Here is a 56,388-nt window from a genome sequence, read left to right as displayed (position 1 = left end):
ATCCAGGCGCATCTCCTTGGCCAGACTGCCGTGGTGAGCGGCCACGGCGGTCTTGCCCAGGCGCTCGCTCAAATGCCGGGCCAGGCGTTCGGCCAGGCGTCGGGTGTTGACGAATACCAGGGTGGTGCGGTGTTCACGGGCCAATTGCGCGAGGCGATCGTAGACCAACTCCCACACGTCGTTGGCCATCACCGCCGAGAGCGGCACCGGCGGCACTTCGATCGCCAGGTCACGGGGGCGGGCGTGGCCGATATCCACAATGGCGCAATCACGTTCGGTGCCAACTAAAAAGCGTGCGACGGCTTCGATGGGTTTTTGCGTGGCCGACAAGCCGATACGGGTCAATGGCTCGGCACACAGCCCTTGCAGGCGCTCCAGGCTCAAGGCCAAGTGGCTGCCGCGCTTGCCAGCGGCGATGGCGTGGATCTCATCGACGATCACCGTACGTGTGCTGGCGAGCATGTGCCGGCCGGAATCCGAGCCGAGCAGCACGTAGAGCGATTCAGGAGTGGTTACCAGGATATGCGGTGCGCGTTTGCGCATCTGGGCGCGGTCTTTTTGCGGGGTGTCGCCGGTGCGCACAGCGGTGCGGATTACCAGCGGCGGCAGCCCCCGCTTCTGTAGATGTTCGGTAATGCCGGCCAGCGGGTTTTGCAGGTTGATCTGGATATCGTTGGATAGCGCCTTGAGCGGCGACACATACACCACCAGGGTTTGGTCCGGCAGTTCGCCGCCGTTGGCCAGGCCTTGGTGCACCAGGTCGTCCAGCACTGCCAGGAAGGCCGTCAGTGTCTTGCCGGAGCCGGTGGGCGCGGCGATCAGCGTCGAGCGGCGCTGCCGGATCAACGGCCACGCCTGGGCCTGGGCGTTGGTCACCGAAGGAAAGGTACTACGAAACCAAGTGCTGACGGCGGGGTGAAAGCCGTGCAAACCCTTGTCCGTTGATTCGGGAAGGTTCATTCACCCTATATGCAACCGGCGGGGCCAAGTTGCAACCCCGCACTTTATCCGTGACGGTTGCGCTACAAACCCGCAAAATGCAACGATTCTGGCAACTACCTACGGCAAGGCGCACATGCCTGTCGATAATAACCATCGTTCCAAACAGACCGGGCCTGCTCAATCTATGCGAATGCGCCTTATGTTACTGGGCGGCGGGAATGCCCTCGGGCAGGCGCTGATTCGCCTCGGTGCGGAGGAAGACATCGGTTTCCTCGCCCCCAAACCGCCCCAAGACGGCTGGGATGCCGCAAGCCTCACCCAATTGCTGGACGACACCCGTCCCGATGCGTTGATCAACCTCGCCTACTATTTCGACTGGTTCCAGGCCGAAGCCGTAAGCGAAACCCGCCTGGCCGGCCAGGAATTCGCCATCGAGCGTCTGGCCGAACTGTGCCAGCACCACAGCATCACCCTGCTGCAACCCTCCAGCTATCGTGTGTTCGATGGCTCCCGCGCCACGGCCTACAGCGAGAAAGACGAGCCGGTGCCCCTGGGCCTGCGCGGCCAGGCGTTGTGGCGTATCGAACAAAGCGTGCGCGCTACGTGCCCGCAGCATGTGCTGCTGCGGTTTGGCTGGCTGCTCGATGACAGCGTCGACGGCACCCTCGGGCGTTTCCTGGCCCGGGCCGAGAAACCCGATGAGTTACTGATGGCGGACGACCGGCGCGGCAATCCGACGCCGGTGGACGATGCGGCGCGGGTGATCATCTCGGTGCTCAAGCAACTCGATTGCGCTGCGCCGCTGTGGGGCACCTACCACTACGCCGGCCACGAGGCGACTACCCCGTTGGCGCTGGGGCAGGCGATTCTGACTGAAGCGCGCAACTTCCATCCGCTGGCCATCGAGTCCCCCACCGCCCAGGCTCACGCAGCGCGGCCGGATGCGGCGGATGAACCGCAGCATGCGGTGTTGGCCTGCAAGAAAATCCTGCATACCTTTGGCATCAAACCACGGGCATGGCGGGCAGGTTTGCCGGCGCTACTGGATCGCTTCTACCGCCATAGCTGACACCCTCAAAACCAAAATGTGGGAGGGGACTTATGTGGGAGCTGGCTTGCCTGCGATAGCATCACCTGGGTATCCCTGATACTCCGTGGTGTCTGCATCGCGGGCAAGCCCGGCTCCCACATAAGCCCCCTCCCACATGGGTTATGCGGTGTGGCTTAAACCGAACTCAGAACTTGTAGCCGATACCCACCATGTAAACCATCGGGTCTACATCCACATTGACCTTGGCCCGAGTGCCCTGGCCCAACGCGTTGTTATCCACAGTCGCCTTGGTGCTGATGTCGATATAGCGCGCCTGGGCGTTGATCATCCACTTGTCGTTGATCATGTAGTCGGCGCCGATCTGTGCAGCCCAGCCCCAGGAGTTCTCGGCCTTGAAGTTGCTGAAACCAGCCTGTTCGGCGCGGCTGCCCACGTGCTCGTCGTAGATCCAGGTGTAGTTGATACCGGCGCCCACATACGGTTGGAACGCGGATTTGTGGTCCAGCGGGTAGTACACGACGCTCAAGGTCGGCGGCAGGTGCTTCAGCGTGCCGAGCTTGCCATTGGCGGCGCCCAGGGCGGTGTTCTTGATCTTCACGTCATGCTCGAACGGCGTGGCCGCAAGCAATTCGATGCCGACGTGGTCGGTGATCATGTAGGCGAAGTTCAAGCCCAATTGGGTGTCGCTGCTCATGGTCGCCTTGCCGCCCAGGTTGGTACCGGCCAATGGGCCCTGGTCAACCTTGACGCTGCTGCTGTCGGCCTTCGGGTTCACGGTAATTGCACCGGCGCGAACCAGAATATCGCCCGCCTGGTGAGCGTGGGCGACGGGGGCGACGAGGGCGAGCGCGAAGAGGGACGCGCCGAGCAGAGACTTGTTCATGGGAGCTCCAAAGGACGTTTAAAAGTTGTACGTCCAATGGTAAAGATCGTTCCGTTCGGTCTTTTGACTCAGCTCAATGAAAGGGTGATCAGTCACTTTCGGCACTGATCAAAACCTGTGGGAGCTTCAGTGTGTTGCTGGTGGGGGTTATTCCTCCAGCTCGTACATATAAATCTTCTGGGCATCCATCTGGTAACCGGCATCGGCCAATTCGCTGGACGATGGCTTGACCTGCATCGCGCCTTCGATCCAGTACGGCTGATACAGCTCATCGAGCTTCACCCCCACCTCGCTTTTCACATGCACGATCTGGTTCGACGGCGGTGGCGGCACATGGATACAGGCGCCGAAATACGGCACCAGCAGAAACTCCGTGGTGCGGCCTTCTTCGCTGACTTCCAGGGGCACGATATACCCCGGCAAGCGAATGTGCTGGCCGTCCAGGCTCTGCACTACCGGCGCGTTGGGCAGGTCCTGCTTGGCTGCGGGCGCGGCCTCGACGGACAAGGCATCGGCCATGTTCGACAGGTCGTGCAGCGGCTTCATATTGGGCACTTCAGGTGGCGCATCCGGCGGGATCATCTCCTGCCAGGACAAATCCTTGGGCTGTTCATCCGCCCACACCGGAACGGCCGTCAGCAGCAACAGGGCAAACAGGGCACGACGCATCGGAGCCTTCCTCATAAACGGATGGACAGGCCATCGGCCAAAGATTGTCGATAGGCGCGCCACGCGGGCACGCTGCCCATCAACAGGGCGGCTGCCAGGATACCGGCGAGCAACGTCCATTCATATTCGCTCGGCCACGACATCGGCAGGTCCAGGCCGTAGTTGGCCTGCAAATAACCCCGTGATGCGGCTATGCACAGGTACAGCAACCCCAGGCCCGCCAACACGCCACACAAGGCCAGGGCAAAGGCTTCGAAGATAAGCAGCGTTGCGATGTGCCAAGGCCGCGCACCCACCGACCGCAGGATCGCCATCTCGCGGCGACGCTCGTTAAGGCTGGTGAGGATCGCCGTGAGCATGCCGATCAAACCGGTCAGTACTACGAACAGCGAGATCACGAACAAGGCTTTTTCGGCAGTGCCCATCATGCTCCAGAGTTCTTGCAGTGCGACGCCGGGCAGGATCGCCAGCATTGGCTCGCCACGGAATTCATTGATTTCCCGTTGCAAGGCAAAGGTGGAAATCTTGTTGTTCAGGCCGAGCATGAACGCGGTAATGGCCTGCGGCGTCAGGTCCATATTGCGCGCCTGGTCGGCACTGATGCGGCCTTTGCCCTGGGCCGGCACGCCGTTGTGCCAGTCGATATGGATCGCTTCCATGCCGCCGAGGCTGATATGCAACGTGCGGTCCACCGGCGTGCCGGTACGCTTGAGAATGCCCACCACCGTAAACGGCTTGTCGTCATGCTTGACCAGGCTGACCACCGCCACGCCGTGGGCCAGCACCAGCTTGTCACCGAGTTTGTAATGCAGGGCGTCGGCCACTTCGGCGCCGAGCACGACTTCGAATGGGTCGGTGGCGAAGGCGCGGCCGCTGGCCAGCGCGAGGTTTTGCTTACGCCCGTACTGGTAGTGCTCGAAATAGGATTCGTTGGTGCCCATCACCCGGTAGCCGCGATGGGAGTCGCCGAGGGAAATGGGAATCGCCCATTTCACTTGAGGGCTGGCGGCGAAGTGCTCGTAGCTGTCCCAACGGATGTTGTTGGTGGCGTTGCCAATGCGGAACACCGAATACAGCAGCAGGTTGACCGAGCCGGAACGGGCGCCGACGATCAGATCGGTGCCGCTGATGGTGCTGGCGAAACTGTTGCGCGCCTCGACGCGCACACGCTCCACCGCGAGCAGCAAGCAGACGGAAAGCGCGATGGCAAACGCGGTGAGGATCGCGGTGAAGCGGCGGTTAGCCAGGCTGGCCATGGCTAGACGGAACAGATACATCTCAAACCTCTGCGGGCATGGCGGCGCGATTGAGTTCGGCCAGCGACAGGTTGCGGTCGAACAGCGACGCCAGGCTCTGGTCATGGCTGACAAACAACAGGCTGGCGCCCGCTTCGCGGCATTCTGCGAACAGCAACTGCAGGAAGGCTTCGCGGGCGTCGTAGTCCAGGGCCGAGGTGGGTTCGTCGGCAATCACCAGTTCTGGCTGGCCGATCAGCGCTCGGGCAGCGGCCACCCTTTGTTGCTGGCCAATGGACAGCGAATCGGCGCGGCGTTCCAGCAGGCTCGGGTCCTTCAAACCCAAGTGCGCTAGCAAGGCCGCGGCGGCCTGGTCGACACTGCCGTGGCGCTGTTTGGCCCGTTGTGCGCGAAGCTTGGAAAAGTGGCAAGGCAGTTCGACGTTTTCGCGTACCGACAGAAACGGCAGCAAGTTGAACTGCTGGAAGATATAGCCGGTGTGGTCCACACGGAAACGGTCACGAGCGCCGGCCGAGAGTTCGGTCAACTCCTGGCCGAGCAGGCGGATGCTGCCTTGGCTGGGTTTCTGCACGCCTCCCAACAGCCCGAGCAAAGTGGTCTTGCCACTGCCGCTCGGGCCCTTGAGGAACAGGGTTTCCCCGGGTTCCAGGCGGAACGCGGGGATGTCCAGCAACCGCGGGTGCCCGGGCCAGTTGAAGCCCAGGTCGGACAGTTCGATTAACGCTTGAGTCATGGGAAGTCAGTGTCGCCTGGTAGTCGAAAATGGCGCCGATCCACTGTGGGAGCTGGCTTGCCTGCGATGGCATCGCTACGGTGTGCCTGCTGCACCGCATCGCCTGTATCCCAGGCAAGCCAGCTCCCACAGGGACTGTGCTTTCAAGTCAGAACTTCAGGGTGGCGGCGGTGGCCGTCGCGTCAACACCTTGCTGACCGCTCGGGCCGATCAGTTGTACCTGAATTTTCTGGGTGGCGGGGAAGGTCTTGAACACTTGGCTCAAGTCCAGGGTGCCCAGGGCCGTCGGCGTGGCGCAGGTGAACTGGTAATGGGCGTGGATTTCACTGTGGTCGTGATCATGCTTGTGGGCGGCGGCGCCTTTGCCGTCGGTGGCGTGGTCATCGTCGTCATGCTCGGCTTCTGGTTTGTCACCGAACAACGGGCTGTTGAGTTCCTGGCTGCTGACCACGCAACCTGCGGCCTTGGGCAGGTTGAACAGTGCCGATGGATTTTCCAGTTGCTTGCGCACGGCGGCGACCTTGGCTTTGTCGGCGGCGCTGGTCGCTACATGTTCGAAACCCACCAGGTTCATGGCCGGGCTGTCCAGTTCCAGCTCCAGGGCCTGGCCGTCCAGCACGGCATTCAGGCGCCCGACGCCATGTTCATGGGCGCCGAGGCTGCCGTGCTCGTGGTCATGGTCTTCATGGGCATGAGCGACAGCCAGTGGCAGCAGGGCAAACGGCAAAGCAAGCAGCAAACGGCGCATGAGAGGGCTCCAGGATGAAAGTTTTGTTATGTGATCTTATAACAATTGAGCCGGGAGTTTGACCGCCCGCTTGGTGTTGCGCAAGCTGCATGGGAGCATGCCCGTCAGAAAAATGCAGGAGTAAGGACGATGTTGCGAATTCGTGGAACCATCGGCGACCTGCCGGTGGACTTGACCCTGGAGCTGGACGACGGCGATTGGGCGCGATTGGGTGCCCAACTGCAGGCCACCCCAACGCCCAGCGCGCCCACTGCGGCTCCGGTCAAACAGAACGAGGATCTGTGGCAGAACGCCCAGGACTTGCTGCGCAAGGCCGGACAACTCAATGGTCTGGAATTGCTCGACCAACTCGAAGGCTTGGCTGGCGATGCCGGGGCGGGCAAGCGCCTGCTGGTGCGCCTGCGCCTGCGCCACAGCGCCAAGGTGAAGGTGAGCAGCGGCGGGGATACGCCGCTGTACAGTTGGATCGGTGATTAATACAACGCGGCAAACAACTTGCGGCGGTACACCGTGACCAGCGGGTGATCATTGCCCAGCAATTCGAACACTTGCAGCAAGGTCTTGTGGGGCAGGCCTTCGCTGTAGCTGCGATTGCGGATAAACAACTTGAGCAAACCTTCCAGCGCCGCGTCGTATTGCTGGCGCGCCAGTTGCTGGATCGCCAACTGATAGGCCGCTTCGTCATCCTGGGGGTTTTGCGCCAGGCGGCTTTTCAGCTCGGCAGCGTCCGGCAAATCCGCCGCCTGGCGCAGGAAGGTGATTTGCGCCTTGGCCCCGGCCAGGGCAGCCTTGTGGTCGTCGCTCTTGACCGCGTCGAGCACGGCCTGGGCTTCACCCAGCTCACCGCGCTCGGCCAGGCAGCGTGCATACAGGATCAGGGCGGCGGCGTTGGTATTGTCCTCGCCCAACAATTGCACCAGCAACGCTTCGGCCTCGCTGATGCGCCCTTCGCTGAACAGCGCCTGAGCCTGCTCCAACGGGTCCGCCGCAGCCGGCGGTGGCATTTGCACATGGGGCTCCAGCATCGCCCGCACGGCCGACTCCGGCTGTGCACCGGCAAAGCCGTCCACCGGTTGGCCATCCTTGAACAGCACCACCGTCGGCAGGCTTTGAATGCCAAAACGCGCCACGATGTCCTGTTCGGCTTCGCAGTCGATCTTGGCCAGCAGCAACTCACCCTGATAACTCTCGGCAATCTTCGCCAGCATTGGCATCAGTGCTTTGCAGGGTGCGCACCACTCGGCCCAGAAATCGACCAATACGGGCTTTTCGAAGGAGTTCTGGATAACGGCCTGATCGAAGTTGGCGGTGGTGACGTCGAAGATGTACGGCGTGGGCTCACTCATGGGGCGTCTCGAATAAAGCGGGAATGGGGGCAACTATAAGGGCTGGCGAGGTTGGCTGAAAGCATCCTGGATTCAAGACCGCTATCGCAGGCAAACCAGCTCTCACCTTTGAAATGCATTCCCCTGTGGGAGCGGGCTTGCCCGCGATGGCCTCAAGCGCGCCGCGAATGGTACAGGCTCACCTTGCGAAACTCCCAAGGCTCGGCCAGGTCCGGCAGGGTCAAGGCTTCAAGGATCTCCAGCCGCTGGTAATCCGGATGCTGGAAGTCCCGTACCCGCGAATCCGCCACCAGCGCTTCGCGGCCACGGGTGAGGAACTGATCCAGCAACGGCAGGTTGGCGCGGTCGTAGAGCACGTCGGCCACCAGGATCAGGTCGAAGCGGTCGGCTTCGGCAAAAAAATCTGTCGAATAACTTAGCGCCACCTGGTTGAGTTCGGCATTCGCACGGCAAGCGGCCAAGGCCAGTGGGTCCAGGTCGCAGGCCACCACCTCCAGGGCGCCAGCCTTGACGGCGGCGATCCCGGCTACGCCCGAACCTGCGCCGAAATCCAGCACGCGTTTGCCGACGACCCACTCAGGATGCGCTGCCAGGTAACGCGCCAACGCCAGGCCGCTGGCCCAGCAAAAACTCCAGTAGGGCGGCTCATGCAGGATGCGCCGGGTTTCTTCCTGGCTGAAGGCGCGGTCCATGTTGTCGGCGTCCAGCAGCCACAGCGACAATTCGGTGCCCGGCAGTGGGCAGGGCACTAATTGCGCGTCGCCGATCAGTTCGCTCAAGGCACGCTGCAGGTGCAGCGGTGGTGTCATGGTGCCTTGACGAGTTGCAAGGGGCCGGTGCTCTGGGTGATCGCCTGGGTGACGCGCACGGCAGGCAGATGCAGGATCAACTGGCCGGACTGGCTGGCGCGGCCGCGCAATTCCACGCGGGCACCGGCCGGGAAGGCTTCAGGGTTGAAGCGCAGGCGGAAGGCCAGGGGCTTGCCGTTGCCGCTCAGTACGCTGCTGGCGAGCAGTTGCTGCGGGCGCGAACGGTCGTCGATCACCAAGAGCGCCATCTCGACTTCGGCACCGGCGGGCACGTTGGTCAGGCTGCCGCTGATTTCGCGCTGATAGGCGGGCAGGGGGCCGAGGTCTTCAATGCCCGGGACTTTTTTCTCTTGCGCCGGTGTTGGTTGAGGCGCGGCCGGCTTGGGGGCTTCGCTGCTGCAGGCGACCAGAAAACTGAACAGGCTGAGTAGAACGAGTGGTCGTAACTGCATGTACGGCTCCAGAAAGGACAAAATCCGTGGCTTAAAAATATGAAACATATAAGCCTGCCTATATACCGTAAAGGCTATGGCTTGTCTTGCCACAGGGATGCGCTACCATGGCCCTCCCATTTTTTGTTGCCTGCCAACCATGCACTGTCCCTTCTGCGGTGCCAACGACACCAAGGTCATCGACTCGCGTCTGGTCGCCGAGGGCGACCAAGTGCGTCGCCGGCGCGAATGCCTGGCCTGTGGTGAACGTTTCACCACCTTCGAAACCGCCGAACTGGTGTTGCCGCGTCTGATCAAGTCCGACGGCAGCCGCCAGCCTTTCGACGAAGAAAAACTGCGCGCCGGTATGCAGCGCGCCCTGGAAAAACGCCCGGTGAGTGTCGAGCGCCTGGAAGCGGCGCTGGTGCATATCAAGCACAAGCTGCGAGCGACCGGCGAGCGCGAGGTCAAGAGCCTGGTGGTCGGCGAGTTGGTGATGGGCGAGCTGCAAAAGCTCGACGAAGTCGCCTATATCCGTTTTGCCTCGGTGTATCGACGCTTCCAGGACCTCAATGAGTTCCGCGAAGAGATCGACCGCCTGGCCCGTGAGCCCTCCAAACAATGACATCTGAACAGGCTGTGCTCGACGCCCACTACATGGCCCGCGCCCTCGAATTGGCGCGCAAGGGCCTGTACACCACCCACCCCAACCCGCGGGTTGGCTGCGTGATAGTGCGTGATGGGCAGATTGTCGGCGAAGGCTGGCATGAGCGCACCGGCGAGCCCCATGCCGAGCCCAATGCCCTGCGCGCCGCTGGCGACAAGGCCCGTGGCGCGACGGTGTACGTGACCCTTGAACCGTGCAGCCATCATGGCCGTACGCCGCCCTGTGCCGATGCGCTGGTGACCGCCGGCGTCGCGCGGGTGGTGGCCGGCATGCAGGACCCGAACCCCGAAGTGGCTGGCCGAGGCATGCAACGCCTGGCCCAGGCCGGTATCGAGGTTCGTAGTGGTGTGCTGGAAACCGAAGCGCGGGCGCTTAACCCCGGCTTCCTCAAGCGCATGGAGCGCGGCCTGCCGTTTGTGCGGGTCAAGCTGGCGATGAGCCTGGACGGCCGCACGGCGATGGCCAGCGGCGAAAGCCAATGGATCACCGGTCCCGCCGCCCGTGCTGCGGTGCAACGCTTGCGTGCCGAGGCCAGCGTGGTGCTGACCGGTGCCGACACGGTACTGGCCGACGGTGCCCGCTTGACCGTACGCGCTGCCGAACTGGGCCTGGACGACGCAACCACCGCCCTGGCCATGTCGCGCCCGCCGTTGCGCGTGCTGATCGATGGCCGCCTGCGGGTGCCGCTCAACGCACCGTTCTTCAAGGCCGGCCCGGCATTGGTCATCACCTGCGTGACTCCGGAAAACCAGTTCCCCCGGGGCCCTGAGTGCCTTGTGGTTCCAGGTGTGGAGGGCCAGGTTGACCTGCGCTCGGCATTGGTCGCCCTGGCTGCCCGTGGCGTCAACGATGTGTTGGTGGAAGCCGGCCCAAGCCTGGCCGGCGCGTTTGCCCAACAAGGCCTGGTGGATGAATACGTGATATTCATCGCCGGCAAGTTCCTCGGCTCCGCTGCCCGCCCGTTGCTGGACTGGCCGCTTGATAAGTTGGCCGATGCTCCCCAACTCAAGATCACCGAAATGCGCGCTGTGGGCGACGACTGGCGAGTCACTGCCATCCCCGTCCCAGCAGTGAGCGTATAATTCCCGGCCTGCGCTTGAGCGTCAGCCCCCTCGTTTTCAGGAGAACGAAATGTTCACCGGCATTATCGAATCCATCGGCAGCATCCGTGCAATGACCCCCAAAGGCGGGGATGTCCGCCTGCTGGTTGAAACCGGCAAGCTGGACCTCGGCGACGTCAAGCTGGGCGACAGCATCGCCGTCAGCGGCGTGTGCCTGACCGTCATCGAGCTGCCAGGCAACGGCTTTGCTGCCGATGTCAGCCGGGAAACCCTGGACTGCACCGCGATGAACGATCTTGCGGCCGGCAGCCCGGTCAACCTGGAAAAAGCCCTGACGCCGACCACCCGCCTGGGCGGTCACCTGGTCAGCGGCCACGTCGACGGCGTCGGCGAAGTGGTGGCCCGTAGCGAAAACGCCCGCGCCGTGGAATTCCGCATCCGTGCGCCCAAAGAGCTGGCCAGGTACATCGCCCACAAAGGCTCGATCACCGTCGATGGCACCAGCCTGACCGTGAACGCCGTGAATGGCGCCGAATTTGAACTGACCATCATTCCCCACACCCTCAGCGAAACCATCATGGCCTCGTACCAACCGGGTCGCCGGGTGAACCTGGAAGTGGACTTGCTTGCCCGTTACCTGGAGCGCCTGTTGTTGGGCGAAAAGGCCGCAGAGCCTGCATCAGGCAACATCACCGAAAGTTTTCTGGCCGCTAACGGCTACCTGAAATCCTGACCAAGGGGGTGCCGCGTGGCGCTCAATAGCATCGAAGAACTGGTTGAAGACATCCGCCAAGGCAAGATGGTCATCCTCATGGATGACGAAGATCGCGAGAACGAAGGCGATATCATCATGGCCGCCGAGGCATGCAAGCCCGAGCACATCAACTTCATGGCCAAGCACGCCCGTGGGCTGATCTGCATGCCCATGAGCCGCGAACGCTGCGAATTGCTCAAGCTGCCGTTGATGGCACCGCGCAATGGCTCGGGTTTCGGCACCAAGTTCACCGTATCCATTGAAGCCACCACGGGCGTCACCACCGGCATTTCCGCCGCTGACCGCGCCCGCACCGTGCAAGCCGCCGCCGCGAAAGACGCCAAGGCCGAAGATATCGTCAGCCCCGGCCACATCTTCCCGCTGATGGCCCAACCGGGCGGTACCCTGGCCCGTGCCGGCCACACCGAAGCCGCCTGCGACCTGGCGCGCATGGCCGGTTTCGAGCCAAGCGGGGTGATCTGCGAAGTGATGAACGACGATGGCACCATGGCCCGTCGTACTGAACTTGAAGCCTTTGCCGCCGAGCACAACCTCAAGATCGGCACCATCGCCGACCTGATTCACTACCGCATGATCCACGAACGTACCGTTCAGCGGATTGCCGAGCAGCCCCTGGACAGCGAACTGGGCCAATTCAATTTGGTGACCTACCGTGATTCAGTGGAAGGCGACGTGCACATGGCCCTGACCCTGGGCAACATTTGCGCCGAAGAACCGACCCTGGTACGCGTACATAACATGGACCCACTGCGTGACCTGTTGATGGTCAAGCAGCCGGGCCGCTGGAGCCTGCGCGCCGCCATGGCTGCGGTTTCCGAGGCTGGCAGCGGTGTGGTGCTGTTGCTCGGCCACCCGCTGGACGGTGATGTATTGCTGGCGCATATCCGCGAAACCGCTGACGCCGTGCCGGTGAAAAAACCGACCACCTACAGCATCGTCGGTGCCGGTTCGCAGATCCTGCGCGACCTGGGTGTGCGCAAAATGCGCCTGATGAGCGCACCGATGAAATTTAATGCGATATCCGGATTCGACCTGGAAGTTGTAGAATACGTGCCCTCCGAATAAAGGCCGGCGATTCTTGCCCCTTGTTCGCGGTTAAATCATCACTGAGGGACGCACTTTTCGCGTCCCGGCTCTTTAAGAGATTTGTCGAATGACCCTGAAGACCATCGAAGGTACCTTCATCGCCCCCAAAGGCCGCTATGCCCTGGTGGTTGGCCGCTTCAACAGCTTCGTGGTTGAGAGCCTGGTAAGCGGTGCGGTTGACGCCCTGGTTCGCCACGGTGTGAGCGAGAGCGATATCACCCTTATCCGCGCGCCTGGCGCCTTCGAAATTCCACTGGTTGCGCAAAAAGTTGCTCAGCAGGGTGAATACGCGGCGATCATCGCCCTGGGCGCGGTCATTCGTGGCGGCACCCCGCACTTCGAATACGTGGCCGGCGAATGCACCAAGGGCCTGGCCCAGGTGTCCATGGAATTCGGCGTGCCAGTCGCTTTCGGCGTACTGACCGTTGATTCCATCGAGCAAGCCATCGAGCGTTCCGGCACCAAAGCCGGTAACAAAGGCGCTGAAGCTGCCTTGTCCGCCCTGGAAATGGTCAGCCTGCTGTCGCAGTTGGAGGCCAAGTGATTTCCGACGAAAGCGATCAGTTCAACCCTCAGGACCCGCGTCCTGCCGATGCCGGCAAACCGTCCAAGAGCGAGAAGCGCCGCAAGGCGCGTCAACTCGCGACCCAGGCGCTGTACCAGCGTCACCTGGCGGGCGCTTCGCTGAACGAAATCGAGGCACAGTTTCGCGTCGATAACGATTTCACCTTCGCCGACCAGAGCTACTTCCACGACATCCTGCACGGCGTGCATGCCAACCTGACCGAGATCGACACAGCCCTGGCGCCATGCCTGGACCTGACCATCGAAGAACTCGACCCGGTTGAGCTGTGCGTGATGCGCCTGTCCACCTGGGAGCTGCTCAAGCGCGTCGACGTGCCGTATCGCGTCGTGATCAACGAAGGCATCGAACTGGCGAAAGTCTACGGTTCGACCGATGGCCACAAGTTCGTCAACGGCGTGCTCGACAAGCTGGCCCCGCGCCTGCGTGAAGCCGAAGTGAAGGAACACAAGCGCTAATCTGCGCTTGATTCCTCAATGGGTGAGTTTGAGCTGATCCGCACATACTTCGCCGCCGCGCCTTGTGCGCAAGGCGGCGAAGGCATTGCCCTGGGGATCGGCGACGACTGCGCCTTGCTGGCGCTTCCCGCCGGGGAGCAACTGGCAGTCTCCACCGATACGCTGGTGGCTGGCGTGCATTTTGCCGACCCCTGTGACCCGTTCCTGCTCGGCCAGCGCTCGCTGGCCGTGGCGGTGAGCGACCTGGCCGCCATGGGCGCCCACCCCCTCGCCTTTACCCTTGCCCTGACCACGCCGAGCGTCGAAGCCGATTGGCTGCAACGCTATGCCCAAGGCTTGAACGCCATGGCGCAAAGCTGCGGCGTAGGCTTGGTGGGCGGCGATACCACCCGTGGGCCGCTGAGCCTGACCCTGACCGTGTTCGGCCGTGTGCCGGCTGGCCAGGCCTTGACGCGCAACGGTGCACAGCCGGGCGATTTGCTGTGTGTGGGCGGCGAGTTGGGCAATGCCGCTGGCGCCTTGCCGCTGGTATTGGGGCAACGCACGGCTGACGCAGCAATCGCCGAGCCGCTGCTGGCGCATTACTGGTCGCCGCAACCGCAGTTGGCCCTGGGGCTTGCGCTGCGGGGCAAGGCGACAGCGGCCATGGATATTTCCGATGGGCTGTTGGCCGACTGTGGGCATATCGCCAAGGCGTCAGCGGTGCGCCTGGTGGTTGAGCGCCACCGGTTGCCGTTGTCCGAGGCGTTGCTGGCGTTTGTTGGTGAAGACCAGGCTCACGTGGCGGCGTTGAGTGGGGGCGACGACTATGTGCTGGCGTTCACCTTGCCACCGTCCGAGTTAGCGCCGTTGCAGGCGGATGGCTGGCCGGTGCATGTGGTCGGCCGGGTCGAAGCCGGGCAGGGCGTAACGCTGCTCGACGTCCACGGCCAGGACATCACCCCGGCTGTGCGCGGCTACCAGCATTTTCGCCAGACGCCCTAAGCCGGCGGTCTGCGCTACCCTTTATACGATTATCCCGAGTAAGAGGCCGTGACTATGGCTGCATGCCGCTGGCTGCTGATCGTGCTGTGTACCTTTGCTTCCCTGGCCCAGGCGGACACTCCCATGCCCGGCAAAATCGTGCTGGCCAGTGAGGAGTGGAACGACTACACCAACAAAGATGGCAGCGGCCTGGCCTGGGACCTGTTGCGCCAAGTCTTTGAACCGGCTGGCATCACCGTGCACATCCGCAGCGTACCCTATACCCGCTCGGTCGGTCTGGCCCAGCGTGGTGAGGTGGATGGTTGTGTCGGCACCTATCGCGATGAGGCCAGCGGTGTGTTGTACCCCCGCAGGAATTTCGACGCCGATCATGTCTACGCCCTCGGGTTGGCCACTGCGCCGACACCGACCCTGGCGACCCTGGGCAACTACCGCCTGGCCTGGGTGCGCGGCTATAAATACGAGGAATACCTGCCCACCGTGCGCCGCTTCAACCAGATCGAGCGGCGCAGCGGCATTCTGCCCATGCTGCAACACGGCCGTGCCGATTTTTATATCGACGCCCTCACCGAAGCCAAATACGTGCTCAGCCAGGCGCAAGACCCGGCGCTGTTCAAACTCACCCATATTGCTGAACTGCCGCTCTACGTAGGCTTTGCCGACACCGCGCGCGGCAGGGCATTGATGGCCATGTATGACCAGCGTTTGGGCATCCTGGTCCAGACCGGTGAGCTGAAAGCGATTTTCGAACGCTGGAAACAGCCGTATCCGTTCTGACGCCCATAGAACTGACTCAAAGGCCAATCGAACCTATTGATCTTTATCAGCGATAATTCAGCTTAAGCGTCTGTAGGAACGTGCTGTTACAATGCCCGCCTCTGTGAAATCTGAAATCAGGAGCACACGGTGCCCGTCGTTTTCGTCGCCGCTTCCAAGCTGCCTACCCCTTTTGCCACGTTCACCATGAACGGCTTTCTTGAAGAAGCCACCGGGCGCGAGCACGTTGTGCTCAGCCTCGGCGACATCACGGATGGCGCGCCGGTGCTGGGGCGTGTGCATTCCGAGTGCCTGACCGGCGATGCGCTGTTCAGCCAGCGCTGTGACTGCGGCTCGCAACTGGAGGCTGCACTGCAAGCCATCGCCCGTGAAGGCCGTGGCGTGTTGCTGTACTTGCGTCAGGAAGGCCGCGGCATTGGCCTGTTGAACAAGATTCGTGCCTACGAGCTGCAAGACGGCGGCGCCGACACCGTCGAGGCCAACGAGCGCCTGGGCTTTGCTGCCGACCAGCGCGACTACGCCATCTGCCTGCCGATGCTCGAGCACCTGGGGGTCAAATCCCTGCGCCTGATGACCAACAACCCTCGAAAGGTCAAAGCCTTGACCGAGATGGGCATCACCGTGGCCGAGCGCGTACCACTGCACACCGGGCATAACCCGCACAACAAACTCTACCTGGCCACCAAAGCCAGCAAGCTCGATCACATGATGGGCAACGAGCACCAGGGCGAGGTCGACCGCGCGTGACCCGTGGCCAGGTGAAACGGCGACTGTCCTTCAACTGGTGGCAGTACCTGGCCCTGGCATTGCTGCCGTTGTTCGTGATCAACCTGCTGTTTGGCCGGGCTGAATCCTTGTTGCCCGTCTTGGCCATGCCGTTCTTCATCGCCGGCGTGGCCTCGATGTTTCTCAGCCTGCGTTATTTTCACGCCTACAAACACGCGCTGATCGCCACCTCCAAAGCACTTGATACTGCTGAAGAGCCCGCAGCCTGGATCACCCTGGCGGCGCGTCGGCGCACGGCGTTGCTGGTTGCAGCGTTACCGGCCTGGATTGGCGCGCTGGCGGTGTTCGTCGGTCTGGAGGCGGTGCCGCTGTTTCTGTTGGCGCTGTCGACGCTGGTGTTGTTCTATCTCTATCGCATACCGCGTCAGTTGGGATGAAGCGCTATTTGCTGGCGCTGCTGCTGGTATTCAGTGCCCAGGGCTGGCCGGTCGAGCGGGTTGTCAGCCTGGCGCCGTCACTGTCTGAAATTGTGCTTGAGCTGGGTGCCGAGGACTTGCTGGTCGGCATGCTTGATGGTGGTGACCGCCCGGCGGCGTTGGCGAAGGTGACCTCGGTCGGGCACTACGGCCAGTTGGACATGGAGCGCCTGCTCAGCCTCAAGCCCGACCTGATCCTGCTCTGGCCTGGCAGCGTCGGCCCGGCCCAGCGCGAGCAGCTCCAACGATTGAATATCCCGGTGTACGTCGCCGAACCCCACAGCCTTGAACAACTGACCGCGCAGGTGCAGGCCATTGCCGAGCAATTGGGCCGCGCTGAGGCAGGGCACCCGCTCGCTGCACAACTGCGTCAGCGCTTGGCCGAGTTGCGCCAGCGCTACCAGCGGGCCGAGCCGCTGCGGGTGTTTTACCAAGTGTGGAACCAGCCGCTGTACACCGTGGGCGGTGGGCAGATTATCAGCGATGCCCTCAGCGTGTGCGGGGCGCGCAATGTGTTTGATGACCTGAAGTTGCCGGCGCCGCAGGTGAATATCGAATCGGTGCTGGCGCGAGACCCTGAGGTGATCCTGGTGGGGGATCAGGCTCAGAAGGAGGCCTGGAAGGCATGGCCGGCGATGGCTGCTCGGGTGCGGTTGGTGCCGGACAAGGGCCTGGAGCGGCCCAGCGGGCAGATGTTGGAGGCGGTGGGGCGGTTGTGCCAGGTGATTGCGCCGAACTTGTGACAACGCTATCGCAGGCAAGCCAGCTCCCACTGGGGAATGCATTTCAATTGTGGGAGCTGGCTTGCCTGCGATGACGCCGGATCAGGCTACTTAGATCTCAGGTGTCCACGTCACCCCAACCATCCACACCCGACCTTCTTCACGATAATTCTGGCTTTCCCCGAGGTAGCTGTACTTCGCCCGTGCGTAAGACTTGTCCAGCACGTTATCCACCTTCAACGACAACGACACCTCCCGGTTCAACGCCCAACTACTGCGCAGCCCCAACAAGGCATAACCGCCCAGACGGTTGCGGTTGGCTTCATCGTCGTAGCTGCTGCTGATCGCTTGCCAGCTGGCGCCGAGACCGAGTTGATCAAATTGCCGGTCCAGATCCAGGTTCACCGTTCGCCGTGCGCGACGTGCCAGGGTGTGGCCGCTGTCACGGTCACGCGGGTCGATAAGCGACAGGCCCAGGTTGCCCTGCCAGCCAAACAGTTCTTGCTTGAGCGCCGCTTCAAAGCCGTTGATCCGCGCCGACGCCACGTTTTGCGGCTTGCCGGCGTCAAGGATGATCGCGTCGCTCAGGTCGGTGCGATACAGCGAGGCTTCCAGACGTGTGCTGTCGGTCAGTTGGCTGCGCCATTGCAGCTCGTAGCTCTTTGATGTCTCGGGCTGCAGGTTGGGGTTGCTGTACTGCGTGTCGGGGTAATAGAGGTCGTTGAAGGTTGGCGCACGAAAGCCTTCGCTGTAGCTCAAGAGCAAGTCATTGTCGGGGTTGACCGGCAAGGTCAGGGTGCCGCTCCAACTGTTCTGGCCGCCGAACTGCTGGTTCTGGTCACGGCGCAGGCCCAGCTCGGTGGAAAACCATTGGCTATGGAAGCGGTGCTGCACGAAGGCCGCGCGGTTCCAGCGGCTGTTCTCGGTAAAGGTGGTGGACCCGTGGAAACGGTCTTCATACCAGTCGCCGCCAACGATCAGGCTGTTTTGCTCATCCAGGGTCAGGTCGTTCTGCCAATTGACCGAGTCGCGGTAGGTGTTGAATGCGCTGTAATCATCGCTGAGGGTATCGCGCTTGGTGTCGCGGTTTTCACTGTGGCCCAGCTCCAGGCGCGACTGCCAGCTGTCATTGAGCTTGGCATCGAGATAGCCGCTGGCGCTGCTCACGGTGTAGTCAGTGTAGGGTTTCTGGCCGAGGCTCTGCCCGGTGGCACCGTCGTAGCGGCCATAACTGTTGTCATACTCCGACTTGCCACGGTTATCCAACAGGTTGAAGCCCACCTCCAGCTCATCGCTGAACGAATGGCTGAGGTTCAGGCTGACGGACTGGTTGCGGTAGGCATCATGGTCGCCGTCACTGGGAAACGACGCGTGGCTCGCGTTGATGCCGGCGGTTTCATCCAGGCTCGCGCCCAGGTTGAAGCGCGTGTGTTCATCGCCGCCCGACAGGCCCAAGCTGCGCTCCCAGCTCTGGTTGCTGCCAAAGCCAAGTTTCAGGCGCGGCTGCAAGCCTTGCTCGGCATTGCGCCGGGTGAACACCTGAATCACCCCGCCAATCGCATCGCTGCCGTAAATCACCGAACGTGAACCGCGCAGCACTTCCACCCGTTCAATCTGATCGACGTTGAGGTATTGCAAGCCGCTGTCGCCGGAGGTGGTGTTGGCGATGCGTTGGCCGTCCACCAGCACCAGGCTCTGCGCCGACTTGGTGCCGCGAATGAAAATCCCCGGCAAACTGCCACGCCCACCGGTCGGCGCAACTTGCACGCCCGGCACGCGGCTGAGCAGGTCGGTGACGCTGGTGGGTTGCAGGCGGTCGATGTCGGCGCGGGTGAAGACGGTGTTGGCGGCGCTGCTGTCATTACGCGCCTGGACTTGGCGGTTGGCGCTGATGACCACGTCGGAGAGCTTCAGGGCCTGGTCGCGGGTGTCGGCGAGCAGGTCGGCGCAGGGAAGCAGTAGCAGGGCAAGGCACAGGCGTTTCATGGGCTGTCCATAGCATTCGAAGGTCATGCAAAACCACTGTGGGAGCTGGCTCGCCTGCGATAGCGGTGTATCTGACACATTGTTAGCGAATGTGCCGCCGTCATCGCAGGCAAGCCAGCTCCCACATTTTGGGCAGATTACAGATTCAGTAGCGTCAGGCGCTCGCGAACGGACGCCTCGATACCCGCCTCGTCCAACCCGCATTCAGCCAGCATCTGCGCCGGCTTGGCGTGCTCAACATATACATCCGGCAAGCCCAGGTGCAGCACCGACTTGAGGATATTCTCCCGCGCCAGGAACTCGCTGACCGCCGCACCGGCGCCGCCCATGATGGCGTTCTCTTCGACGGTCACCAGCAGCTCATGGCCAGCGGCGATCTCGCGCACCAACGCGTCATCCAGTGGCTTGACGAACCGCATGTCGACCACGGTGGCGTCGATCTTCTCAGCGACTTTCAAGGCTTCGGCCAGTTGTACGCCAAACACCAGGAATGCAGTTTTGCTGCCTTGGCGACGCACGATGCCTTTACCGATTTCAATCGGCTCCAGGTCTTTTTCGATCACGGCGTTCGGGCCGGTGCCGCGCGGGTACCGCACAGCGGCCGGGCCGTTGTACAGGTGGCCGGTGCTGAGCATCTTGCGCAGTTCGTTCTCGTCGCTCGGAGTCATCACCAGCATGCCGGGGATGCAGCGCAGGTACGAGAGATCGAAGCTGCCGGCATGGGTCGGGCCGTCTTCGCCTACCAGGCCGGCGCGATCGATGGCGAACAGCACATCGAGGTTCTGCACCGCCACATCGTGAACCAGTTGGTCATAACCGCGTTGCAGGAAGGTGGAATAGATCGCCACCACTGGCTTGGCGCCTTCGCAGGCCATGCCGGCCGCGAAGGTCACGGCGTGTTGTTCGGCAATCGCCACGTCGAAGTAACGTAGCGGGAAACGCTCGCTGAACGCCACCAGATCGGAGCCTTCCTTCATCGCCGGGGTAACACCCACCAAGCGCGGGTCGGCGGCGGCCATGTCGCACAGCCATTCGCCAAACACCCCGGAATACTTCGGCCCGCTGGCTTTTTTCGGCGCGGCGGCGGGGGCATCGAGGGGTTCGAGCTTGGTGATCGCGTGGTAACCAATCGGGTCGACTTCCGCCGGAGCGAAACCTTTGCCTTTTTTGGTGACAATATGCAGGAATTGCGGGCCCTTGAGGTCGCGCATGTTGCGCAACGTGGCGATCAGGGTGGGCAGGTCGTGGCCGTCGATAGGGCCGATATAGTTCCAGCCCAGCTCTTCGAACAGGGTGCCGGGTACCAGCATGCCCTTGGCGTATTCTTCGGTGCGACGCGCGATTTCCCACGCGCCAGGCAGGCGCGACAGCACTTTCTTGCTGCCTTCGCGCATGCTGGCGTAGGTACGGCTGGAGAGGATCTTCGCCAGGTAATTGGACAGGCCACCCACGTTGCGCGAAATCGACATGTCGTTGTCGTTGAGGATCACCAACATGTTGGCGTCCACTTCAGGCGCATGGTTCAGCGCTTCGAAGGCCATGCCGGCGGTCAGCGCGCCGTCACCAATCACCGCAATCGCCTTGCGCTCACTGCCTTGCAGGCGGGCGGCAATCGCCATGCCCAGCGCTGCACTGATGGACGTGCTGGAGTGGCCGACGCCAAAGGTGTCGTACTCGCTCTCGGCACGGCGCGGGAAGGCGGCCAGGCCGTCCTTCTGGCGCAGGCTGGCCATGCGCTCGCGACGGCCGGTGAGGATTTTATGCGGGTACGCCTGGTGGCCCACGTCCCACACCAGCCGGTCGTCCGGGGTGTCGAACACGTAATGCAAGGCGATGGTCAGCTCGATCACGCCCAGCCCGGCGCCAAAATGCCCACCGGTCTGGCCGACCGTGTAGAGCAATTCCAGGCGCAGCTCATCGGCCAGGGTTTCCAGCTCGGCTTCACCCAGTCGACGCAGGCCGTCCGGCGTGGCAGCACGGTCGAGCAGGGGCGTAGACGGGCGTTTGCGGGGAATCTCTTGAAACGTCGTGGGCATCAGGCGAATCGTTATAGGTATAGAAGAGGCGGCAGTTTACCTCAAGCCGTGCAAACTGCCCACGCAGAGGGCCTAACTTGGCCGATATGCGGCGCAAATGGCCGCGGCTGTCAGTGGCGACGTTCGACGATATACCGCGCCAGGTCACGCAGTGGCTCGGCCGCCGCGTCGAAAGGTCGCAGGGCATCCAGGGCCTGGTCGCGCAACTCGATGGCATACGCCTTGGCGGCTTGCAGCCCCAGCAAGGCAGGATAAGTCGGTTTGTCCCGTGCGATATCGGCGCCTTGGCGTTTGCCAAGGGTGGCGGTGTCACTTTCCACGTCGAGGATATCGTCCTGTACCTGGAAGGCCAGGCCGACAGCACGAGAATAGGTCTGCAGCGCCGCTAATTGCTCGGCGTCGGCACGGCCACTGGCCAGGGCGCCCAGTTGCACGGCGGCCTCAATCAGCGCACCGGTCTTGTGGCGATGCATGTGTTCGAGGGCTTTTTGATCGAGCTTGAGGCTGACCGAGCCCATGTCGATGGCCTGCCCGCCGACCATTCCAGCCGGGCCCGCTGCATGGGCCAGGGCGGTGACCATGCGCAAGCGGATCTCGGCGTTGACGCTGCTTAGCGTCGGGTCCAGCAATGCGCTGAACGCCAGGCTCTGCAAGCCATCTCCGGCCAGAATTGCATAGGCCTCATCGAAGGCTTTGTGGGTGGTGGGCTGGCCGCGACGCAAATCATCGTCGTCCATTGCCGGCAAGTCGTCATGCACCAGGGAATAGGCGTGGATCAACTCGACCGCACAGGCCGCACCATTCGCCTCGGCTGCCGGCGCCCCGAGAGCTTCGCAGGCGGCATAGGCCAGCAACGGGCGCACCCGCTTGCCGCCATTCATCACGCTGTAGCGCATGGCTTCATAGAGGCGCGTCATTTCCGGGCTTGGCGCAACAAACAGGGGCTCCAGCGCGGCATTCACCCGGGCTTGGCTACTGGCTTGGTATGCGCTGATCATTCCGGCTGTTCCGCATCGAAAGGCTCTTCGGCCAACTCCCCGTCACGCTCCAGCAACACCTGGACCTTCTGCTCCGCCTGCGCCAACGCGCTCTGACAGTCGCGGGTCAGGCCGATGCCTTGCTCAAACGCTGTCAACGAGTCTTCCAGCGACAACTCGCCGTTCTCCAGACGCTCGACCAGGGCTTGCAGGTCGGCGAGGGATTGTTCGAAATCGAGTGCAACTTTTTTGCGGGCCATGGCGGCAATTCCGGTAGACGGTAAACCGGCGCGACACTAGCAGACATGGGGGATTGGGGCAAATGAGTGGCGCACACACGGTGATGTGAGCCGATTGATGGGTTTATTCGGCTCACCGAGTCTCAGCTTGTCTTCGTGGCGACCCAGCACTCCCCCTGCGCCGCTTTCAATTGGGCCTCGAAGACCGATAAACCCTGATGCATATTCTGCAATGCCACAATTTGCATGGCTAACGCTTGCTTCTTATTGGCGATGGCTTGGTCAGCCTTGTCCCAGGGAAGCGCATCACCCTCGTACCCCTGCAAAATCTCCTGTAATTCCTTGAGCTTGAACCCCAGCTGTTGCGCGCACTTTATAAACATCAGCCGCTCGACACTCTGCTCGGTATAAACGCGATAACCGCCCCGACGCGCAGGCGCTGGCATCAGCCCGATTGCCTCATAGTGACGAATCGCCTTGATGGTCGTGCCGGACAACTGCGCGGCTTTGCCGATGTACATGAAAACTCCCTTTTTCAAATAGTGCGCCGGCCTGTTTCAGCCACTTGGCCCGCTGCGTCAGCGAAGAGCCCAGCACCGGCCCCAACAGCAGCGTCTTGCTCGTCGCGATGCCGCACAGCGCCAGCATGGTGCGCCGCATTTGGTGGATGGCCGGCATGCGATAAACCCAGCGGTAATACCACGGCGGCGTGTCGAGGGTCACTAACAAGTGCGCGGTTCGGCCCTTTAGCAGCGTGTCTGGGAATGCCTTGCCTGCGCGGTACTTGAAGGCAAAGCCGGGGAGGAAAACGCGGTCGATAAAGCCCTTCATCAGTGCCGGGATACCGCCCCACCAGACAGGGAAAACCCAGGCCAGATGCTCGGCCCAAAGGATGTCGGCTTGGGCGCTGAGCAAGTCCGGTTCCAGCGCTTGAACCTGGGTGTAAGCATGATGAAGGATGGGGTCGAACCTGAGATCACCCAGGCGCAGGACGCGGACTTCGTGACCGGCCGTTTTAGCAGCGTGGATATAAGTGTGTGCGAGGGCGGAACAAAAGCTATCGGCGGACGGGTGGCCGAGAATGACCAGAATGCGCTGACTCATGGTGATAAGTTCTGAGAAAAGGGCATTCAGGGTAGGGGGTGCCGTATAGGGGAGAGTCAAGTGCCAGCAGGACCTTTCTGTGAGGTACGCAGGCCCCTTCCTGAACTGTTCACGAACGCTTGTGACGGTACTGTCGGCTGGCTAGCCTGCCGAAAACACCAGAGTAAAAAAGGCATGAGCGAAACTTCTATCGGGTTGATCGCGCCTCCTGAGGGCTACGGCGATTGGCTGACAGACCTCAAGGGCCGCATCCATCAGGCGCAACAACGTGCGTCAATTGCAGTCAATCGTGAACTGGTACTGCTCTACTGGCAGCTCGGCCACGATATTTTGACGCGTCAGCACGCTCAAGGCTGGGGTAATAAAGTGATTGACCGCCTTGCGCAAGATCTGCGAGCGGCCTTTCCGGACATCAACGGTTTTTCGCCGCGCAATCTGAAGTACATGAGGGCTTTTGCCGAGGCGTGGCCGGATTCGGAGTTTGTGCAAGAGGTGCTTGCACAATTGCCTTGGTACCATCAAATCGCGCTTCTGGACAAACTTCCCGGCCCTGAAACGCGACGTTGGTACGCCATCCAAACGATCAAGCATAGTTGGTCGCGCAACACCTTGGTGATGCACATTGAAAACCGCCTGTTGGAGCGCAGTGGCAAGGCAGTGAGCAACTTCGAAAGCCATCTGCCCAAAGCGCAATCCGACCTGGCTCGCGAGTCTCTTAAGGACCCTTATCGCTTTGATTTCCTCAGCCTGGGTCAGAATGCACAAGAGCGCGAAATCGAAAACGCCCTGATCAAGCATGTCACTGACTTCTTGTTGGAGTTGGGCGCAGGTTTTGCCTTCGTTGGCCGGCAAGTGCTGCTGAATGTAGGCGGCGATGAGTTCTTCATCGACCTGTTGTTCTATCACCTGAAGCTGCGTTGCTATGTGGTGATCGAACTCAAGGCAGGCAAGTTCAAGCCCGAGCATCTGGGCAGATTGAGCTTCTATCTTGCGGCGGTGGATGCCGAGATAAAGCACCCACAGGATGGCCCGACTATCGGCCTCTTGTTGTGCAAGGGTAAAAATGAAGTGGTGGCTGAATACGCACTGCGCGATAACAACCGGCCTATTGGTGTGGCGGAATATCAACTGATGGAGTCTTTGCCAGCCGAACTGCAATCGAGCTTGCCTAGCATCGAGCAAATCGAGCGAGAGTTGGCGGGGTAGGCTGGGTCTTTTCGGTGGCTGAAAAATGTAAGGAAAAATCTCACGCGTGAGCTATTGAGTACCTTGCGGATTGCCTGTAGATTTTCTCACGCGTGAGTTTTTCACAGCGAGGTCAGTACCATGAACAGCAGCTCTCCATCGAGCCCATCAGTTGGGCCCGATACCGATTCAACAAGCCTCAAGGGAGAGCGCTTGAAGCCGTCCGCAAAAAAGCCGTCGAGCTTTTACATGAAGCAGATGCGTGCGGGGCTGGCGGCGGCCGGTTATGTGAAACACGAGACTTGGGTGCTTCCCGAAAACCGAAGCCTGCTCAAGCAAATGGAGAAACAGCTACGCCAACCGATCCTGGCTGGCTCATTCATGTCGGAGAATTTCATGAGCGCAGGTACTAACTGGAATATCGATCGTCTTTACAGTGCTCTTCAGGCGCTGGATGACGTGACGTCCAATGACATTACGCTTTCTCTCGTCCAAGGCTCCGAGTCCAGCATCAAGCTGGAGATGAACGACTTTGGTGGCTTGCCGATTTACATCGCGGTGGTGGGCGAGCAAATCATCGTGGATACCGTCCTGGTCGACGCCGAGTCCATCAACGACGTTCCGGCCTTCAATGACGCCGTGCTGCGCAGCCGGGAGATGTTCCCGTTGTCGTCGATCGGTATCGAGTCCATGCCGAACGGGCAGGTGGTTTACAACATGTTCGGTGCGCTCAGCTCCGACTCCAGCCTGACCAACATCGTGACCGAGGTGAAAACCCTGGTTGATAACGTGCAGCGCGCCAGCGAAGCCTTCGAACGTTTCTTCATTTAATTATTCGGGAAAATCCAATGACTCAGTCCATCTGGAGCAAATTGTTCACCGCGTTGCGTGGCGGTGCCAGCGAAGTCGGCGAATCGATCGTCGACCAACAGGCCCTGCGAATCCTCGACCAGGAAATTCGCGATGCAGACAACGCCTTGGCCAGCGCCAAGCGTGAGCTGGTGAGCATCATGGCCAAGCACAAACTGGCGGCTGATCGTGTTGGCGAGTACGACGCCAAGATCAAAGACCTGGAATCCAAGGCGATGGCCGCTATCCAGGCCAACCGTGAAGACCTCGCCCTGGAAGTGGCCGAAGCCATTTCGACCCTGACCAACGAGCGGGACGTGGAGCAAAAGCAGACCACCGAGTTCGGTGGGTACGCTGAGAGCATGCGCAAAGACATCACCAAGGCCGAAAGCCGCATCAAAAGCCTGCGCCAGCAAGTGGACATGGCCAAGGCTCGCGACAGCGTGCAAAAGGCCCAGGTCAGTGCCTCCATTGCCAGCGGCGGTGCCAACGGCAAGCTGGAAACCGCCGTCGGTACGCTCAATCGCTTGCAGGCCAAACAGCAACAACGCGCCGCTGAGCTGCAAGCCCAGGATGAGCTGGCTGAAGCGTCGACGGGGACAGACCTGGAACGCAAACTGCGCGATGCCGGCATCACGCCGAACGAAGGCAGTGCCAATGCGATTCTGGAGCGTCTGAAGCAAAAGTCGGCTGAGTAATCAACGTAGGTCAGTTAAGCCTGCAACTCTGTGGGGAGGGAGCTTGCTCCCGCTGGGCTGCGCAGCAGTCCTGTTTTTGGGGCCGCTTCGCGCCCCAGCGGGAGCAAGCTCCCTCGCCACAGTCGCAGTGCTCTTCTTTTGTATGTTGAGGTCAGGATGAACGCCTTGAAGGGTTTCAAGACAATCGCAGGCCTGGCCCTCTTCATGGTCGCGCTGCAACTGCTCAATGTGGCGACCGGTTACAGCCTCATGGCATTCGGGCTGATCCCTAGAACGGTGCAAGGTCTGTTCGGCATACTCTCCTCGCCGTTTTTGCACGCCTCCTTCGCTCACCTGAGCGCCAACCTGATTGCCTTTTTGGTCTTGGGCTCTCTGGTCATGATCGAAGGTGTCAACCGGTTCATCGCCGTCAGTGCCATCGTCATTCTGCTGGGCGGCTTGTTGGTCTGGCTGTTCGGTTTTTCAGGCGTACACGTCGGCGCCAGCGGCTGGGTGTTCGGGCTATGGGCCTATCTGCTGTCTCGCGCCTGGTTTCACAGAAGCTGGGGCAACCTGCTAACAGCCGCTGTTGTGGCTTTGCTGTATGGCGGACTGGTCGTGGGCTTCCTTCCGCGGCAGGGCGTTTCCTTCGAAGGGCATCTGTTTGGTGCGCTCGCTGGATTTATTGCAGCCAAGGTACTTCTATCCACGCCGCGCAGCGGGTTTAATGCCGGGTGAACGCACTTGAGCATCCAGACGCCGAGGCGATGCTGTCGTCAGGATTCAAGTACCCAGGGAGCCAGGGGCTAAATGTCGATTTTCCTACTGTTACGCATGTACGCCTCGTCCCTCTTTCATCGCTTCGGTTGGGCAGGCCTGATCGTTGCCTTGGGTGTCCACCTGAGCACCGCTTACCTGGGCCTGGTGTTGCTGGGCGAACAACACCTCACCGCTCCCGCCACGTTTATCTACTTCTATCTCACCACCACACTCACCGTCGGCTATGGCGACCTCGCACCGCAGACTTCTGCTGGGCGAATTTTCGTGGCGGCCTGGGTCATGCTCGGGGGCATTGCGCTGCTCACGGCAGCCATCGGCAAAACCACCAGTAGTGTTATCGATGCATGGAGAAAAGGCATGAAGGGCAAAGGTGATTTCACCGGCAAGGTCGGCCATACCGTGCTGATCGGCTGGGAGGGCGCGTCCAGCGAGCGGGTGATTGAGTTGTTGCTGCAAGACGAAACCTCGAACGACAACCTGATCGTGATCTGCGATTGCAGCCTTGAAGAAAATCCGATGCCGGGCAAAGCAGCGTTCATCCGCGGCGAAAGCCTGTCTTCCACCGCACTGTTGCTGCGTGCCGGTGTGCCCGGTGCCGAGCGTGTGCTGGTGCGGACCCCGTCTGATGACCTGACGCTGGCCACCGTGCTGGCGGTGAATCAACTGAGCCCCGTCGGGCATGTGGTCGCCCACTTCAACGAAAGTGAAATCGCTGCACTGGCCAGCTCCTACGCCCCGCGCCTGGAATGCACGTCCAGCATGGCGATCGAAATGCTGGTGCGCGCCTCTCAGGATCCGGGCTCGTCGGTGGTCATCAATGAGTTGCTGTGCGTGGGGCAGGGCGCCACCCAGTACCTGATGAAATTGCCCGACGCCTTTGAGGCAACGTTCGGCGAGCTGTACACGCAGATGAAGGAGCGCCACAACGCCACCCTCATTGGCTATCGCGCCAAAGGTGTTCAGCAGCCGTCGATCAACCCGCCCAGTGCCACAGCGGTCAAAGGCGGCGAACTCTTCTACATCGCTTCCACTCGCCTTAAGGAAATCTCCCATGGGATGGCTTAAACAGTTGATGGGGCTTGAGGCCCCAAAAGCCACTACCGACTCGAGCCGAACCGCCAGCCCAAGCCTGCCTGCTACCGGTCCTTTGGGCCTGGCGCCGGGCAAGGGCGTGATGTTCGACACCACCCTGAAATTGCTGCTCGATGAAAAAACCAACGTGGTGATCCCCGGCTCCCAGGAAATCTGGAGCAACGGCACCATCGACCTCGGCCAGTCCACCTGGCTGTCGCGCTATTACATGAACGACGAAGATTATTGGTTGCAGGTGCACACCACCGGCCAGATAGCGGGCCAGGTCGAGTCAGTGATTCTGTTCAACTACCTCAGCTACGTCACCATCAGCAGTGAAGCGGAACTGCGCAGGCTGGCGGGCCCACAGAGCCTGATCGGGCTGCCGACCTACACCCACGACGGCGTTGAGTACTTCCGGGAGTGGGGCAGCGAGGACGGCCAGACCGAATTGGTGGCGATGAGCGAACAGGTCACCAGCCCAGAAGCCACCTACAGCGTCGAGCACCGTTCGATGCTATACGCCCGCGACACCGGCCTGACCGACCGTCGAGAATTCCTGCTGTTCTCCGTCGAAGAAGATGCCGAAGGCACCATCAGCCTGAGCACATCCCTGGGCATTTCGCTGTACACCACCGACCTGACTACGCTCTAAAAAAAGGAAGCCGTCCATGCTAGAAGCACTCTCCATCTCCCTCAACAAAGCTGCGGTGCTCGGCTTTGTCCTCTACATCCTGGGGGCTGCGGTACTGTTCGCGCTGTTCCAGTTCATCTACACCCGCATCACCCCGCATAAGGAGTTTGAACTGATCCGTGCGGGCAACACCTCCGCAGCGGTCGCCCTGGGCGGTGCCATCGTCGGTTTCGCCATTCCGGCCAGCAATGTGATTGCCTACTCGATCAACGTTCTCGACTTCATCGTCTGGGCCGTGATCGCCGCCGTCGTCCAACTGCTGGCGTTTCTGCTGACCAGCCTGGTGCTCAAAGGCACGTCCGAGCGCATCAAGAAGGGCGAACTGGCGGCCGGTATCTACGTGGCCGCGGTGGCCATCAGCGTCGGCATGCTGAATGCCGCGTGCATGACGCCCACCTCGAACTGATTGCCCACGGAGCTCCCGATGAAACGAAGCAAGTACGTCCAGCTGTCGCTGGCAGCGTCGGTCGCCATGGCGATATCCGGCTGTGGCCCAACGGAAAAAACCTACGATCTGCAAAAGAAGTACAACTTCCAATCGGTACAGCAATGCGCCGATGAAAAACTTCCGGTAGACGTCTGCTCGGACGCCTACATGACGGCCATGGCCGAGCATCGCCGCATTGCGCCGGTGTATGACAGCCAGGCCGATTGCGACGCCGACTTTGTCGCTGACTGGTGCCAGCAAGACTCCACCGGCAAATTCATCCCGCGCTTGGGCGGTTTCGAACTGACCGCCGAAGGCCAGGTGACCCAATCCCAGGTCGACGCTGCCAATGCGCAAGCGGCCAATGCTCAGGCCAGCAGCGGCGGCTCAGGCTTCTCCACCAGCAGCCTGCTGACCGGCTTGCTGATCGGCAACATGCTGAGCAACAACCGCAACAGCTACCGTTCGGAACCGGTGTACCGCTATCGCGATGATCGCGGCAACTACGGTAATTCGACGCTCAACCAGCGCGTGTCCAATGGCGCGACCTTTGGCCGCTCCAACCAGGCCCGCTACGGCAGCAGCAATTACACCAGCACGCTGCGCTCTTCACCTAAGTCGAGCTCGGTTTCATCGGCCACCTCCCGGGGCGGCTTCGGCAGCAAAGCCAGCGCACGCAGCGGCTGGGGCGGCGGGTCGAGCAGCTAAGGAAACCGGCCATGAAGAAGATCCAATGCGCAGAGCGTCATGACTGGAAACATACAGCCGAGAGTCTTGGCTTCCTGTTCCATACCATCGACGACGAACCTTACTGGGACGAAAGCGCGTACTACCAGTTCACGCTCAAGCAAATCGAGCGCGACCTCGAAGACCCGACCACCGAGCTCCATGACATGTGCATGGACCTCGTCGCCCGCGTGGTCCACAGCGAAGAACTGCTTGAGCGCCTGAGCATCCCCGCGCCTTTCTACGACATGATCCGAACCTCATGGCTCGAAGGCCACCCGCACCTGTACGGGCGCATGGACTTCTCCTACAACGGCAGCGGGCCCGCCAAGTTGCTGGAGCTCAACTACGACACCCCCACCAGCCTCTACGAAGCAGCCGCGTTTCAGTGGGGCTGGCTGGAACAATGCATCGAGCGCGGCCTGCTGCCCAAGCACGCCGACCAGTTCAATAGCATTGACACCAAACTGCACCAGGCCTTCGCCCAACTGCAGGTCAACCAGCCGTTCTACTTCGCCTCGATGAAAGACTCCATCGAAGACAAAGGCACCACCGACTACCTGCGTCTGGTTGCCGAAAAAGTCGGCATCGAATCGCGCCACATCGACGTCGAAGACATCGGCCTGACCAGCGAAGGCCGCTTCGTCGACCTTGAAGATCGCTGGATCCCCCACCTGTTCAAACTGCACGCCTGGGAGTTCATCTTCCACGAACCCTTTGGTGCGGCGATTGCCCAGAGCGACACACAGTTCTTCGAGCCCGCGTGGAAATCCATTATTTCCAACAAAGGCATCCTGCCGCTGCTGTGGGAATTCAACAAAGGCCACCCCAACCTGCTCGCGTCCCACCTGGACACCGACCCAGGCAAAGCCGTGCCAAAAGGCTGGGTGCGCAAGCCGTTCTTCTCCCGTGAAGGCGCCAACATCGAACTGCAAACCGCCGAAGGCCTGATCGTAAAAGAAGACGGTCCCTACACGGATGCGCCCTTCATCCTTCAAGAGTTCGCACCGCTGCCGAAATTTGGTGACAGCTACACGCTGATCGGCTCCTGGGTCATTGGCGACCAGGCGGCGGGGATTGGGGTGCGAGAGGACAATAGCTTGATCACCAAGGACTCAAGCCGGTTTCTGCCGCACTTGATCCTGGATTAAGGAAGTTGATCGTTCCCACGCTCCGCGTGGTAATGCATCCAGTGACGCTCCGCGTCACCCACACGCATCTCAATCTACACCCATAAAAAAGCCTGCCTTTTCAGGCAGGCTCAATACGGAGCATGGCAGTCTTAGCTCTGGCGAGCAGACAGGGCCGAGTAGCTGTTCATCAAATTGCGATAGTTAGGAATCCGCTGGGACAACAAATTCCCCAGCCCTTCGATATCGTTGCGCCAGTCGCGGTGCAACTCACACGCCACCGAGAACCAGTTCATCAACTGTGCACCGGCCTGTGTCATCCGGCTCCACGCCGCCTGCTGCACCGTGGTGTTGAACGTGCCCGACGCATCCGTCACCACAAACACCTCAAACCCTTCCGCCAGCGCCGACAACGTCGGGAACGCCACACACACATCCGTCACCACACCGGCAATGATGATTTGCTTACGCCCCGTGGCCTTGATCGCCTTGACGAAATCCTCGTTGTCCCAGGCATTGATCTGACCAGGGCGAGCGATATACGGCGCGTCCGGGAACATCTCCTTCAACTCCGGCACCAGCGGGCCGTTAGGGCCTTGCTCGAAACTGGTAGTGAGGATGGTCGGCAAGTTAAAGAACTTGGCCAGGTCAGCCAGGGCCAGCACGTTGTTCTTGAACTCGTTGGGGGAGAAGTCCTGCACCAGGGAGATCAGGCCGGTCTGGTGGTCGACCAGCAGAACAATGGCGTCGTCTTTGTTCAAGCGGTTGTAGGTTGCAGTGCTCATGGTTGAATCCTTTTTTTGTTTAGGTTGGTTGGGCGTTGCGTTCAACATGGGCACAGATTAATGGGTAGGTGACGAGGGATAAATCGGGTGGAAGGAGTCTTACTGTCAACTTAAAGTGGACAATGGTTAGGGCGCGATTTCAGGCCTCAGGTCGCTGCGCAGAACAGGAATGAATTGTCTGCCTCAATGACATTGATTGAAGGGTGGCCAGCAGCTGTTGGGTAATTGAACTGTGTTTTACGGGCATTAAAAAGCCGGCTTGTGGTTAGCTTTTTATTGATATATGTTTTTGAAAAACAATGAGTTAGATGTTTTTAAAGGCACTCATACCCCCATTTGATCCCCCACATTTTTGTGGTTTTTGCACGGCAAATGACCTGCTTTTTTTGGGTTTCAGCCAACGGTTTTTTAGGTGATGCTGGACACAAATTATGACACCCAACCTGCGCGGTTTGTCAGTCGTTGCTATACGCGGTAAGCCAGATTGAAGAATAGTGAGCGGTCTCCTGATCCGTACAATTCAGACGAAACACCATTGCCCCGTTATGATACTGACTATCCTCGCCCGGACTTCTGTGGTCGGGTTTTCATTTTTTACCGCGCAAGTCATCTGCGTCGAATGTAGGCCATAGTCCATGACGGATCAAAAAGGTGCCGAACAGGCCGCTAGCAGTCTCGCTGAACAGGCGCTCAATCAGGCCCGCGCCCGTTATGCGCCGAGCGAGAGCGCTGACAATGGGGGACTTGAGCCATTGAAAAAAAGTCCGGGCGCAAAGCCGTCGCTAACCCAGCCAGCAGCACTTTGCAGGACCTGCAGAAAACTCTGTGGGCTACCACTGACAAGGTACTCGCCAACATGGACGCCGCCGAGTACACCCAACTCCGCGAAACCCTACTATCACGCCTGATTTCCGGCCAACTGCGTCTGCGGGAAGCCGAGGATATGGTCGAGGAGGTTTGTGCATGAGCAAGGAAACGACTCCCACGCTGCCTGAGGCCTATGCAGACTGGCTTACTCAGCTCAAAAGCGACATCAGTCAGGCCCGGCAGCGGGCGGCGCTGGCCGTCAATGCCGAGTTAGTGCAGTTGTATCACCACCTCGGCGGCGAGATTCAACAGCGCCAGGAAGCCCATGGGTGGGGGGCAAGGTCATCGAGCGTCTGGCCCGCGACCTCAAGGATGCTTTTCCGGATATGAAGGGCTGGTCAGCCAGCAACCTCAAGTACATGCGCTTCTTCGCTCAGCATTGCCCGGATCGCCAATTTGGTCAGCAGGCTGCTGACCAATTGCCCTGGTTCCACGTGGTGATCCTGCTGACCAAGCTGGACAGCCCTGCTGAGCGCGAGTGGTATGCGCAACACACCGTCCTACATGGCTGGTCACGTAGTACGCTGGAGCAGAACATCAAGAACCGCTTGCAGCAGCGCCAGGGCTCAGCGGTCACCAACTTTGTCACCCGTCTGCCGGCTGCTGAATCGGCCTTGGCCCAAGAAACCCTGAAGGATCCCTACCTGTTCGATTTTCTCGGTCTGGGCGACGATGCCCACGAGCGCGATATCGAAGATGGATTGATCCGCCATATCACCCGATTTTTGCTGGAATTAGGGGCGGGTTTTGCCTTCGTCGCTCGGCAGTTTCGCCTTGACGTAGGCGGTGATGAGTTCTTTATCGACCTGCTGTTCTATCACACCCGGCTCAAGTGTTACGTGGTTGTGGAACTCAAGGCTACGCCTTCAAACCCGAACACGCCGGCCAGTTGAATTTTTACGTGGCTGCTGTGGATGCACAAATCAAGGCTGAGGACGACAAACCCACGATCGGTCTGCTGCTGTGCAAAGAGCAAAACCGCCTGGTGACCGAGTACGCGTTGTCGGGTATCGACAAACCCATCGGCGTCGCCGAATACCAACTATTGCGCGATTTGCCCGAAAATCTGGGAAGAAATCTGCCGAGCATTGCCGAAATTGAGGCGGAGCTGGCCGATGAACTGAACACAGGAAGTGAAGTGGAATAACCGAAGACCAAATGGAACAGGAAACCCTCGGCTGGTTGGCAGAAGAGGGTTACCCCCACCGGCCGGGGTAATTTGAATTGACTCAGCAAGTTATTGGTTTATCAAATTAATATCTTTTTTTATTTTTCGCTGGAATACCAATTGGAATACTGAGATCTACTTTACGACCTATTTGCATTCGATCTGATCAGCACGATTCGTAATCACGATTGGCAGTGAACTGCCCCGGGCGGGCGCCACTGGTAGAAACCGGGCAAAAGCGGAAATTCATACCAGGTCACTCCTGTTTCAACGCAGTTGTTCAGATCAACGATCTAAGAGATTAGGTTTGAACGCCATACCAGAAACGACCACATCGACATTTTTATGGCCTAGCCAGGAGGCTGCAGAAAACACGGGGAGGCCTGAGACTTTTTCGCATGGCAGAACCGCCTTCCTTTATCATCTCCACATCGTGTTCCCCTTCACTGGCATAGGGCGCTCGGCTGGCGTATACAGCAACATCCGGAAACCCAAGCGGCTTGATCGCCGGTGCTGAAAGCTAGCTGACAGAACGGCATGTGCTGGTCGGAATCTAACCATCAGAAAATTTTTTGCGGCTAAAATCGCCGTCTTCGCGCATCAGCGATTTGGACAGTGGTAAATCATGAATGCAGTAGAAATTGAGTCTGCTATTTCGGACCTGGCCCTTGAGCCCTTTGCAGTAGAACTGCTGGATGACGCGGCAGTGCTGTTCGATAAAGCCTTTCGATATTTGACTGGCATTCCAGCCCAACGCGTTCATCAACAGATCCATGAGTATGTCTCTGTCCCGCCCGCTGAAGGGGGGCCGGCGATCTAAACGCCGTGGGGCGATGATTTTGCTCCGGTGATAAAGGAGGGTGTTCGTTGCGCAGAGACTTGGCTTGAAGGCTCATCACTACCGTTATGGTGGGCGCTGTCTCAGAACCGAAAACGTCATCGGCCAGGTGATCCACAAGAGGCATTTGAAGCAGGTTTTTTGCTGCGGTTGCAGCAGACGCTGATCATGCGACGTGAGGCCGTCACTTCCCAATCAACCCGCTTTGATGCCTGAGCCTGCAATTGACGTTTGAGATTTGCTTTTCCCGCCAAACCTTCCGATCAAGCGATCTTTGATCGCGCCGATCGGAGGGTTCACTCGCTTTTTTTCGAAGCCGCCGCGTTCCACTCTCCATGCTCAAAATTAATTCACACCACGTCTGCTTTCCCCATCATTAATTCCCCACGATTTCCATCGAGCGCAACGTTATTCAGTGTGTGTCCGAATCTTTTCGTTGGGCATGGATATAGGTGTGGCGACAGCGGCGACGCCGGCGACAACTCACGTAGAACGTGGCCTGGAGCATGGCGACAAAATTGGCGACAGTCGCCACTTTCTGAGCACTTCGGCAGTGACGCTTGACCGCCTTTTCGAGTGGGTATAAAAATTGGCGCACGGATCGCTGTCGTTGACAGCACCTGCCCAGGTAGCCAGAACCTTTAAGGCTACGCCACTTGCGTGGTGGTTCTTCCCCAAGTGCGATTAGCGTCCGGCGGCTCGCACGGTCACTTCCCAAGAGTGATGGATGCCTACTCGACTTATCTGCCCATTGCGGCAGACGATGGACCTACCTCGCTGCATTGCAGCAACCTCACCTTTTCGGCACACGTCGCTGCGCCAGACCTCGCCCGTCTCTTTCTTTTGGAAAGAGACGGGCGCTCGTACCACTGCTGCAAGCCTCTTCGTACAAGGCATTGCCGCAACTCTCCTCGTGACAATCGGCCTGACAAATCCGATTCGTCGCCATCCGCAACGACACAGGCACCGGTGCCGCAGCCAATGGAAAGGCTGCATCTGACTGACAGTCAGGCATGCCCCAGGTGTCCATGTCGTTGCCTTCTCCTACTCCGGATCTCCAGGTGCCGAACTCGTCAGTCGGCACAGCCTCCACCCGCCCGCATTTTCGGATGCGCCAAGGAGGCCAGATTCATGGGGTCATGCCCTCGCTCCCGGTCGTAAGGAGCCGTTCGTTCCGCGTCAGTGAACACCTCACAGGCCGCAGGGGCCTTGATCCCTGATAACACTCAACACCCGTGGCGGGGGCTACGTGAGGACAACCAGCAATGAACGAGGAGAGGGCCCATGCAGCAGTTAGATCCGAAGCTTGAACTACCACAACCACCTCGACCGCTGATTGAGTCGAATCCCGTAGCCCAGCCTTATCCGGTGCAGGCACTGGGAGGGATTCTTGGGCCTGCGGTGGAGCGCATGGCCGAGGTCATCGGCGTGCCCCAAGCACTGGCAGCGCAATCGGTGTTGGCCGCCTCGGCCCTGGCTACCCAAGGTCATGCCGGCTTACAGCTCGACGGGAGAAATTATCCCCTGTCGCTGTACCTGATCACGGTGGCAGCTTCGGGGGATCGTAAAACGGCGGCAGACCGATCTGCATTATTGCCAGCACGGCAATGGGAGCGTGAGCAGTGGCAGCGCTACCGTGAACAACTCGCCCGGTACCGTGTCGCGCAGCGTATCAACCCTCGCGATCCCGACCCCACAGACGGCGTACAGCTTGAAGCAGAGCCCTCTGCACCTAGGCTGATCACCACCGATCCAACTATCGAGGCCCTGATCAAGGGACTCTGCCATGACTTGCCGAGCATGGGCCTGTTCTGTGACGAGGGCGGGCAATTCCTTGGTAGCAGCACCATGAGTCGGGATAACCGTTTGAAAGCGGTTACGACCTTGTCGTCACTCTGGGACGGCAGTCCGATAGATCGCGCGCGGTCTATGGCGGGTGAAAGCTTGCGAGCTTACGATCGACGCTTAAGCCTGCACTTGATGCTGCAACCGTATCTAGCCATGCAGTTACTCAGTGACCCATTGCTGCAGGGGCAAGGCATTCTCGGTCGCTGCCTCATCACCTGGCCCACCAGCCTGGCCGGACAACGCAGTTATCAGGCTGTCGACTTGTCCAAAGACCCCGCCCTAAAGCGCTATCACGACCGTCTTTCGGCCCTGTTTCATCAGCCTTGGTCACTTTCCGCTGACGGTGCCTTGCGGTTATCACCGCTGACGCTCAGCCCGTTAGCCCGCCGTCGCTGGATTGATTTGCATGATGCCATCGAAGCTCAACTGGGTGAGTTTGGTGAGCTGGCCAATGTGCGGCCCAGTGGATCAAAGGCAGCAGACAACCTGTTGCGCGTCGCCGGCATTTTGGCCGTTGTGGAGGAGAGCAGTGTTGTGGAGGTCGATCACATCCAACGGGCCTCAACCTTAGTTGGCTATTACCTCACCGAGATCCAGCGCTTGACCGAGCAGGAGCCGGTGTGCCGAGTAAAAGAGGAGGCAGACCGGCTGCTGCGCTGGCTGCAGGTCAAGAATTGGAAATGCTTCAGTATTCGAGAGCTGAATCGCAACGGTCCTCGCTTTGCCCGCAAGAGCAGCCGTCATGCCGCCAAGCTGCTGGTCGAATTGATTGATCATCAGTGGTTGATCACCGATGGCCAAACCTTCGAGGTGCGTCATGTTCAATCTTGATGAAGCGCTGCGTAACCATCTGGCTCAGCGTCAAAAGGAGCCCAAAGCGCGATTTGTCGCCGCTACTGTCGCCACTTTGTCGCCACGCTCAAAACCAGGCAGGACAAGGGTTGTCGCCGCTGTCGCCAGTGTCGCCACCACCCATAAAGCTATCGCCTCTACGACAGCCATTATTCAATGGTTGAAAGAGGAGGGTGCGCATCTTTACGTCACCGACAACACGCTGTGTTTTCGCCCGACTGATTGGGCTCAGTTCGCGATTGTAAGTGCGCACTGGCGAGCCCTTTTGCATGATCTCGCGGCAGTCGATCAGGAACAGAAAAATGGCTCGGGTCGGTAAGCGAGCGGGGCGCAATTTCGGCTTCGGTCGCCAGCTTAGCTATGCTGGACCGCAAGCCCTGAAAGATCTGTTTGGCGATGGCCATTTTAGTACCGTCAAAGCCCATAGCGATCGCTGGCAGGCCTTCGTGCATTGGTGTCGATCCGATGAAGGACCGAGGGTCAACGACGCGCGCCAGATAGACCGCGAGATCCTCATGCGGTACGCCGTCCACGTGCGGGAGCAGGTTGATCAGGGCAACGTCGGCATTGCCACCGCGCAGAACCGACTGTCCAGCGTGAACCGAACGATGGCCGCGCTGCGCGGTGATCAGTACGTCAAAATCCCGAGTCCGAGTAAGGCGCTTGGCCTGCAGCGCTCAAGCGTGCGTAGTGAGACTCCGCAAGGCCAAGACCGTGCGCAGGTCGAGTTGATCGCGCGGGCTCTGTCAGAGCGACAGCAACCGAGGGTGGGTGCCATCGTGCTTCTCGCCCGGGAAACCGGCATGCGCCTGCGTGAAGCGATTTTGGCGGACCTGCCACGGCTGCAGCGAGAGGCTCAACGACTGGGCAAGATCAACATCCAGGATGGCACCAAAGGCGGTCGATCAGGCGCATCTGCACCGCGTTGGATTACGGTCACGGATCAAGTTCGCGATGCTCTCGACAGGGCGAGCGAGGCCTCACCCAAGGGCAGTCGAAACCTGTTAGCGCCTGCTGAAAGCTACAAAGATTTCTTACAGGCAGTTGTTCGACCTGCTCGGGACATTCTGCATGAGTATGGATTGAAAGGTTTTCATGAGCTGCGGGCGGCTTACGCCTGTGAGCGCTATGAGCAACTGACCGGCTTACCTGCACCCAACAATGGGGGGCGTGGCCATCGAGCAGATCGAGAGCTTGATCAGCGCGCACGACAGCAGATCAGCCACGAGTTGGGACATAACCGCATCGATGTGGTGAGTGCCTACATCGGAGGTCGGCGATGACGGCCGAGTTCGACATAGCGTTGTTTCTGCGCCCCGTGCTCAAAGGTGCACATGCCACGCGGCAGCGGCACATCAGGCAAGCAGAAAGGATGCACGAGGTGATTCGTGAACGCTGGGGTTGCGCGACTCCCTGGTCCTGGAGAGAAAAGCACGTGAGATGGTTTCTGGAGCACTATTTGCGATGCTCAGCTCCAGCTACCATCTATTACTACGAGTTAACAGCAGGGTTGATCCGTCGTAGAAGGCAAAAGTCGTGGTTGTCTGATAGGCCTTAAGCGTGAGCCCATGAGGATGGAGTGCGCAGTATTCACTGGGTGTCGGGGTTCGTTGTAATTTGCCCGGTATGGCACTTCGGACTTCATCTCTATCAACGTGCGCCAGCGCGACTTCGATTGGCTCCGGACGCTACCCACGCTCGTTCAGGATGGTGTTAGCCATGGAGCGGATGCCGTGACTGACCAAGAGGGGCATATTTTTAAATAGGGAACATCGTCCTTATCATCAGAACAGGGTAGGTGATTTCTACGCGCAGTTATTCACCACAGGCTGATCGATATTTTCACCAGAAAGATTGAGCTTGCAGCGATCAATATGGCACCAAGAGTCCCATTGGCTGGGCGTAAGTGTGGGCGCAACCAGTTTTTAGCGAGCAGGAAAACTCCAGAGGCAACCGCTAAAACCAGTCCTTTGAGCAGGCTATAGCTTAGTGAATATGGTAATGCGATCGTTAAATGGGACCTGTTTTCCCCGAGTAGCAAGGGAAACAGAAGGGAGAAAAATACCAAGGTTGTTGGCGCTGACCTTGGATTGACCCAGTTGCCGACGCAAGACTGCCCCATCTCCAAACCTGCAAAACATCCAGTGCAGACAATGATTTACTAGGAGTCAGACTGGTTCAGTGAAATCTCGGCAACTGGGTTTACTAGGTATCGGCGCCAACAGACAGACACTACTGAGGCGGCGACGGGAAGGCATTCATTCTTCCTGATTTGGTTTGCGAGCTGCGTCGAGCTGCTGGATTCCTAGAGACCATATGGTGCCTCAAAACCTGGTCGAATGCCCCCATGGCCGAATCGTTCTAAAAATGTGTTTTCACATAGCCTGGACCCAGAGAGGACGGCTGCGGAGCGAGGCTACGACCCGAATCAGCGTTGCGCCAGTTTGGTTGATTCCGTAGATTCGTCTCGCCTTAGCCGTCACTTGGAACCAGTGCTTAATTGAAATCTGATTTAAGATGTGATCGTATCAATACTTACTCCGATCATAATTTGAAGCGTTGGTGCAGCGAATGAAAGCGTCGTAGTAAGTTTTCAAGTTGGTATTCTTTTCATAGAGTTTTCGCGCAATTTCAGAATCTGCGAAGTTCCCTTCTTCCCAAAAACGGTTCATCTCGCCGGAGGCCATGTATTTTACATGATCTTCGTTTATTTGATTGTCATGAATGTGGGAGCGGCCAAAATAGAGTGCGGACACAAATGCAATGCGATCTGCAAAGTCTGGATACTGTCTGAGGAACTGCTCTGCGGATGCTTCGGATTGAAATGGAATCTACGGGTAAATAGCGGCCAGCAGATTATCTATATGGGTCATGATCAAGTCCTTATGATGGTGTTGACAGGTGCTTTAGAAATTGTGTTCTGGATTGAATTCACGGCAGCAACCAGCTTTTCTGGTATGCGGAACGATTTTTTAATTTCGCTGGTCCAGTCTGGTGTGTCGATGGTCCACTGTATAAACTTATTGTAATCAGTAGTGCTTAGCGTAATGAAGTATTTATTGCATAGTATACCGGAGACACGCTGCTTCAGAAATTTTCTGACGGCAGGGTAAGTTTCAATATACAAAGCGCAAGAAGTTGCGAAGCCGACAAGGTCTGATTTCTTTGCCAAGTTTTCAAGATGCTCGATGAATGCACCCGAATGCGATGTGTAGGCTGGATCACCACGTTTTATGATTGCTTGACTAATGGCGTAGAGCTCTTCCTGACTCATTGGCAACCTCACAGTTAATGTGTTTCAAGCACTTAAGAGTTGCGTGGAACGCTGTGTCTAGAGTCTTGAGACTAGCCCAGTTGCCATGTGGCTGGCAAGGGTCTGGAATGCAGAAATCATTGGCCAAATCAGATACCTAGCGTGAATGCTGCCAAGCATCGGTCCGGTAGAATGAAAAAGCAGCAATGCCTTGAGGCCTCTCACTGCGAGCTCAGGAGAAGCATCCTCTACAGAGTTGAATCGGTCATCTAACGGTGACACCTAATGGCAGTTTGGGTCGTTAGCGGACTACAGCCAATGTCTGCATTTGGCCGGTTTCAGCGCTTCACGACGGTCAGAATTCAGCCAGTTGTGATCCAAGAGAAAATCTACGGCCACGCCGGGCTGCCCATCGCCCGTTCGACCTTGGTGCAGTGGGTGGGCAACTGTGGCGTGCAACTCCAACCGCTGGTTGATGTGCTGCGCGAACCAGAACGGCAATGTCATCCACGTCCTCGGTCTCGATCGCTCGCTCAATCGATGGCCGACCGATCTCGTCGCTTTTGATCAGATTCCATCTGCAATGAACTGGGTTATCCCGTAGGTAAGATTTTTGGCAGGGCCTTCTAATGTAGTTCAGATCAACCTCGCCGTCTGCGCACTTCGCCAGCTATGGGTGAACCTTTGGCGTTCCCCGCTACGGTGGACGGTTGAGTTACAAGCCCCACGACCTCATTCAGGTGAAGAATAGACAATATTCCTTGGCGGATTTTCTATTACCGCTGCGGCAGCCGATTTTACTAGGGCGGCTTCAAAATCAGTCACGAGGAAAGACATGTACTCAGTGGTACCTAATTCCGGTTACTTGCATTTATTTCCATTTGTCACAACTGCCATCCCTACCTCGATCAAAAGAGTACATTCCACTATTAAATGAAAATCTAAGAGTATAAATATAAACTAAAAAATTGTCACTCTTGGCTCGCACTCAAAAGTGACAATATAGTTTTGAGCTAAAATAGCGAAGATAGAACAGTCCTATCGATACCTTCTTCGTCACTAGCTATTATTACGCGTTAAAATCTGTAACTACTTCCGACGCAATACGATTGACGAGGACCATACCGATGGTTGTCCACCATTCGGTGGCTGTGGTATCCATCATCCGCTCCTCGTCCACTACGATTTCTTTGTATTCAGGGCTGCGTAAGAAGTCTTCCAGATCGCCCATGCTGGCGAAACCCATCAAAGTAACTCCGTCTATGCCACTGGCCTGCGGATGATACAGCGGCTGACCCGGCTCCGTCGGTCCGATGTTGTGGAGTTGCACGTAGCGCTTGATCCATGCCTTGGACTGAGTCGCAACAATCTGCCCATGCTCCTTTAGCCACCATTGCTGAAACGCTGAACGGCTGACTGCCGCGTTGCGCGTGTGCAACTTGACCAGTGTGATAGCTTCATTACCTTCGACGCTCGGCACAATTATGTACTGGCGTGACAACACCGGAGCGATATCGCGGAAGATTGCTTGGTCTTCGGGCAGGATTTTCTCGCGGACTCGATCATTGCCCAGTACTACGGCAATGTCATCGGGGCCGGTGAAGTTCAGATAGGCAATACCATCCCAGCGCGGGCGCTGATAGGTTTCAACGTGGCCAACTACTGTGGGCCATAATTTGCCTTGCGCATCGACCGGTGCGCGATACGGTGGCGCGTCGGTGTGGGTTGGTCCCGGCGCAAAGCGGTGCAACTGGTCATAGCGCAGCAGGCGCTCCAGGGTTTGATCGTCTGTTTCCTCGGCATGGGTAAAGCGCACGCCATGTACCTTGCGCCAGTACTCACCCCAGTGCTCAAAGTTGAGATTTGGATTACTCTCGAAGGCGTTACTTGCGGTATCGGCGGCGGGATCAATGATGATATTACCTGTGTGGTCAAGCAGGTGGCCGTCGGCCCGACGTCGCTCGGCCAGCGGTGTATTGTCTGCGCGTGAAAGCAGCGAACACAACACCGTAAGCGGCTGGTCGCTACCAGATTGAGGTTGTAAGTAAGGGGGGCGCAGCAGTCGTTCCTCGACAGTCTTAGTCATAGTATTTACTTCCTGTGGGATAGTGAACAAAGGACACTGCCATCGCTGCCAATCCAGCTGTAGCGGCAAAGCCATAAAAATCGAAAGTACCTGCGTAGGCCCTTGCGTTACTGCCGATAACTGCACCGACCATCACGCCCCATCACGCCGGTCATTCGGTAGACCGGTTGCCACGAATTGGACGCTCCGGGTCGAAGGTAATAGGCATTGGTTATGCAAAGCCCATCCATACCGACAAAAGCAGCAGCATGCGATTTAATCCAACAGCGATTAAACCTGAAGGCTTAATGGGCAATTGCGGACCTCCAAAGGTCTTGTAGAAATTGTTTACGCCATATGGTATTGATGAATTTAATTGAGATATATACTTTGGATGTCACAACTTAGTTGACTTGAATTCTCCAATTGGAAAGCCATGAGTACACCAGACCCTTTCCGCGGTATCGCCGCTTTCATGCAGGTCGTGCAGGCGGGAAGCTTTACGTTGGCAGCCGAGCGGCTAGACATGAGCAAATCTGGAGTTTCTAAGAGCATTTCCCGCCTGGAGACCTCACTGGGAGTGCGGCTTTTCCAACGCACCACGCGTCGTCTGAGCCTGACTGAAGAAGGTCGACAGTTCAGCGACGGTTGCCGAAGAGTCTTAGCGGAGCTGGAAAGCGCGCAGGCTCAGGTCACGACACAACGCCAGGAGCTAGCCGGGCGTTTACGGGTCGATCTTCCCGTGGTTTTCGGCCGACGCTGGGTGCTGCCGGTCTTACTGGAAATTGCTGCAGAATTCCCTGCGTTCGAACCAGACGTAACCCTGACCGATCGCCGTGTAGATATGGTCGAGGACAACATCGACCTGGTTATCCGTATAGGTCCATTACAAGATAGTGCCACGCTGGTAGCCAAGTCTCTGGGGGTGCAGAAGGGGGTGCTGGTCGCCAATCCCAGCTACCTAGCTCTACGCGGCCAACCGGAGTCCCTAAATGATCTGCTCACGCACGCTTGCATCACTTTCGGTGGTGGTGGTCAGGCGCGGCCTTGGTACTTCCTTGACCGTCACGGCCGTAGTCAGTCGTTATCGGTTCGCGGACAATTAGGCCTGAACCATAGCGAAGCCATCCTCGACGCAGCTCTGGCCGGACACGGCATCGCGCTTCTGGCTGACTGGTTGGTTGCAGAACATCTTAGTTCCGGGAGGTTGATTCAAGTTCTGCCCCAGGTACGAACCCAGGGTTTTCCCATCTATGCGGTATGGCAGAAAAACGAACACTTGTCGGGTAGGGTAAGACACGTTGTAAATTTGCTTTCCGAGCGGTTTCTTCCTGAAGCACCCTGGGAAGTAGCAACGAAAAAGTAGAGTTTATGTATGGAATGATCACGGTCGCGCCTTGTGATGCCCCTCTGCGAGCAGGCAATAGGCTTCGTAGGTAGTCGGGGGACTTTCATGGCTGAATAATTAACCAAGGTGATAGTTGGGCTCCTCTATAAAGCTCATTGTTGCCCCAATGCAAGTTAGCTAGACAATGGTTGGCACAGTTGTTTATTTTAAGATAGCACTTTAGCATCTTGAAAAGGCTTAATTTGCTGGCGCGGGCGGAATGTCATTCAGCATGGGAGGGAGTACTTTCGACCTTTATCCGAGCCTGGCCGCTATGATGGAAGATCTGTATTGTTCGTCTTTCAAGTTTGGTCAGCCTAAAGGACAGCAACGTCTTGCTAAATGGTAAGACGTTGCTGTCAGGTGTCAATACTCTTGTTAAGCTATAACCCCACGATGCAGGGTGACATATCCACTTTTTCGGGTGATCTTAACTATGCACTCATGCGTCTTTTGCTAATTTTTACTTATTCCTCGCCTACGCGGGTCTCAAGTTCTGGATGAATGCGGTTGACGAGAACCACTCCTACAGCCGTCCAGTACTCAGTCGACTGGCATTCCATCGCTTCGAGCCTAAATAGCTCTTGAGTAACAGGATTTCTCAAATAATCCTCAAGATCACTCAAGCTTGCAAAGCTAAAGAGTGAAACACCATCAATCGATGACGTATATTCGTGAAAAAAGGGTTTGCCTGGTTCTGTAGGGCCGATATTATGAAGTTGCACGTAACGCTTGATGAGTTTTGTTGTGCTGTGTTGTTGCTTTATTTTTTCTGCAAATTTTCCAATCCACCAATTTTGGAAATCAGCCCTGCTTAGATTTGATAGGCGTTTGTGCATCTTGACTAAAGTAACCGCATCATTACTTTGAAGGCTTGGAATGATTACATACTGTTTGGAGAGCAGTGGGGCCATATCACGAAATATTACTTTTTCCTCCGGTATGATTTTTTCCACCACTCGGTTGCTACTTAAGACCACTGATATGTCATCTACCGTCGAAAAGTTTAAGTAAGCAATGCCGTCCCAGTGCGGGCGACGATAAGGAGTGATTTTCCCTATAACCGTTGGCCATAGTTTTCCTTCTTCATCGGCAGGTACTTTGTATGGAGGCGTATCGGTTTGTGTTGGTCCGGCAGCGAGGCGATGCAACTGATCATAACGTACTAGTTTCTTCAGAGTCACAGAGTCATCATCGCTCTCAGGATGAATGAACCGCACGCCATGAACTTTCCTCCAGTACTCACCATAGTGTTCGAAATTGACATTTGGAGTTTCTTCAAACGCATTGTCTTGTGGGTTTTTTGCGGGGTCGGCTATAACTTCTCCGCTTTGATCCAGTACGTGCCCAGTTGCTCGAGTTCTTTCCGATAACGGGGTATTATCGGAGCGCGAAAGAAAAGAACAGAGCACTGTCAGTGGCTCCTTGTCGCCTTTACTGGCCTTGATATAGGGAGGACGAAGAAGCTTCTCTTCTATGGTGTTAGTCATATGTATAAACTCCATTTTTACGTGGGTGGTGAGAAAATGATAAAAACAAGCTTAGACTACTTGTAGATATGCATAATATACATATGCCTATCCATCCGATATTAGCCCAGACTAAGCTACCTACCGCGGCACCTATCGCCATTCCACACATAGCTCCAGTCATGAGCAACCCGTTAAGCCGACCACGAGATTGAGCATCTATGCTATTAATAATGAATTGATGTGATACGAGGGCGGCCATAATGCCAAGATCAAATAATACGGTACCCACTGCGAGGACAAGCAGAGATTTTGGTAACAGCCACATCCCTGTAAAAGATATGATCACTAATAGGCATCCGGTCCGTATTGCTGGCAGCGGGCCTTTTGTATCGGCTACTCGCCCAAAAATAGATGCTCCACATGCTCCGGCGGCGCCAGCAATACCGAAGGCTCCTGCAACTGTCGCACTTTGATTGTACGGTGGCCCGGCAATTACCATCGCTAGGGTAGACCAAAAAGCACCAAGCGTAGAGGCCAGCAATGCCTGGGTAATGATCGAAAGCTTTAGAGAGCGGTGCTCTCTCCACAGCTTTAATAAGCTTTTAATCAAAGCGCTGTAGGGAGTGCTCGTATTTATTGCGTTCAGTTTTGGTAAGCCTCTACGAACCATAAGGGCCACGACAAGCATCAAACCCGCAGCAAGAAACTGCATACTCCTCCATCCATACTGCTCCGAAACGATACCTCCTAATGTTCTAGATAATAAAATCCCTGTCAGCAGGCCAGTGGTTACAATTCCAACTATATGCCCTCTATTCAATTCGGGAGATAACTGTACTGCGACGGGTACGAAGTCTTGGCCAACACTGCTTAGCAAGCCTATTGCAATGCATGCAAAAATCAATATTTGTAAGTTCGGCGCTAGTCCCGCCAATACTAAAGCGAAAGAAAGGAGTAGGGCTTTTACAATAATCAACTTTCTTCTTGGGAGGGTGTCGCCTAGGGGCGCCAAAAAAAACATGCCAGCCGCATAGCCAATTTGAGTCAATGTTGGTATCAGGCCAGCTTCTGTTGTTGATAGTTTAAGGTCCAGTTGTATGAGCTGTAATGCAGGTTGGAGATAGTACACATTTGCCACCCCGAGCCCAGCCCCCAGCGCGAGTAGAAATAATATTTTCTTTGTTGGTCCTGATCCGGGCCCTGGTTCTGGCAGGTTGGAATTCATCATGAGGCTCCTTGAGTTCTTCCTCCCTTACCATATAGAGGCAGAGAGATTTAACTTATGCTTTAGGTGTTTTGGAGGTGGACGCGTCCAGCGATAACAGCTGAAACTCCTAATAACCGTTCAGATCTATGGCTTGGGCCATGCGGCGCTAATGCTCTCCTTAGCCTCAGTAAAAAATTCACCCACCGAAATTGATCGAATGAATTTTTGTTACCGCCAAATCTAAAACACTTAGTTCAAAGCGTTAGCGCATGGTCAGCAAGGTCTGTTTTTTCGAGTTTTAGTTTTTCGGCAATAAGAAAGGCAAGTTCCAATGCTTGGGTGGCATTCAAGCGGGGGTCACAATGTGTATGGTAACGGTTGCTCAAGTCCGCATCGCAGATGCGTTGCCCTCCCCCAGTGCATTCGGTTACATCGGCGCCAGTCATTTCCAGATGCACGCCGCCGGCGTGGGTACCTTCTGCCTGATGGACATCGAAGAAGCGCTCGACTTCGGCGATCACCGAGGCGAACCGTCGGGTCTTGTAGCCGGTGCTCGACTTGATGGTATTGGCATGCATCGGGTCGACCGACCACACAACGTCACGACCTTCGTTCTTCACCGCACGCAGTAGTTGCGGCAAGCGTTCGGCGAGGGCGTCGGCGCCCATGCGTACGATCAACGTCAAGCGCCCGGCCTCGTTGTCCGGATTGAGCGTATCAATCAGGTGCAACAGGTCGTGTTCCTGCAGGGTTGGCCCACACTTTAGGCCAATTGGGTTCTTCACACCCTTGAGGAACTCCACATGGGCATCGTCGATGCCCCGCGTGCGCTCACCAATCCACAGCATGTGCGCAGAGCAGTCGTACCACTCGTCACTCGTATAGTCGAGACGGGTAAAGGCTTCTTCATAGTTGAGCAGCAAGGCATCATGGCTGGTGAATAGCTCTGTTTCACGCAGGGCCTGAACGGACTCCGGCGAGACGCCGCAGGCATTCATGAACTTGAGGGCTTCCTCTATTCGGCGGCCGATCACCTGGTAGCGCCGTCCTTCCGGTGCGCCGGCAATGAAACGGGTGTTCCATTGTTGCACATGGCGCATGTCGGAAAAACCACTCTGGCCTAATGCGCGCAGGAGATTCATGGTCGCGCTGGACTGGTGGTAGGCCTGCAGGATTCGTTCTGGATCGGGTCTGCGAGCCTGCTCGTTAAACTCCATCGAATTGATAATATCGCCGCGATAACTGGGTAGCGTGACCCCATCTATGGTTTCTTGAGGGGTGCTGCGTGGTTTGGCGAATTGCCCCGCGATGCGACCGACCTTGACCACCGGCACTCCTGTGCTGAAGGCAAGCACCGTCGACATCTGCAGGAAGACCCTGAATAGATCCCGGACTCCACCAGGGTGAAATTCGGCAAAGGATTCAGCGCAATCGCCACCTTGCAGCAGAAAAGCCTTGCCTCGTGCGACTTGGGCAAGGCGTGTCTTCAGCGACCGGATCTCGGAGGCCAGTACCAGCGGAACGCTGTTGCGCAGTTGCGCCTCGACTGTGGCGAGGTGCTCGAGGTCGGTGTACTCGGGCAATTGCAGTGCAGTTTTTTCACGCCAGGATGAGGGGGACCATTCAATGGGCATAAATACATCTCCGCTTGTTCCATAAGGGGAATGTGTTGATCAAGTCGCTGCTTCTGCGCGAGCGGTGACGCCCAGTCTAGCGGGGGCGGGGCTAGCGGTACGGGTTTCCCCAGGCAGTTGGTTGACTACCTGGAAAGTGAGGGCTGTCCAATATTCATGACGCTGGGGGTCGATCAGTTGCGACTGGGTCTGGGCAAGTGCGGTGATATCCTGATCAACTAGGAATTCCTCCAGGTCGGTGATGGAGCTGAAGGCGGTAATTGCTATGCCGTCGATGTCCTTGCCTATTTCGTGGTAAAGCGGTTGACCCATGTCGATCGGGCCAATGTTATGCAATTGCAAATAGCGCCTGACCAGACGCTGGGTAGCTGGTTGTGCTAGCAGTAGGGGGGCGTACTCCGCCAGCCAGCGGTGCTGGAATTGGTCGCGGCTCAACGCCCGGTCACGGCGCACTAGACTGATCAATAGGATCGATTCCCTAGATGTGGAGCTGGGTATCACGATGTGCTGTCGGCACAGGATCGGGCACAGTTCGCGGAAGATCACCTGATCCTCGGGGAGGATCGCCCGGGTAATTTCCTGATGGCCCAAGGTGACTTGCAAGGCGTCAGTATTGGCGAAGCCCAGGTAGGCGATGCCATCCCATTCGGAGCGCTGATACGGCGATACATGGCCGATCACCGTGTCGAAAAGCTGGCCGTCTTCGTTTAGGGGCGGCAGATAAGGCAGGAGGCGAAGGTTTGAGGGGCCAACACTGAGGCGGTGTATCTGGTCATAGCGTAGCAGGGGTTGGTGGCCATCGGCCTGGATAGGCAGGGCATAGGTGAAACGGGTGCCATGGATCTTGAGCCAGTATTCGGTCCATTTTTCGACGCTGAGATTGGGCTGCGCCTCAAAGGCATTCGCACTGTTGGCCGGATCGCAGAGCACTTCCCCGTAAAGGTCAAGCATTTGCAGTGGACCGTTGCGTCGTTGATTCAACGGCGTGTTGTCAGCGCGCGATAGCAGTGTGCAAAGCACTGTCAGCGGTTCATTCCCCGCGCCGGAATCGGACGTGAGCGGGACATTCTCCTTCTCCTGAGAATAAGTCATCACCCCTCCATGAGCCGCGACGTCTCAATACGTCTGGGCTTCTGTTCGACATGATCTTACCTAGGAGAATAAAGTAGCTCACGAATAGATCGCTTGCAATATAGTTCTCATGGGATTTCTGCTGAAAATGGGTCAAGCGGGATCAAAGGAGGCTGAGGGCTTCCGGTTTTACAGGGTTAATGGTGTTTTTTATCAATGAGTTAAGTGTAAGGATAGCTGTTAAAGGCAGAAGAACAGCGAAAGGCGAGCAGATAAAAACGCTATAAACATAGTTCTTAATACAATATATTTTTCGTTTATTGCGTACTTGCGTACTACGCGCAAGGGATCTAAATTTCTCCGGAAGAACCTGTTTGTGTTCGTGAGCGCAACACTTTGCCATCGGAGGCGACGACTCATGCATCAGCCGTCCAGCTTGACCTACTCCACCCCTTTGGACCTTCAGCTCAGCACGGCCCGTACGGTGCCCATCGTGATTGTCGGTGCCGGTCTGGTAGGGCTGACCCTGGCCCTTGATCTCGCCCGCCGAGGCGTGGCGAGCGTGGTGCTGGAGGCTCGGCAGACGTTGACGGAAGGTTCCAGGGCCATTGTGTTTGCACAGCGCAGCTTGGAAATTCTCGGTCGGCTCGGTTTGCCGGATGAGTTGCGGGACAAGGGGGTCGACTGGAAGCTTGGCCGAGTCTTTCACAAAGACCACGAAGTGTTCAGTTTCGACTTTCAATTGGAGCCTGGCTTTCGCTGTCCCGCCTTCCTCAATATTCAACAGACCTACATCGAACAATGGCTGGTGGAGGCGTGCCTGGCCACCGGCCTGGTGGACCTCCACTGCCTGAACCGCGTGGTTGGGGTCGAGCACCGGCCCGAGGGGGCGACCGTACGCATCGAATGCCCCGACGGCGCCTACCAGCTGCAGTGTGACTGGCTTGTCGCGTGCGATGGTGCGCGGTCGGTGGTGCGCAATGCTCTGGACTTGCCCTTTATCGGCAAGGTGTTCGATGACCACTTCCTGATCGTCGATGTAGAAATGAAGCCGGACTTTCCTGCAGAGCGGCGTTTCTGGTTCGACCCACCCTTTCATCCCAACCATTCGGTGCTGCTGCACAAGCAGCCGGATGATCTGTGGCGAGTCGATTTCCAGCTGGGCCCCGACGCGGACCCGGTCGTAGAGCGCGAGCCCGAGCGAGTCGCCCGACGGCTGCATGCAATGTTCGGTGAGCAGACGCCGTTGCGCATCGACTGGATCAGCGTCTACACCTTTCGCTGTCGGCGGCTGGAGACCTTTGTGCAGGCGCGGATCGTCTTCGCAGGTGACAGCGCGCATCAGGTCAGCCCATTTGGCGGGCGCGGAGGCAATGGTGGGATTCAGGATGCGGACAACCTAGGCTGGCGCCTGGCTGGCATTCTCCTGCACGGTGCGTCGCCCTCGCTGATTCAGTCCTATGACGAGGAGCGGGTGTTCGCCGCCGACGAAAACATCCTCAACTCCACACGCAGCGCGGATTTCATCACCCCTCCCAGCCCTGCTGTACATGTGCTGCGCGAAGCGTCATTGGCGCTGGCTCGCCACACGTCCTGGGGGCGAGCGCTGATCAACTCCGGGCGCCTGTCAAAACCCGCACGGCTGGAAGGGGTGGGCCAGTTCGAACATTTTGCCGACTCTGACGGGGGGCGGATTTCTGCCGGTACAGCAGCGCCCGATGCTCCGATCAGCGTGGGCGGCAAACCCGACTGGCTACTCAATTACCTGGGGCGCCGGGGGTTTACCGTGCTGGTGTATGAACCCGGTTCAGGTGCCGTGCCCAAGACGATTGCCTCGGCCTACCCGCTCGACGTCATCGTGCTGACCTCGCGGGAGCCCGCTGCGACGCTCGACCTGCTGTGGGACCACGCCGGCCTCGTGGCTTCGCGCTACGGGTTACAGCCGGGGGAAGTGGTGGTGATACGTCCGGACCAGCATGTGCTGACGACCCTGAGCTTTCTCGATCCGCTGGCCATTGAGCGCTCCATTGCCATCGCTTCGGCCACCGAAGTGCTGGCCCCTGCACAGGAGCAAGTGTCATGAGCCTGTCAGCCATCTCTTCGAGCACTGGCCTGGCCACGGAATGCCGCTTGAGCAGCCCGGACAGTTATTTCCAACTGCTGACGGACGCCTGCCAAGACCTGGACGCGCCGGCCGGGCACTTGCTTCACGCCCAGCTGGTGCTGCTGCTTATGAACCATATTGGTGATGAAGCCGTACTGCGAGAGGCAATTTTGATCGCCCGCCAAGGATTGAAAACCCTTTCTGTCACTGCCTCCCATCCACATCAGGTGCACACTCAAAAGGCTCGGACATGACTCTGGATCTGGAATATCGGCTCGACTCTCGTTACTTGCGGGGCATCGAGGAGCCTGCCGGGAAAGTCTTCCTCAGCGGCCAGCAGGCGCTGGTGCGCCTGCTGCTGGCCCAGGCTGCTGCGGATAGGGCGGCGGGTATCAACTCGGCAGGATTTGTCAGCGGCTATCGCGGTTCGCCCCTCGGCGGGCTGGACCAGGAGCTGTGGCGGGTCAGGCCGCTGCTGGAAAAAGCCAATATCCGCTTTCAGCCGGCGATCAACGAAGACCTGGCGGCGACCACACTAATTGGTACGCAGCGGGTGGAAAGCGATGCGGCCCGGTTGCACGACGGCATCTTCGGCCTGTGGTATGGCAAAGGACCGGGTGTTGACCGCTCCGGGGATGCCTTGAAGCATGGCAACGCGTATGGCTCGTCGCCCCATGGTGGGGTGCTGGTTGTCACCGGTGACGACCATGGCTGCGTTTCGTCGTCGATGTCCCACCAGTCGGATCAGGCGTTGATGGCCTGGGGGTTGCCGGTGATCCATCCGGTTGGGCTTGCCGACTATGAATATTGCGGGTTGTGGGGTTGGGCGCTATCACGTTGTTGCGGGTTGTGGGTCGGGTTCAAGGCCGTGACCGAAACCGTTGAAGCCTCCAGATCAGTCGATGCAGTGGCAGCGCCACGCTTCGTGGAGCCGGCCATCGACCCGGGCCCCGATGGGTTGCACTGGCGCTGGCCGGACCTGCCAGGCATGCAGATCGAGCGACGGTTCTCCCACAAGATTGAGGCGGCGCGGCGTTTTATTCGGGCCAACCCCCTGGACCGGGTGGAAGCGGCGCCAGCCTTTCCACGGTTGTTGATCGCGGCGGTTGGCAAGGCCTATGGCGACGTGCGTGAAGCTCTGGAGCGGGGTGGCGTGTCGCTAGATGCTCTGGAAAAGGCCGGAGTCGCTCTGCTCAGCATCCGCGTCGTCTACCCCTTGTCGCCGGTGCTGGAGGCCTGGGCCCGACGCTGTGAGCGGGTGCTGGTCATCGAAGAAAAACAAGGCGTCGTGGAGGACCAACTCAAGCGTGGCCTGTTCAACGCCAAGCCGGAGAACCGCCCCTTGATCATCGGCAAACTCGATGAGCGTGGACAGCCGCTGTTGTCGGTCGCCGAAGAATTGCGCCCGTCGAGGATCACGCGGGTCCTGTCGACGTGCTTGGCGCCGTTCGGCGTGGCCATAGACGTACCGCGTTACTGGATCGAGGGGCCGGTGTCCCGTGAGTTCCACTGGCTCAAGCGCACGCCTTACCTGTGTTCGGGCTGTCCCCACAACACCTCGACCCAACTGCCGGAAGGCAGTGAGGCCCGGCTGGGCATCGGTTGTCACGCCCTGGCCGCACGCATGCCCGACCGCGCCACCAGTGGCAGCGTACAAATGGGCGGAGAGGGCGTGGACTGGCTGGGGCAAATGGCCTTTGTGGCGACCCCGCATATTTTCCAGAACATGGGTGATGGTACTTTTTTCCATTCCGGCTATCTGGCGATTCGGCAAGCCATCGCCGCCAACGCGAATATCACCTACAAGGTGCTATACAACGATGCGGTGGCGATGACAGGCGGCCAGCCGGTGGACGGCAAACTGAGCGTGCGCCAGGTGGTCGAACTGGTGCAGAGCGAAGGGGTGCGTGAAGTCGTCGTGGTCGCGGATGACCCTAGTCGCTACAAGGCCCGCGACAGCTTGCCGGACGGGGTAATGGTCTACCATCGCGATATTTTGGATAGCGTCCAGAGGCGCCTGCGGGAATTGCCTGGCGTTAGCGTATTGGTGTTCGATCAGGTGTGTGCCACCGAAGCCCGTCGCCGGCGCAAGCGCTTGCCGCCGGCCAAGGTGCAGTCGCGTGTGGTGATCAACCAGCAGGTGTGTGAGGGCTGTGGCGATTGCCAGGTCAAGTCCAACTGCTTGTCCGTGGTGCCGGTGGAGACCGAGCTCGGCCGCAAACGCAGCATTGATACGGACAGTTGCAACCTCGATCAATCCTGCGTAAAGGGTTTTTGCCCCAGCTTTGTCACGGTTACCGGCACCCCGGCCAAGGCGCGCCGCAAACTGTTGCCAGCCGAAAAGGTGCTGGCCCTGGCCGGGGCCTTGGCAACGCCCGAACCCGCAGGCTTTGAGCGGACCTTTGAACTGCTGATCACGGGGGTTGGCGGTACGGGAGTGGTGACCATGGCCGGAACGATTGCCATGGCCGCGCACCTGCAAGGGCTTGAAGTGTCGGTCCTGGACTTTACCGGATTCGCCCAGAAAGGCGGTTCGGTATTCAGCCATATCCGCTTCGCCCATGCCCCCCAGCAGTTGCATCAGCATCGAATCGACCGGGCCTGCGCCGACGTGTTGATCGCTTCCGACCTGGCCGTCGCGTCCGAAGATGAAGCCTTGAACGTGCTGCGGCGCGGCCAATCCCGGGTGGTTGCAAGCACCAGTGAGGTCCAGGCTGGTGCCATGTTGCTGGACCCGGCCTTGCGTCTGGAGACTACTGCTATCGAGCAACGTCTGATCGACATTGTGGGCGCCGAGCGTTACCAGTCCGTAGATGCGCGCAAAGTGGCGGCGGCAGTAGTTGGGCCGATGCAGGCGAATATTCTGCTGCTGGGTGTTGCCTGGCAGCAGGGCGTGGTGCCCCTGACCTTCAGCGCCCTTGACCGCTCGCTGGAAATCTACGGCGGCGACGTCCAGTCTAATCGGTTGGCGTTTGCCTGGGGGCGTCTGCTGGCGGCGGATCCCGCCTTCGTCGAGAGCCAGCTCAAGCCTGCCGCGGCTGCCCAGCCGCCGCAGGCGCTCACCCTGGAGCAGGTTGTGCAACAGCGCAGTGCGTTGCTGGTTGACTACCAGGACCAACGTTACGCCGCGCGCTACCGCGCCTTGGTCGAGCAGGTGGTCAAAGCCGCCGAGGGCGTCGGAGACGTTACGCTGGCCCATGCGGTGGCCCACAACCTGTTCAAGCTGATGGCTTTCAAGGATGAGTATGAAGTGGCACGGCTGCACAGTTCGCCGGCGTTTCTGAGCAGCCTGGGCGAATCCTTCGTCGGGCGGCCCAAGTTGACCTTTCATCTCGCCCCGCCGTTTTTGGATGGTTTGGTGAAGCGCGCGGGAGAGCCACGCAAGATCAAGGTTTCCGGCTGGATCATTCCGGTGTTCCGCGCGCTGGCCGGGCTGCGCTTTCTGCGGCATACAGCCTTGGACCCGTTTGGCCTGCTCAAGGAGCGTCGTGAAGAGCGGCGCCTTCTGGACGAGTACCAGAGCATGTTGATTGCATTGCTGCCGAAGTTGACGGCCGATACGTTGCCCCTGCTGGTGAGCTGGGCACGTTTGCCTGAAGCCATTCGCGGGTACGGGCATGTCAAGACCCGCTCGATCGGCATTGCTCGGCAACGGCAGGTCGAGTTGCTGGCGCAGATCAATGGCGGACAGGCGGAGCGCGGTGCGGTCAAGCGCATCGCGGTCGTGGAGGTGGAAAAAGTCTCCTGAGACGAGCGCTTCAAGCCCAAACGACAACAGGCACATCCTTGATGTGCCTGTTGTCGTTTGGGGCGATTTAAAGCGGCGCGTGTAGGGCCTTGGCCAGTACCTGATAGGCAGGGTTGATTGAGTCGCGGTCGAAGATCCAGTCGACGATGGTTGCCGATTGCGCTTTGGCATGGGCCGCGTCCGAATAGGCCAGGCACTTGTTGAATTTCACCTGTAATTCCTCCTGGCTCATGGGGTTTCGCGGGTTGCCCTTGGCGTAGCTGACCTCGCCTTGCAGGAGCGTCCCGTCGGTCAGTTCGATGCGGATCTTGATCTTGCCATGGGTGCCCAGTTCGGCAATTTCGCAGGTCGGGTCCTGGCGAGGGAAAATCTTGCGACTCAACGCGATGATCGAGGGTCGCTGGATCGCCTGCTCGTTGAAGTCGTCAATGAACAGATCGCCGTTGATGAGCGCCGTGGCGATGTTATACGCCAGGCTGAAACGCGCCTCGACCACCGTGGTGGGGGCCTGCTTGCGCTCGACCGGGGCACTCACCAGGTCGTGGATCTGCTGGTTGGTCTGGACGTCGATGCGCACCACCTCGGCAGCGCTTAGACGGCGCCCCTGCACCAGTTCCAGGGCCAGAGCGACCGCTGAGGTATTCGGGCGGCATGTGGGGTAGGGCTTGAAGGCAATACCGTCGGTGTTACTGAAGAGGCTGCCCAGACCGGCGTCGATGGTCTCCATTTTGGAGCCGGGTTCGAAAGCGTTGTAGTAGCCCCAGCGGCCGGTCAGAAACTGGTTCGCCCCGGTAAAGCCATTGGCGGCAAGTATCACGGCGCGAACCGCATTGGCTGCGACTAGGCCCTGCTGATAGAACACCGTCGAAGCGCCGTCGATCATACATTGGGTTTCGCCCAGGGCACTGGTGTAGGCGATGCCCAGTGCATGCTGCAGTTGTGTGCCGCGCAGCCCATAGAGTTTGCCGGCGGCGGCCGTGGCGGCGATCACCTTGCACAGGTCGTAGCGGCCACTCTCCAGCAGC

Annotated in this window: 54 protein-coding genes and 3 pseudogenes (2 of these 57 cut by a window edge); 33 read left to right on the top strand and 24 right to left on the bottom strand. The window is 58.7% G+C overall.

Features of this window, described 5'->3' with window-relative positions; genetic code table 11:
• A protein-coding gene (locus AC07S6_RS19725) for a DEAD/DEAH box helicase (RefSeq protein ID WP_495112846.1) crosses the window boundary here: on the bottom strand, positions 1-960 show its 5' end (the start). It extends 3,288 nt beyond the left edge of the window; only the first 960 of its 4,248 coding nucleotides appear in the window; the start codon lies at positions 958-960; its stop codon lies off the left edge, out of view.
• Positions 961-1,126: 166 nt separating this feature from the next.
• On the opposite strand from AC07S6_RS19725, the gene AC07S6_RS19720 reads away from it, so the two are divergent.
• Positions 1,127-2,011 (top strand): sugar nucleotide-binding protein, encoded by an 885-nt coding sequence (locus AC07S6_RS19720; protein ID WP_197880338.1) that lies wholly within the window; start codon positions 1,127-1,129, stop codon positions 2,009-2,011.
• A gap of 166 nt (positions 2,012-2,177) precedes the next feature.
• Here the strand turns inward: AC07S6_RS19720 and AC07S6_RS19715 are convergent, their stop codons facing one another.
• The 5 genes from AC07S6_RS19715 to AC07S6_RS19695 all read right to left on the bottom strand — a co-directional run bounded on the left by AC07S6_RS19715 (position 2,178) and on the right by AC07S6_RS19695 (position 6,282).
• Entirely contained in the window at positions 2,178-2,876 is a 699-nt protein-coding gene (locus tag AC07S6_RS19715; protein WP_014720136.1) for an OmpW/AlkL family protein, read from the bottom strand.
• A 147-nt stretch (positions 2,877-3,023) separates the two neighbouring features.
• Positions 3,024-3,545, bottom strand: a complete 522-nt coding sequence (locus tag AC07S6_RS19710) for a DUF3299 domain-containing protein (protein WP_020302441.1) — start codon at positions 3,543-3,545, stop codon at positions 3,024-3,026.
• 11 nt (positions 3,546-3,556) lie between these two features.
• A complete protein-coding gene (locus tag AC07S6_RS19705; RefSeq protein WP_495112845.1) occupies positions 3,557-4,822 on the bottom strand; it encodes an ABC transporter permease in 1,266 nt (421 codons plus the stop codon).
• A 1-nt stretch (position 4,823) separates the two neighbouring features.
• Positions 4,824-5,534 (bottom strand): ABC transporter ATP-binding protein, encoded by a 711-nt coding sequence (locus AC07S6_RS19700; RefSeq protein ID WP_034125931.1) that lies wholly within the window; start codon positions 5,532-5,534, stop codon positions 4,824-4,826.
• 148 nt (positions 5,535-5,682) lie between these two features.
• Positions 5,683-6,282 carry a DUF2796 domain-containing protein gene (locus AC07S6_RS19695; protein ID WP_490613916.1) on the bottom strand — a complete coding sequence of 200 codons (600 nt, stop codon included), beginning with the start codon at positions 6,280-6,282 and terminating at the stop codon, positions 5,683-5,685.
• A gap of 129 nt (positions 6,283-6,411) precedes the next feature.
• On the opposite strand from AC07S6_RS19695, the gene AC07S6_RS19690 reads away from it, so the two are divergent.
• Positions 6,412-6,759: a hypothetical protein gene (locus tag AC07S6_RS19690; RefSeq protein WP_495112844.1), complete on the top strand. Its 348-nt coding sequence runs from the start codon at positions 6,412-6,414 to the stop codon at positions 6,757-6,759.
• On the opposite strand, the gene trxA is transcribed toward AC07S6_RS19690, so the two are convergent.
• The 3 genes from trxA to AC07S6_RS19675 form a co-directional block, all read right to left on the bottom strand.
• Positions 6,756-7,628, bottom strand: a complete 873-nt coding sequence (trxA, locus tag AC07S6_RS19685; RefSeq protein ID WP_019818859.1) for a thioredoxin — start codon at positions 7,626-7,628, stop codon at positions 6,756-6,758. The two genes, AC07S6_RS19690 and trxA, sit on opposite strands and share 4 nt — an antisense overlap.
• A gap of 152 nt (positions 7,629-7,780) precedes the next feature.
• Positions 7,781-8,437 carry a class I SAM-dependent methyltransferase gene (locus AC07S6_RS19680; protein WP_495112843.1) on the bottom strand — a complete coding sequence of 219 codons (657 nt, stop codon included), beginning with the start codon at positions 8,435-8,437 and terminating at the stop codon, positions 7,781-7,783.
• On the bottom strand, positions 8,434-8,889 hold the full coding sequence (locus AC07S6_RS19675; protein ID WP_003194586.1) for a YbaY family lipoprotein: 456 nt from the start codon (positions 8,887-8,889) through the stop codon (positions 8,434-8,436). The genes AC07S6_RS19680 and AC07S6_RS19675 overlap by 4 nt, the downstream gene beginning before the upstream one ends.
• A 139-nt stretch (positions 8,890-9,028) precedes the next feature.
• Here AC07S6_RS19675 and nrdR point away from each other — a divergent pair, with 139 nt between their 5' ends.
• From nrdR to AC07S6_RS19620, 11 genes are all read left to right on the top strand, one after another.
• Positions 9,029-9,493 (top strand): transcriptional regulator NrdR, encoded by a 465-nt coding sequence (gene nrdR, locus AC07S6_RS19670; RefSeq protein WP_019818855.1) that lies wholly within the window; start codon positions 9,029-9,031, stop codon positions 9,491-9,493.
• Positions 9,490-10,617 (top strand): bifunctional diaminohydroxyphosphoribosylaminopyrimidine deaminase/5-amino-6-(5-phosphoribosylamino)uracil reductase RibD, encoded by a 1,128-nt coding sequence (gene ribD, locus AC07S6_RS19665; protein WP_060764024.1) that lies wholly within the window; start codon positions 9,490-9,492, stop codon positions 10,615-10,617. The genes nrdR and ribD overlap by 4 nt, the downstream gene beginning before the upstream one ends.
• 49 nt (positions 10,618-10,666) lie before the next feature.
• On the top strand, positions 10,667-11,329 hold the full coding sequence (locus AC07S6_RS19660; RefSeq protein WP_495112842.1) for a riboflavin synthase: 663 nt from the start codon (positions 10,667-10,669) through the stop codon (positions 11,327-11,329).
• A gap of 15 nt (positions 11,330-11,344) precedes the next feature.
• Complete coding sequence (ribBA, locus tag AC07S6_RS19655) at positions 11,345-12,436, top strand: bifunctional 3,4-dihydroxy-2-butanone-4-phosphate synthase/GTP cyclohydrolase II (RefSeq protein WP_003194579.1); 1,092 nt, start codon at positions 11,345-11,347, stop codon at positions 12,434-12,436.
• A gap of 88 nt (positions 12,437-12,524) precedes the next feature.
• A complete protein-coding gene (gene ribH, locus AC07S6_RS19650; RefSeq protein ID WP_003194576.1) occupies positions 12,525-13,001 on the top strand; it encodes a 6,7-dimethyl-8-ribityllumazine synthase in 477 nt (158 codons plus the stop codon).
• The gene (gene nusB, locus AC07S6_RS19645) at positions 12,998-13,498 is read left to right on the top strand and encodes a transcription antitermination factor NusB (RefSeq protein ID WP_014720126.1); all 501 of its coding nucleotides are present in this window, start codon (positions 12,998-13,000) and stop codon (positions 13,496-13,498) included. Before ribH ends, nusB begins: the two co-directional genes overlap by 4 nt.
• An 18-nt stretch (positions 13,499-13,516) precedes the next feature.
• Entirely contained in the window at positions 13,517-14,482 is a 966-nt protein-coding gene (gene thiL, locus AC07S6_RS19640) for a thiamine-phosphate kinase (protein ID WP_197880341.1), read from the top strand.
• 54 nt (positions 14,483-14,536) lie between these two features.
• Positions 14,537-15,259 (top strand): substrate-binding periplasmic protein, encoded by a 723-nt coding sequence (locus AC07S6_RS19635; protein ID WP_019818851.1) that lies wholly within the window; start codon positions 14,537-14,539, stop codon positions 15,257-15,259.
• A 129-nt stretch (positions 15,260-15,388) separates the two neighbouring features.
• Complete coding sequence (gene ribA, locus AC07S6_RS19630) at positions 15,389-16,006, top strand: GTP cyclohydrolase II (RefSeq protein WP_005791841.1); 618 nt, start codon at positions 15,389-15,391, stop codon at positions 16,004-16,006.
• Positions 16,003-16,422, top strand: coding sequence for a hypothetical protein (locus AC07S6_RS19625; protein ID WP_044269046.1), 420 nt, complete (start codon positions 16,003-16,005; stop codon positions 16,420-16,422). Before ribA ends, AC07S6_RS19625 begins: the two co-directional genes overlap by 4 nt.
• The gene (locus tag AC07S6_RS19620) at positions 16,419-17,204 is read left to right on the top strand and encodes a cobalamin-binding protein (RefSeq protein ID WP_495112841.1); all 786 of its coding nucleotides are present in this window, start codon (positions 16,419-16,421) and stop codon (positions 17,202-17,204) included. Before AC07S6_RS19625 ends, AC07S6_RS19620 begins: the two co-directional genes overlap by 4 nt.
• Before the next feature lie 90 nt (positions 17,205-17,294).
• On the opposite strand, the gene AC07S6_RS19615 is transcribed toward AC07S6_RS19620, so the two are convergent.
• The 6 genes from AC07S6_RS19615 to AC07S6_RS19590 all read right to left on the bottom strand — a co-directional run bounded on the left by AC07S6_RS19615 (position 17,295) and on the right by AC07S6_RS19590 (position 23,525).
• Positions 17,295-19,169, bottom strand: a complete 1,875-nt coding sequence (locus AC07S6_RS19615; protein WP_495112840.1) for a TonB-dependent receptor domain-containing protein — start codon at positions 19,167-19,169, stop codon at positions 17,295-17,297.
• A 137-nt stretch (positions 19,170-19,306) separates the two neighbouring features.
• Positions 19,307-21,205, bottom strand: a complete 1,899-nt coding sequence (dxs, locus tag AC07S6_RS19610) for a 1-deoxy-D-xylulose-5-phosphate synthase (RefSeq protein WP_495112839.1) — start codon at positions 21,203-21,205, stop codon at positions 19,307-19,309.
• Between the two features lie 110 nt (positions 21,206-21,315).
• Positions 21,316-22,203: a (2E,6E)-farnesyl diphosphate synthase gene (gene ispA, locus AC07S6_RS19605; protein WP_014720119.1), complete on the bottom strand. Its 888-nt coding sequence runs from the start codon at positions 22,201-22,203 to the stop codon at positions 21,316-21,318.
• The gene (locus AC07S6_RS19600) at positions 22,200-22,442 is read right to left on the bottom strand and encodes an exodeoxyribonuclease VII small subunit (protein ID WP_003194556.1); all 243 of its coding nucleotides are present in this window, start codon (positions 22,440-22,442) and stop codon (positions 22,200-22,202) included. The genes ispA and AC07S6_RS19600 overlap by 4 nt, the downstream gene beginning before the upstream one ends.
• Before the next feature lie 122 nt (positions 22,443-22,564).
• Complete coding sequence (locus tag AC07S6_RS19595; RefSeq protein ID WP_495112838.1) at positions 22,565-22,942, bottom strand: MerR family transcriptional regulator; 378 nt, start codon at positions 22,940-22,942, stop codon at positions 22,565-22,567.
• Positions 22,881-23,525: an NAD(P)H-dependent oxidoreductase gene (locus AC07S6_RS19590; RefSeq protein WP_495112837.1), complete on the bottom strand. Its 645-nt coding sequence runs from the start codon at positions 23,523-23,525 to the stop codon at positions 22,881-22,883. The genes AC07S6_RS19595 and AC07S6_RS19590 overlap by 62 nt, the downstream gene beginning before the upstream one ends.
• 174 nt (positions 23,526-23,699) lie before the next feature.
• Between AC07S6_RS19590 and AC07S6_RS19585 the strand changes: the two genes are divergently transcribed.
• From AC07S6_RS19585 to AC07S6_RS19545, 9 genes are all read left to right on the top strand, one after another.
• On the top strand, positions 23,700-24,731 hold the full coding sequence (locus tag AC07S6_RS19585; protein WP_495112851.1) for a PDDEXK nuclease domain-containing protein: 1,032 nt from the start codon (positions 23,700-23,702) through the stop codon (positions 24,729-24,731).
• Positions 24,732-24,959: 228 nt separating this feature from the next.
• Complete coding sequence (locus AC07S6_RS19580) at positions 24,960-25,541, top strand: YjfI family protein (protein WP_019818839.1); 582 nt, start codon at positions 24,960-24,962, stop codon at positions 25,539-25,541.
• A 17-nt stretch (positions 25,542-25,558) separates the two neighbouring features.
• On the top strand, positions 25,559-26,257 hold the full coding sequence (locus AC07S6_RS19575; protein ID WP_490613928.1) for a PspA/IM30 family protein: 699 nt from the start codon (positions 25,559-25,561) through the stop codon (positions 26,255-26,257).
• Between the two features lie 156 nt (positions 26,258-26,413).
• Positions 26,414-26,974: a rhomboid family intramembrane serine protease gene (locus tag AC07S6_RS19570; RefSeq protein ID WP_197880345.1), complete on the top strand. Its 561-nt coding sequence runs from the start codon at positions 26,414-26,416 to the stop codon at positions 26,972-26,974.
• Positions 26,975-27,046: 72 nt separating this feature from the next.
• Positions 27,047-28,081 carry an ion channel gene (locus tag AC07S6_RS19565; RefSeq protein ID WP_490613929.1) on the top strand — a complete coding sequence of 345 codons (1,035 nt, stop codon included), beginning with the start codon at positions 27,047-27,049 and terminating at the stop codon, positions 28,079-28,081.
• The gene (locus tag AC07S6_RS19560; RefSeq protein WP_054918144.1) at positions 28,068-28,742 is read left to right on the top strand and encodes a DUF2491 family protein; all 675 of its coding nucleotides are present in this window, start codon (positions 28,068-28,070) and stop codon (positions 28,740-28,742) included. Before AC07S6_RS19565 ends, AC07S6_RS19560 begins: the two co-directional genes overlap by 14 nt.
• 16 nt (positions 28,743-28,758) lie before the next feature.
• A complete protein-coding gene (locus AC07S6_RS19555; protein ID WP_003194539.1) occupies positions 28,759-29,187 on the top strand; it encodes a DUF350 domain-containing protein in 429 nt (142 codons plus the stop codon).
• 18 nt (positions 29,188-29,205) lie between these two features.
• Positions 29,206-29,916, top strand: coding sequence for a DUF1190 domain-containing protein (locus AC07S6_RS19550; protein ID WP_495112836.1), 711 nt, complete (start codon positions 29,206-29,208; stop codon positions 29,914-29,916).
• A gap of 11 nt (positions 29,917-29,927) precedes the next feature.
• Positions 29,928-31,085 (top strand): glutathionylspermidine synthase family protein, encoded by a 1,158-nt coding sequence (locus AC07S6_RS19545; protein WP_200583391.1) that lies wholly within the window; start codon positions 29,928-29,930, stop codon positions 31,083-31,085.
• Positions 31,086-31,216: 131 nt separating this feature from the next.
• Here the strand turns inward: AC07S6_RS19545 and ycaC are convergent, their stop codons facing one another.
• Entirely contained in the window at positions 31,217-31,849 is a 633-nt protein-coding gene (gene ycaC / locus AC07S6_RS19540; RefSeq protein ID WP_014720109.1) for an isochorismate family cysteine hydrolase YcaC, read from the bottom strand.
• 963 nt (positions 31,850-32,812) lie between these two features.
• On the opposite strand from ycaC, the pseudogene AC07S6_RS19535 reads away from it, so the two are divergent.
• Positions 32,813-33,863 (top strand): annotated as a pseudogene (locus tag AC07S6_RS19535) (PDDEXK nuclease domain-containing protein).
• Between the two features lie 574 nt (positions 33,864-34,437).
• Here the strand turns inward: AC07S6_RS19535 and AC07S6_RS19530 are convergent.
• Positions 34,438-34,659, bottom strand: a complete 222-nt coding sequence (locus AC07S6_RS19530) for a hypothetical protein (RefSeq protein WP_495112835.1) — start codon at positions 34,657-34,659, stop codon at positions 34,438-34,440.
• 63 nt (positions 34,660-34,722) lie between these two features.
• Between AC07S6_RS19530 and AC07S6_RS19525 the strand changes: the two are divergent.
• The 5 genes and pseudogenes from AC07S6_RS19525 to AC07S6_RS19505 form a co-directional block, all read left to right on the top strand.
• Positions 34,723-34,938: pseudogene (locus AC07S6_RS19525) on the top strand (LasR-specific antiactivator QslA); the annotation flags it as partial.
• A gap of 1,068 nt (positions 34,939-36,006) precedes the next feature.
• Positions 36,007-37,401 carry a YfjI family protein gene (locus tag AC07S6_RS19520; protein WP_495112834.1) on the top strand — a complete coding sequence of 465 codons (1,395 nt, stop codon included), beginning with the start codon at positions 36,007-36,009 and terminating at the stop codon, positions 37,399-37,401.
• On the top strand, positions 37,388-37,741 hold the full coding sequence (locus AC07S6_RS19515) for a hypothetical protein (RefSeq protein ID WP_011332380.1): 354 nt from the start codon (positions 37,388-37,390) through the stop codon (positions 37,739-37,741). Before AC07S6_RS19520 ends, AC07S6_RS19515 begins: the two co-directional genes overlap by 14 nt.
• Entirely contained in the window at positions 37,725-38,705 is a 981-nt protein-coding gene (locus tag AC07S6_RS19510) for an integrase domain-containing protein (RefSeq protein WP_495112833.1), read from the top strand. Before AC07S6_RS19515 ends, AC07S6_RS19510 begins: the two co-directional genes overlap by 17 nt.
• The gene (locus tag AC07S6_RS19505; RefSeq protein ID WP_495112832.1) at positions 38,702-38,980 is read left to right on the top strand and encodes a hypothetical protein; all 279 of its coding nucleotides are present in this window, start codon (positions 38,702-38,704) and stop codon (positions 38,978-38,980) included. Before AC07S6_RS19510 ends, AC07S6_RS19505 begins: the two co-directional genes overlap by 4 nt.
• A 1,317-nt stretch (positions 38,981-40,297) precedes the next feature.
• Here the strand turns inward: AC07S6_RS19505 and AC07S6_RS19500 are convergent.
• Positions 40,298-40,696 carry a hypothetical protein gene (locus AC07S6_RS19500; RefSeq protein WP_495112831.1) on the bottom strand — a complete coding sequence of 133 codons (399 nt, stop codon included), beginning with the start codon at positions 40,694-40,696 and terminating at the stop codon, positions 40,298-40,300.
• A 345-nt stretch (positions 40,697-41,041) separates the two neighbouring features.
• On the opposite strand from AC07S6_RS19500, the pseudogene AC07S6_RS19495 reads away from it, so the two are divergent.
• Positions 41,042-41,164: pseudogene (locus AC07S6_RS19495) on the top strand (IS66 family transposase); the annotation flags it as partial.
• A gap of 580 nt (positions 41,165-41,744) precedes the next feature.
• Here AC07S6_RS19495 and AC07S6_RS19490 read toward each other — a convergent pair.
• Positions 41,745-42,761, bottom strand: a complete 1,017-nt coding sequence (locus AC07S6_RS19490; RefSeq protein ID WP_495112830.1) for an EthD domain-containing protein — start codon at positions 42,759-42,761, stop codon at positions 41,745-41,747.
• A gap of 415 nt (positions 42,762-43,176) precedes the next feature.
• Here AC07S6_RS19490 and AC07S6_RS19485 point away from each other — a divergent pair, with 415 nt between their 5' ends.
• Positions 43,177-44,106 (top strand): LysR family transcriptional regulator, encoded by a 930-nt coding sequence (locus AC07S6_RS19485; RefSeq protein ID WP_495112829.1) that lies wholly within the window; start codon positions 43,177-43,179, stop codon positions 44,104-44,106.
• Between the two features lie 488 nt (positions 44,107-44,594).
• Here AC07S6_RS19485 and AC07S6_RS19480 read toward each other — a convergent pair whose 3' ends face one another.
• From AC07S6_RS19480 to AC07S6_RS19465, 4 genes are all read right to left on the bottom strand, one after another.
• Positions 44,595-45,617, bottom strand: coding sequence for a hypothetical protein (locus AC07S6_RS19480; RefSeq protein WP_495112828.1), 1,023 nt, complete (start codon positions 45,615-45,617; stop codon positions 44,595-44,597).
• The gene (locus tag AC07S6_RS19475) at positions 45,610-46,827 is read right to left on the bottom strand and encodes an MFS transporter (RefSeq protein ID WP_495112827.1); all 1,218 of its coding nucleotides are present in this window, start codon (positions 46,825-46,827) and stop codon (positions 45,610-45,612) included. Before AC07S6_RS19475 ends, AC07S6_RS19480 begins: the two co-directional genes overlap by 8 nt.
• A 233-nt stretch (positions 46,828-47,060) precedes the next feature.
• Positions 47,061-48,440, bottom strand: coding sequence for a class II 3-deoxy-7-phosphoheptulonate synthase (locus AC07S6_RS19470; protein WP_495112826.1), 1,380 nt, complete (start codon positions 48,438-48,440; stop codon positions 47,061-47,063).
• A gap of 39 nt (positions 48,441-48,479) precedes the next feature.
• Positions 48,480-49,532, bottom strand: a complete 1,053-nt coding sequence (locus tag AC07S6_RS19465) for an EthD domain-containing protein (RefSeq protein WP_495112825.1) — start codon at positions 49,530-49,532, stop codon at positions 48,480-48,482.
• A 397-nt stretch (positions 49,533-49,929) separates the two neighbouring features.
• Between AC07S6_RS19465 and AC07S6_RS19460 the strand changes: the two genes are divergently transcribed.
• Genes AC07S6_RS19460 through AC07S6_RS19450 form a run of 3 tightly spaced genes read left to right on the top strand, consistent with a single transcriptional unit; the run spans position 49,930 to position 55,363 of the window.
• A complete protein-coding gene (locus AC07S6_RS19460; protein WP_495112824.1) occupies positions 49,930-51,594 on the top strand; it encodes an FAD-dependent monooxygenase in 1,665 nt (554 codons plus the stop codon).
• Positions 51,591-51,869, top strand: a complete 279-nt coding sequence (locus tag AC07S6_RS19455) for a DUF2783 domain-containing protein (protein WP_495112823.1) — start codon at positions 51,591-51,593, stop codon at positions 51,867-51,869. Before AC07S6_RS19460 ends, AC07S6_RS19455 begins: the two co-directional genes overlap by 4 nt.
• Complete coding sequence (locus AC07S6_RS19450; protein WP_495112822.1) at positions 51,866-55,363, top strand: indolepyruvate ferredoxin oxidoreductase family protein; 3,498 nt, start codon at positions 51,866-51,868, stop codon at positions 55,361-55,363. The genes AC07S6_RS19455 and AC07S6_RS19450 overlap by 4 nt, the downstream gene beginning before the upstream one ends.
• A 67-nt stretch (positions 55,364-55,430) precedes the next feature.
• Here AC07S6_RS19450 and AC07S6_RS19445 read toward each other — a convergent pair whose 3' ends face one another.
• Positions 55,431-56,388: the 3' portion of an MmgE/PrpD family protein gene (locus tag AC07S6_RS19445; protein ID WP_495112821.1), read on the bottom strand. Its footprint extends 437 nt past the window's final position; only the last 958 of its 1,395 coding nucleotides appear in the window; the start codon falls outside the window, past its right edge; its stop codon occupies positions 55,431-55,433.

This window comes from Pseudomonas sp. GW821-FHT07B01 (assembly GCF_059419065.1).
The sequence above is the reverse complement of the archived record's forward strand: the minus strand, read 5'-3'. Positions and strand labels throughout refer to the sequence as shown.

Coding starts and splice junctions, on each gene's coding strand:
- AC07S6_RS19720 (WP_197880338.1), top strand. CDS start 1,127: ATGCGAATGCGCCTTATGTTACTGGGCGGCGGGAATGCCCTCGGGCAG.
- AC07S6_RS19715 (WP_014720136.1), bottom strand. CDS start 2,876: ATGAACAAGTCTCTGCTCGGCGCGTCCCTCTTCGCGCTCGCCCTCGTC.
- AC07S6_RS19710 (WP_020302441.1), bottom strand. CDS start 3,545: ATGCGTCGTGCCCTGTTTGCCCTGTTGCTGCTGACGGCCGTTCCGGTG.
- AC07S6_RS19705 (WP_495112845.1), bottom strand. CDS start 4,822: ATGTATCTGTTCCGTCTAGCCATGGCCAGCCTGGCTAACCGCCGCTTC.
- AC07S6_RS19700 (WP_034125931.1), bottom strand. CDS start 5,534: ATGACTCAAGCGTTAATCGAACTGTCCGACCTGGGCTTCAACTGGCCC.
- AC07S6_RS19695 (WP_490613916.1), bottom strand. CDS start 6,282: ATGCGCCGTTTGCTGCTTGCTTTGCCGTTTGCCCTGCTGCCACTGGCT.
- AC07S6_RS19690 (WP_495112844.1), top strand. CDS start 6,412: ATGTTGCGAATTCGTGGAACCATCGGCGACCTGCCGGTGGACTTGACC.
- trxA (WP_019818859.1), bottom strand. CDS start 7,628: ATGAGTGAGCCCACGCCGTACATCTTCGACGTCACCACCGCCAACTTC.
- AC07S6_RS19680 (WP_495112843.1), bottom strand. CDS start 8,437: ATGACACCACCGCTGCACCTGCAGCGTGCCTTGAGCGAACTGATCGGC.
- AC07S6_RS19675 (WP_003194586.1), bottom strand. CDS start 8,889: ATGCAGTTACGACCACTCGTTCTACTCAGCCTGTTCAGTTTTCTGGTC.
- nrdR (WP_019818855.1), top strand. CDS start 9,029: ATGCACTGTCCCTTCTGCGGTGCCAACGACACCAAGGTCATCGACTCG.
- ribD (WP_060764024.1), top strand. CDS start 9,490: ATGACATCTGAACAGGCTGTGCTCGACGCCCACTACATGGCCCGCGCC.
- AC07S6_RS19660 (WP_495112842.1), top strand. CDS start 10,667: ATGTTCACCGGCATTATCGAATCCATCGGCAGCATCCGTGCAATGACC.
- ribH (WP_003194576.1), top strand. CDS start 12,525: ATGACCCTGAAGACCATCGAAGGTACCTTCATCGCCCCCAAAGGCCGC.
- thiL (WP_197880341.1), top strand. CDS start 13,517: ATGGGTGAGTTTGAGCTGATCCGCACATACTTCGCCGCCGCGCCTTGT.
- AC07S6_RS19635 (WP_019818851.1), top strand. CDS start 14,537: ATGGCTGCATGCCGCTGGCTGCTGATCGTGCTGTGTACCTTTGCTTCC.
- AC07S6_RS19620 (WP_495112841.1), top strand. CDS start 16,419: ATGAAGCGCTATTTGCTGGCGCTGCTGCTGGTATTCAGTGCCCAGGGC.
- AC07S6_RS19615 (WP_495112840.1), bottom strand. CDS start 19,169: ATGAAACGCCTGTGCCTTGCCCTGCTACTGCTTCCCTGCGCCGACCTG.
- dxs (WP_495112839.1), bottom strand. CDS start 21,205: ATGCCCACGACGTTTCAAGAGATTCCCCGCAAACGCCCGTCTACGCCC.
- ispA (WP_014720119.1), bottom strand. CDS start 22,203: ATGATCAGCGCATACCAAGCCAGTAGCCAAGCCCGGGTGAATGCCGCG.
- AC07S6_RS19600 (WP_003194556.1), bottom strand. CDS start 22,442: ATGGCCCGCAAAAAAGTTGCACTCGATTTCGAACAATCCCTCGCCGAC.
- AC07S6_RS19595 (WP_495112838.1), bottom strand. CDS start 22,942: ATGTACATCGGCAAAGCCGCGCAGTTGTCCGGCACGACCATCAAGGCG.
- AC07S6_RS19590 (WP_495112837.1), bottom strand. CDS start 23,525: ATGAGTCAGCGCATTCTGGTCATTCTCGGCCACCCGTCCGCCGATAGC.
- AC07S6_RS19585 (WP_495112851.1), top strand. CDS start 23,700: ATGAGCGAAACTTCTATCGGGTTGATCGCGCCTCCTGAGGGCTACGGC.
- AC07S6_RS19580 (WP_019818839.1), top strand. CDS start 24,960: ATGAAGCAGATGCGTGCGGGGCTGGCGGCGGCCGGTTATGTGAAACAC.
- AC07S6_RS19575 (WP_490613928.1), top strand. CDS start 25,559: ATGACTCAGTCCATCTGGAGCAAATTGTTCACCGCGTTGCGTGGCGGT.
- AC07S6_RS19570 (WP_197880345.1), top strand. CDS start 26,414: ATGAACGCCTTGAAGGGTTTCAAGACAATCGCAGGCCTGGCCCTCTTC.
- AC07S6_RS19565 (WP_490613929.1), top strand. CDS start 27,047: ATGTCGATTTTCCTACTGTTACGCATGTACGCCTCGTCCCTCTTTCAT.
- AC07S6_RS19560 (WP_054918144.1), top strand. CDS start 28,068: ATGGGATGGCTTAAACAGTTGATGGGGCTTGAGGCCCCAAAAGCCACT.
- AC07S6_RS19555 (WP_003194539.1), top strand. CDS start 28,759: ATGCTAGAAGCACTCTCCATCTCCCTCAACAAAGCTGCGGTGCTCGGC.
- AC07S6_RS19550 (WP_495112836.1), top strand. CDS start 29,206: ATGAAACGAAGCAAGTACGTCCAGCTGTCGCTGGCAGCGTCGGTCGCC.
- AC07S6_RS19545 (WP_200583391.1), top strand. CDS start 29,928: ATGAAGAAGATCCAATGCGCAGAGCGTCATGACTGGAAACATACAGCC.
- ycaC (WP_014720109.1), bottom strand. CDS start 31,849: ATGAGCACTGCAACCTACAACCGCTTGAACAAAGACGACGCCATTGTT.
- AC07S6_RS19530 (WP_495112835.1), bottom strand. CDS start 34,659: ATGGATCTGTTGATGAACGCGTTGGGCTGGAATGCCAGTCAAATATCG.
- AC07S6_RS19520 (WP_495112834.1), top strand. CDS start 36,007: ATGCAGCAGTTAGATCCGAAGCTTGAACTACCACAACCACCTCGACCG.
- AC07S6_RS19515 (WP_011332380.1), top strand. CDS start 37,388: ATGTTCAATCTTGATGAAGCGCTGCGTAACCATCTGGCTCAGCGTCAA.
- AC07S6_RS19510 (WP_495112833.1), top strand. CDS start 37,725: ATGGCTCGGGTCGGTAAGCGAGCGGGGCGCAATTTCGGCTTCGGTCGC.
- AC07S6_RS19505 (WP_495112832.1), top strand. CDS start 38,702: ATGACGGCCGAGTTCGACATAGCGTTGTTTCTGCGCCCCGTGCTCAAA.
- AC07S6_RS19500 (WP_495112831.1), bottom strand. CDS start 40,696: ATGAGTCAGGAAGAGCTCTACGCCATTAGTCAAGCAATCATAAAACGT.
- AC07S6_RS19490 (WP_495112830.1), bottom strand. CDS start 42,761: ATGACTAAGACTGTCGAGGAACGACTGCTGCGCCCCCCTTACTTACAA.
- AC07S6_RS19485 (WP_495112829.1), top strand. CDS start 43,177: ATGAGTACACCAGACCCTTTCCGCGGTATCGCCGCTTTCATGCAGGTC.
- AC07S6_RS19480 (WP_495112828.1), bottom strand. CDS start 45,617: ATGACTAACACCATAGAAGAGAAGCTTCTTCGTCCTCCCTATATCAAG.
- AC07S6_RS19475 (WP_495112827.1), bottom strand. CDS start 46,827: ATGATGAATTCCAACCTGCCAGAACCAGGGCCCGGATCAGGACCAACA.
- AC07S6_RS19470 (WP_495112826.1), bottom strand. CDS start 48,440: ATGCCCATTGAATGGTCCCCCTCATCCTGGCGTGAAAAAACTGCACTG.
- AC07S6_RS19465 (WP_495112825.1), bottom strand. CDS start 49,532: ATGACTTATTCTCAGGAGAAGGAGAATGTCCCGCTCACGTCCGATTCC.
- AC07S6_RS19460 (WP_495112824.1), top strand. CDS start 49,930: ATGCATCAGCCGTCCAGCTTGACCTACTCCACCCCTTTGGACCTTCAG.
- AC07S6_RS19455 (WP_495112823.1), top strand. CDS start 51,591: ATGAGCCTGTCAGCCATCTCTTCGAGCACTGGCCTGGCCACGGAATGC.
- AC07S6_RS19450 (WP_495112822.1), top strand. CDS start 51,866: ATGACTCTGGATCTGGAATATCGGCTCGACTCTCGTTACTTGCGGGGC.